Annotated in this window: 48 protein-coding genes and 1 riboswitch (1 of these 49 running past the window's edge); of the genes, 20 read left to right on the top strand and 28 right to left on the bottom strand. The window is 50.1% G+C overall.

The genetic code is table 11. The annotated features are described in order from the left end of the window. The 7 genes from IJG50_02905 to IJG50_02875 all read right to left on the bottom strand — a co-directional run. Positions 1–2,260 carry the 5' portion of an S-layer homology domain-containing protein gene (locus IJG50_02905; GenBank protein MBQ3378797.1) on the bottom strand. 1,133 nt of this gene lie to the left of the window's left edge, so 2,260 of the gene's 3,393 nt are visible here — the first part of the coding sequence; its start codon is at positions 2,258–2,260; its stop codon lies beyond the left edge, outside the window. A 171-nt stretch (positions 2,261–2,431) separates the two neighbouring features. Continuing rightward, positions 2,432–3,796 (bottom strand): MATE family efflux transporter, encoded by a 1,365-nt coding sequence (locus tag IJG50_02900; GenBank protein MBQ3378796.1) that lies wholly within the window; start codon positions 3,794–3,796, stop codon positions 2,432–2,434. Positions 3,797–3,859: 63 nt separating this feature from the next. Further along, positions 3,860–4,804: a DUF1848 domain-containing protein gene (locus IJG50_02895; GenBank protein MBQ3378795.1), complete on the bottom strand. Its 945-nt coding sequence runs from the start codon at positions 4,802–4,804 to the stop codon at positions 3,860–3,862. A gap of 26 nt (positions 4,805–4,830) precedes the next feature. Continuing rightward, on the bottom strand, positions 4,831–5,751 hold the full coding sequence (locus IJG50_02890) for a DMT family transporter (GenBank protein ID MBQ3378794.1): 921 nt from the start codon (positions 5,749–5,751) through the stop codon (positions 4,831–4,833). A 26-nt stretch (positions 5,752–5,777) separates the two neighbouring features. Next, on the bottom strand, positions 5,778–6,158 hold the full coding sequence (locus IJG50_02885) for a rhodanese-like domain-containing protein (protein MBQ3378793.1): 381 nt from the start codon (positions 6,156–6,158) through the stop codon (positions 5,778–5,780). 94 nt (positions 6,159–6,252) lie between these two features. Continuing rightward, complete coding sequence (locus IJG50_02880) at positions 6,253–6,582, bottom strand: rhodanese-like domain-containing protein (protein ID MBQ3378792.1); 330 nt, start codon at positions 6,580–6,582, stop codon at positions 6,253–6,255. Positions 6,583–6,613: 31 nt separating this feature from the next. Further along, positions 6,614–7,099, bottom strand: a complete 486-nt coding sequence (locus IJG50_02875; GenBank protein ID MBQ3378791.1) for a GNAT family N-acetyltransferase — start codon at positions 7,097–7,099, stop codon at positions 6,614–6,616. A 186-nt stretch (positions 7,100–7,285) separates the two neighbouring features. On the opposite strand from IJG50_02875, the gene IJG50_02870 reads away from it, so the two are divergent. The 12 genes from IJG50_02870 to IJG50_02815 all read left to right on the top strand — a co-directional run bounded on the left by IJG50_02870 (position 7,286) and on the right by IJG50_02815 (position 14,886). Further along, positions 7,286–8,317 carry an acyltransferase gene (locus IJG50_02870; GenBank protein ID MBQ3378790.1) on the top strand — a complete coding sequence of 344 codons (1,032 nt, stop codon included), beginning with the start codon at positions 7,286–7,288 and terminating at the stop codon, positions 8,315–8,317. Between the two features lie 69 nt (positions 8,318–8,386). After that, on the top strand, positions 8,387–9,226 hold the full coding sequence (locus IJG50_02865; GenBank protein ID MBQ3378789.1) for a metallophosphoesterase: 840 nt from the start codon (positions 8,387–8,389) through the stop codon (positions 9,224–9,226). A gap of 93 nt (positions 9,227–9,319) precedes the next feature. Further along, positions 9,320–9,739, top strand: a complete 420-nt coding sequence (locus tag IJG50_02860) for a winged helix-turn-helix transcriptional regulator (protein ID MBQ3378788.1) — start codon at positions 9,320–9,322, stop codon at positions 9,737–9,739. A gap of 71 nt (positions 9,740–9,810) precedes the next feature. Next, on the top strand, positions 9,811–10,461 hold the full coding sequence (locus tag IJG50_02855; GenBank protein MBQ3378787.1) for a YitT family protein: 651 nt from the start codon (positions 9,811–9,813) through the stop codon (positions 10,459–10,461). A 186-nt stretch (positions 10,462–10,647) separates the two neighbouring features. Next, on the top strand, positions 10,648–11,136 hold the full coding sequence (locus IJG50_02850; GenBank protein MBQ3378786.1) for an HD domain-containing protein: 489 nt from the start codon (positions 10,648–10,650) through the stop codon (positions 11,134–11,136). Between the two features lie 13 nt (positions 11,137–11,149). After that, a complete protein-coding gene (locus IJG50_02845) occupies positions 11,150–11,626 on the top strand; it encodes a pyridoxamine 5'-phosphate oxidase family protein (GenBank protein MBQ3378785.1) in 477 nt (158 codons plus the stop codon). A gap of 201 nt (positions 11,627–11,827) precedes the next feature. Beyond that, entirely contained in the window at positions 11,828–12,376 is a 549-nt protein-coding gene (locus IJG50_02840; protein ID MBQ3378784.1) for a TetR/AcrR family transcriptional regulator C-terminal domain-containing protein, read from the top strand. A gap of 156 nt (positions 12,377–12,532) precedes the next feature. Further along, positions 12,533–12,982 (top strand): Bfr protein, encoded by a 450-nt coding sequence (locus tag IJG50_02835; protein ID MBQ3378783.1) that lies wholly within the window; start codon positions 12,533–12,535, stop codon positions 12,980–12,982. 13 nt (positions 12,983–12,995) lie between these two features. Then, entirely contained in the window at positions 12,996–13,178 is a 183-nt protein-coding gene (locus tag IJG50_02830) for a transcriptional regulator (GenBank protein MBQ3378782.1), read from the top strand. Between the two features lie 89 nt (positions 13,179–13,267). Further along, positions 13,268–13,717 (top strand): MarR family transcriptional regulator, encoded by a 450-nt coding sequence (locus tag IJG50_02825; GenBank protein MBQ3378781.1) that lies wholly within the window; start codon positions 13,268–13,270, stop codon positions 13,715–13,717. Positions 13,718–13,719: 2 nt separating this feature from the next. Beyond that, on the top strand, positions 13,720–14,661 hold the full coding sequence (locus IJG50_02820) for an MBL fold metallo-hydrolase (GenBank protein ID MBQ3378780.1): 942 nt from the start codon (positions 13,720–13,722) through the stop codon (positions 14,659–14,661). A 30-nt stretch (positions 14,662–14,691) separates the two neighbouring features. Then, entirely contained in the window at positions 14,692–14,886 is a 195-nt protein-coding gene (locus IJG50_02815; GenBank protein ID MBQ3378779.1) for a rubredoxin, read from the top strand. 216 nt (positions 14,887–15,102) lie between these two features. Here the strand turns inward: IJG50_02815 and IJG50_02810 are convergent, their stop codons facing one another. Both IJG50_02810 and IJG50_02805 read right to left on the bottom strand, forming a co-directional pair. Further along, positions 15,103–16,875, bottom strand: a complete 1,773-nt coding sequence (locus IJG50_02810) for a choice-of-anchor J domain-containing protein (GenBank protein ID MBQ3378778.1) — start codon at positions 16,873–16,875, stop codon at positions 15,103–15,105. Positions 16,876–17,439: 564 nt separating this feature from the next. Further along, positions 17,440–18,819 carry a radical SAM protein gene (locus tag IJG50_02805; GenBank protein ID MBQ3378777.1) on the bottom strand — a complete coding sequence of 460 codons (1,380 nt, stop codon included), beginning with the start codon at positions 18,817–18,819 and terminating at the stop codon, positions 17,440–17,442. Between the two features lie 582 nt (positions 18,820–19,401). On the opposite strand from IJG50_02805, the gene IJG50_02800 reads away from it, so the two are divergent. From IJG50_02800 to IJG50_02785, 4 genes are read left to right on the top strand one after another with little or no spacing between them, the layout of a single operon-like run. Beyond that, positions 19,402–20,202 (top strand): SDR family oxidoreductase, encoded by an 801-nt coding sequence (locus tag IJG50_02800; protein ID MBQ3378776.1) that lies wholly within the window; start codon positions 19,402–19,404, stop codon positions 20,200–20,202. Positions 20,203–20,241: 39 nt separating this feature from the next. Further along, entirely contained in the window at positions 20,242–21,042 is an 801-nt protein-coding gene (locus IJG50_02795) for an SDR family oxidoreductase (GenBank protein MBQ3378775.1), read from the top strand. A 46-nt stretch (positions 21,043–21,088) separates the two neighbouring features. Continuing rightward, a complete protein-coding gene (locus tag IJG50_02790) occupies positions 21,089–21,889 on the top strand; it encodes an SDR family oxidoreductase (protein MBQ3378774.1) in 801 nt (266 codons plus the stop codon). A 45-nt stretch (positions 21,890–21,934) separates the two neighbouring features. Continuing rightward, complete coding sequence (locus IJG50_02785) at positions 21,935–22,732, top strand: SDR family oxidoreductase (GenBank protein ID MBQ3378773.1); 798 nt, start codon at positions 21,935–21,937, stop codon at positions 22,730–22,732. A gap of 68 nt (positions 22,733–22,800) precedes the next feature. Here the strand turns inward: IJG50_02785 and IJG50_02780 are convergent, their stop codons facing one another. Next, positions 22,801–23,379, bottom strand: coding sequence for a TetR/AcrR family transcriptional regulator (locus tag IJG50_02780; GenBank protein ID MBQ3378772.1), 579 nt, complete (start codon positions 23,377–23,379; stop codon positions 22,801–22,803). A gap of 450 nt (positions 23,380–23,829) precedes the next feature. Here IJG50_02780 and IJG50_02775 point away from each other — a divergent pair, with 450 nt between their 5' ends. Beyond that, complete coding sequence (locus IJG50_02775; GenBank protein MBQ3378771.1) at positions 23,830–25,914, top strand: S-layer homology domain-containing protein; 2,085 nt, start codon at positions 23,830–23,832, stop codon at positions 25,912–25,914. Positions 25,915–25,991: 77 nt separating this feature from the next. Here the strand turns inward: IJG50_02775 and IJG50_02770 are convergent, their stop codons facing one another. The 3 genes from IJG50_02770 to IJG50_02760 all read right to left on the bottom strand — a co-directional run bounded on the left by IJG50_02770 (position 25,992) and on the right by IJG50_02760 (position 29,231). After that, positions 25,992–26,831: a patatin family protein gene (locus tag IJG50_02770; protein ID MBQ3378770.1), complete on the bottom strand. Its 840-nt coding sequence runs from the start codon at positions 26,829–26,831 to the stop codon at positions 25,992–25,994. Between the two features lie 167 nt (positions 26,832–26,998). After that, positions 26,999–28,390: an NADPH-dependent glutamate synthase gene (gltA, locus tag IJG50_02765; GenBank protein MBQ3378769.1), complete on the bottom strand. Its 1,392-nt coding sequence runs from the start codon at positions 28,388–28,390 to the stop codon at positions 26,999–27,001. Further along, positions 28,383–29,231: a sulfide/dihydroorotate dehydrogenase-like FAD/NAD-binding protein gene (locus IJG50_02760; GenBank protein ID MBQ3378768.1), complete on the bottom strand. Its 849-nt coding sequence runs from the start codon at positions 29,229–29,231 to the stop codon at positions 28,383–28,385. The genes gltA and IJG50_02760 overlap by 8 nt, the downstream gene beginning before the upstream one ends. 207 nt (positions 29,232–29,438) lie before the next feature. Here IJG50_02760 and IJG50_02755 point away from each other — a divergent pair, with 207 nt between their 5' ends. Continuing rightward, positions 29,439–29,600, top strand: a complete 162-nt coding sequence (locus IJG50_02755) for a DUF3787 domain-containing protein (protein ID MBQ3378767.1) — start codon at positions 29,439–29,441, stop codon at positions 29,598–29,600. A gap of 36 nt (positions 29,601–29,636) precedes the next feature. Here IJG50_02755 and IJG50_02750 read toward each other — a convergent pair whose 3' ends face one another. From IJG50_02750 to IJG50_02685, 14 genes are all read right to left on the bottom strand, one after another. Continuing rightward, positions 29,637–30,641 carry an ABC transporter substrate-binding protein gene (locus tag IJG50_02750; GenBank protein ID MBQ3378766.1) on the bottom strand — a complete coding sequence of 335 codons (1,005 nt, stop codon included), beginning with the start codon at positions 30,639–30,641 and terminating at the stop codon, positions 29,637–29,639. A 19-nt stretch (positions 30,642–30,660) separates the two neighbouring features. Then, positions 30,661–31,830, bottom strand: coding sequence for a M20/M25/M40 family metallo-hydrolase (locus tag IJG50_02745; GenBank protein ID MBQ3378765.1), 1,170 nt, complete (start codon positions 31,828–31,830; stop codon positions 30,661–30,663). A 69-nt stretch (positions 31,831–31,899) separates the two neighbouring features. Continuing rightward, positions 31,900–32,006, bottom strand: a riboswitch (TPP riboswitch). 80 nt (positions 32,007–32,086) lie between these two features. After that, the gene (locus IJG50_02740) at positions 32,087–32,587 is read right to left on the bottom strand and encodes a DUF4358 domain-containing protein (protein MBQ3378764.1); all 501 of its coding nucleotides are present in this window, start codon (positions 32,585–32,587) and stop codon (positions 32,087–32,089) included. 43 nt (positions 32,588–32,630) lie between these two features. Further along, complete coding sequence (locus tag IJG50_02735; GenBank protein ID MBQ3378763.1) at positions 32,631–35,813, bottom strand: FtsX-like permease family protein; 3,183 nt, start codon at positions 35,811–35,813, stop codon at positions 32,631–32,633. A gap of 4 nt (positions 35,814–35,817) precedes the next feature. After that, positions 35,818–36,519 (bottom strand): ABC transporter ATP-binding protein, encoded by a 702-nt coding sequence (locus IJG50_02730; protein ID MBQ3378762.1) that lies wholly within the window; start codon positions 36,517–36,519, stop codon positions 35,818–35,820. A gap of 12 nt (positions 36,520–36,531) precedes the next feature. Next, complete coding sequence (gene trmB / locus IJG50_02725) at positions 36,532–37,179, bottom strand: tRNA (guanosine(46)-N7)-methyltransferase TrmB (protein ID MBQ3378761.1); 648 nt, start codon at positions 37,177–37,179, stop codon at positions 36,532–36,534. A gap of 62 nt (positions 37,180–37,241) precedes the next feature. Then, positions 37,242–41,282: a PolC-type DNA polymerase III gene (locus IJG50_02720; protein MBQ3378760.1), complete on the bottom strand. Its 4,041-nt coding sequence runs from the start codon at positions 41,280–41,282 to the stop codon at positions 37,242–37,244. Between the two features lie 87 nt (positions 41,283–41,369). After that, positions 41,370–42,413, bottom strand: a complete 1,044-nt coding sequence (gene ispG / locus IJG50_02715; GenBank protein ID MBQ3378759.1) for a flavodoxin-dependent (E)-4-hydroxy-3-methylbut-2-enyl-diphosphate synthase — start codon at positions 42,411–42,413, stop codon at positions 41,370–41,372. A 12-nt stretch (positions 42,414–42,425) separates the two neighbouring features. Beyond that, entirely contained in the window at positions 42,426–43,493 is a 1,068-nt protein-coding gene (locus tag IJG50_02710) for a site-2 protease family protein (protein ID MBQ3378758.1), read from the bottom strand. Positions 43,494–43,499: 6 nt separating this feature from the next. Further along, entirely contained in the window at positions 43,500–44,660 is a 1,161-nt protein-coding gene (locus IJG50_02705; protein MBQ3378757.1) for a 1-deoxy-D-xylulose-5-phosphate reductoisomerase, read from the bottom strand. A gap of 146 nt (positions 44,661–44,806) precedes the next feature. Beyond that, positions 44,807–45,616: a phosphatidate cytidylyltransferase gene (locus IJG50_02700; GenBank protein MBQ3378756.1), complete on the bottom strand. Its 810-nt coding sequence runs from the start codon at positions 45,614–45,616 to the stop codon at positions 44,807–44,809. Between the two features lie 84 nt (positions 45,617–45,700). Continuing rightward, a complete protein-coding gene (locus IJG50_02695; GenBank protein MBQ3378755.1) occupies positions 45,701–46,426 on the bottom strand; it encodes an isoprenyl transferase in 726 nt (241 codons plus the stop codon). Positions 46,427–46,453: 27 nt separating this feature from the next. Then, complete coding sequence (frr, locus tag IJG50_02690; protein ID MBQ3378754.1) at positions 46,454–47,008, bottom strand: ribosome recycling factor; 555 nt, start codon at positions 47,006–47,008, stop codon at positions 46,454–46,456. A 42-nt stretch (positions 47,009–47,050) separates the two neighbouring features. Then, the gene (locus IJG50_02685; GenBank protein MBQ3378753.1) at positions 47,051–47,782 is read right to left on the bottom strand and encodes a UMP kinase; all 732 of its coding nucleotides are present in this window, start codon (positions 47,780–47,782) and stop codon (positions 47,051–47,053) included. A gap of 139 nt (positions 47,783–47,921) precedes the next feature. On the opposite strand from IJG50_02685, the gene IJG50_02680 reads away from it, so the two are divergent. Both IJG50_02680 and IJG50_02675 read left to right on the top strand, forming a co-directional pair. Further along, complete coding sequence (locus IJG50_02680; protein ID MBQ3378752.1) at positions 47,922–48,233, top strand: DUF1294 domain-containing protein; 312 nt, start codon at positions 47,922–47,924, stop codon at positions 48,231–48,233. A gap of 73 nt (positions 48,234–48,306) precedes the next feature. Continuing rightward, entirely contained in the window at positions 48,307–48,786 is a 480-nt protein-coding gene (locus IJG50_02675) for an NAD(P)H-dependent oxidoreductase (protein ID MBQ3378751.1), read from the top strand. Between the two features lie 210 nt (positions 48,787–48,996). Here the strand turns inward: IJG50_02675 and IJG50_02670 are convergent, their stop codons facing one another. Then, complete coding sequence (locus IJG50_02670; GenBank protein ID MBQ3378750.1) at positions 48,997–57,396, bottom strand: S-layer homology domain-containing protein; 8,400 nt, start codon at positions 57,394–57,396, stop codon at positions 48,997–48,999. Positions 57,397–57,671: the final 275 nt, after the last annotated feature.

Genomic DNA, 57,671 nt, shown 5'->3' with positions numbered 1-57,671 from the left:
TTACGCCCAAAGTAGTATATACTGTGGGGTCGTATATCTTGGAATCGGAGCTTCCCGTTACCTTTACGGAGCAGGTGCGGTATATCTTATTGCCGTTCTTATCCGTAACGGTAGCCGTTATCGTAGCCGTGCCGGTGCTGCCCGAAGACTTTACTGTAGCGGAAGAGCCGCTTCCCGATACGGACGCTACATTGGAATTGCTGGAACTCCACGATACGCGGTAATATGCGTTCGACGGAGATACGTTAACGTAAACATTGCGGCTGTTATATGTCGACATGGTTATGGACGCGGGCTCTATTGACGCCGATATCGCCGAGCTCTTTATCTGTATGCTCATAGTGCCCCGCAAAGTATCGCCGTCGTATTGTACGTAATACGGCAGGTTAAACGTGCCCGCCGCATAAGGCTCGAAATACATATTCTGAAGGTCGAGGAACGTATACGTTGCGTTCACCTGAATATTTCTGCCGTTTGCAAGGCGCATAACGCCGTATTTCGTATTGCCTACCGACGAGAAGCCAATGTCGGCGCCGTCGGGAAGTATATATCCGAATACGTTGCGCCACTGCTTTGCTATGCTGTCGGATATGCTGGTGCCGTAATAATCGGAGCCCATCGTTATGGTAAGGCTGGGATTATATGTGCGCACTGCAGTTCCGCCGCCGCCCGAACTGCTTACTATGACTTCGCAGTTGCGCGTTATTACTGCGCCTGTTTCATCTCTTATCGTCGCGGTTATCGTAGATTTGCCCGAATTGCCCTGAGTAACTACGGTAACGTTATTGCCGCTGCCCGTAAGCGTAGCAACTCTTGTATTGCTCGAAGACCACGAAACGCTGTAATTCGCATTTGCGGGCGTGACCGTAAGATTTAAAAATCTGCTTGAATAAGTGTCCAGGTTAAGCGTCTCGGAACTCAGATATGCGCCGTTTACGCCAGAGCCTCCCTGACATTTTATCGTTATCGTGCCCGACATAACGGATCCGCCGTCGGTGATCGTAAATCCCGTTAAAAACGTGCCGCTCTGATTGGGATAGAAATACATCGTCTGCATCTGAGCAAACGTATATGCTGCGCCGTAGCTGGGTATGGTGCCGTCGCTCAGACGGAGCATACCGGTAGCGTCGCTCGGCGTGTCAAAGCGTACTGCCGCAGAGGAGCTTATGGATCTTCCGAAGCTTTGCGAAAAGGCTTTAGAGATCTCCGAAGCCATACTGCGCATAGCGTAAGTCGTGCCTACGGACGCGGTATCGGAAATGCTGTAATATGCTTCCTTACCCTTTACCGAAAATGTGCAGTAAAGCGTCTCGCTCGTCGTGTTCGTGTCGAGGTCCACAACGGTCACGCTTACCTGAGCCGTGCTTGAATCGGCTCTTACAACGGGCGCGGCCTCAACGGTAATGTAATTGCCGTCGCCTGTTATGTTTATAAGTCCCGGGTTGTCGTTGCCCCAGTAATAATCGTAATTGCCGCTGCCGCCGCTTGCCGTAACGGTAAGCGTTGTCGAGTCGCCGGCACCGAGATTGAATTTTGTCTTGTCAAGCTTTGCCGTAACCGGCTTTGCATTGTCGGTAACTGTCACGCTCCATGCTACCAAATAGTAGTTCGACGGATCGTTTTCATCCGATACGGTACACATTACGCTGCCGCTTCCCGCGTAGCGCGCGTATATCGTGTTGCTTGCGCTGTTTCTGTCTTCAACGCCTGCAGCGCCATCCGCTTCCCAACTGTAAACGTAGCGTCCCGAACCGCCGGAAGCCTTTACGGTAACGGATTTGCTTTCGCCGGCCTTCATGGAAACAGAGCCGCCTTCCGAAGCCTTTACGGGAGTGGACTTTCCTTCGACCGTAACGGTAAGCACGTCCACGTCATAGTCGCCGTCCGCTTTTCTCGTCGCGGTCAGCGTAACGCTTGCCGAGCCTGAGCCTACGGCTTTTAAAACGGCGGTGTCGCCTTTTCCGGAAACAGTAACTATCGAATTGTCGCTGCTTTTCCACGTGTAGGTCATTTTCCCGTCGTCGCCGGTAACTATAGCGTCAACGGTAAGAGTTTCGCCCTGCGTCATTTCAACGTAGCCGGGCATAAACATTACGAATACGTCCTCGACGGTATCGAAAATATCCGAGTCGTCGGTATACTCATATTCGTCCAAAGACAGCGATTCGTCGAGCGAATACGCCATAGCCGCAGAAAACATGCTTATCGCAAAGAGAAGCGAAAGCATAACGGCTAAAAGCCTTGTTGTCTTTTTGTGCATATATTTTCCTCCTTTTATCTTTTTAAACCTGCTATTCGGTTCTATACACATTTATAAAAACCGCTGTGGACGGCGAACACGGTATTTTTCACCTTCCTCTGTCGCGTTTTTGCCCTGCGATCATGTATCGTCATTATTATAACAGAATATTTATACAAAAGTACTGCAAAATCAAATTTTTTCTAAATACTTTTTTACTTTGTCCTCCTTTTTTGCTCTCTCGGCGCGTCCCGCTTTAGGAAGCCTTGCATAAAACGCAAAGCCCGCAAGCGTCGTTACGGTTTCCGTTACGGGAAAAGCGAGCCAGAAATGCTCAAGCCCCCACCTTGAAAAGAGATACCCAAGCGGCACAAACAGCACGACGGTTCTTAATACCGTAAGCGCCGAGCTTTTAAAGCTCATGCCCATAGCCTGAAACAGCACGGGGAATATAAGCGACGTTACCATAGGTATAAAGCTTACGCCGACATAGCGAAAGCCCACTGTCCCTATTGATATTATCAAATCGTCAGACGTAAACACCCTTAAAAGCTGTTCGGGCATTATAAGAAAGCAAACCGTCCCTACGGCCATAAGCGCCATGCCGAAAAGAACGGAGGCCTTCAGCGTTTCGCGGCATCGCGCCATATTTCCCGCCGCAAAATTAAAGCTTACTATGGGCACAATACACGTCTGCATAGCTTCAAGCGGTATGAAAAAGAAGGTCTGCCACTTATAATAAAGGCCGAGCGCGGTAACGGCCGCATCGGAAAAGCCCGCCAATATAAGATTGAGCCCCAGAATATAAAACGTATACGCCGACTGCATAAGTATATTCGGTATGCCTAGGCGGTAAATATCGGCTATATGCGGCAAAAACACCTTTCTTTCGGGCGGCCTTACAAATCCGCCGCGAAAAACTATCAGGGCAGCCGCCGTCTGCCCTATCACGGTAGCTATCGCCGCGCCTCGGACGCCCATGGCGGGAAGTCCCGCCGCGCCGAATATAAGGATCGGGTCAAGCACGATATTGACGGCCGCGCCCGCTATCTGCGCCTTCATCGGCGTTTTCATGTCGCCGTATGCCTGAAGCACCTTTGTCCACACGCTTTCCAAAGAGAGCCCGAAGCTGAGCACGCATATCGTTCTTCCGTAAACTACGACGTCTGATATAACAGTCTGAGAATCTGTTGACATTTCGGCATATGCCGGCATAAAAGCATATCCCGCCAAAGCGAACGCCGCCCATATGATAATTGCAAGCGGCGTGCCTACGCCAGCAAATTCACGCGCGCTCTTTTGTTCGCCCGCTCCAAGCTTCGCCGCGATACACGTATTTATGCCCACCCCCGTGCCTACGTAAAGCGCTATCATAAGAAGCTGCACGGGATATATTATCGAAAGCGCCGTAAGCCCTTCCTGTGAATAACTTCCTATGAACAGGCTGTCAACTATATTGTAAAGCGCGACTATAAGCTGCGCTATCATTATCGGCGGCGCAAGCTTAAAAATAAGCCTTGATATTTTTTCTTCTCCGAAAAGCTCTGTCGCGCCCATTTTTACGAGGTGTTCTCCTTATTGAAAGTAATTATGATCTTTTTCGTTTTCTTCTTTTCGCCGCTAAAAAAGCGTAAGCTGTCCGTCGGGCTGATCTTTTGAAAGATAGCTTTTCTGCGCGGCGAAGGTAAGAATATCGCTTTGCGAAAGACTTCCCAGGATCATCGGCGACATGGGATCGTGAAGCCGGAAGTTTTCGGCGGCCTTTTTCGCGCTTTTATTTGCATAGCAGTATCTGCATCCGTTTATACAGGCGTTGTATGCGCCGATATCGCGGCTTTCTATACAGCCGCAGCCCTCGCGCATGCCTTTATGCTTTAAGGGGCGAAAGCGCACTTTGTTTGCGCGGCCTATCATTTCAAGCGTAATGCAGCCCGAAGCGTGTATGCCGTATTTCGTATAGTCTGCGTCTGAGGCGCACGTTTGGATATAAAGACCGTGCTTTTCGGCTGTGCGGCCTATGCCTTTAGCAAGCCTTTCTCTGTCTTGAGGCGTTATCGCTTCAAGCTCGGGCATATTCGTTTTAAGCTTTTTATACATCTCAACAAAGCTGAAAACGCATCTGTCAACGTGAGGCGCAAGGCGTCTTGCCATATATTCAAACGTCTCCATATGGACGTCGTAAGTATATTTTTTTGTGAGCAGCACGGGGTCGTATCGCCATATGATGCGCTTTTTCCCCACCTTACGCTCAAGCTGCAAAAGCGTTTCGATGCTGTCGTCTATTGACGGTACGCCAGGCTCGATATCCCGTCCGTATGCGGTTATCGTATAATGAAATAAGGTGTTGAACCTGTCCGTTATTTTATGAAGGTCCAAAAGTATGGGCCCGTAATTTTTTGAACAAAACACCACGCAGTCCACCTTATCGGGCGTAAGCTCATATCGCGTGACCTTTTCGGGAAACATGGGGTTTCTCACAAGCACGTATCCCTCTTTAAATCTATTTAAAAGCCACGGCGTAAAATACTGCACCGTGTCCGTTCTTGCTCCCGTATTTATTATCATATCTATCTCTTTTAATGCTATATCGTTTACGTCACGTTTTTCTTCTTATCGGGCAGAGGTATCTGAACTAGGATTATCGCAGCGAACATAACGGCACAGCCGACAAGCTCGCGCGGGCTCATGCGCTCGCCCAGTATAAGCGCCCCCGCTATGATCGCAAATACGGATTCGAGGCTCAAAAGAAGCGAAGCGACCGTCGGATCGGTCGATCTCTGCGCCACTATCTGAAGCGTATATCCTATGCCGCCCGATACTATGCCGCAGTAAAGTATCGGTATCGCCGCCGATATCACCTTATCCCAGCTTGGATCCTCCGCTATGAAAGCGGCCGCGCCGGAGATCACAGCCGCAGTTACGAATTGTATCGCCGATATGCGGATAGGGTCTCCCCGTGCGGCGAACCTGTCGCAGCAGAGGATATGCCCCGTAAACAGCACCGCGCATATGCATACGAGCGTATCGCCGCGAGTAAGGCTTAGGCCTTCGTTTACGCATAAAAGATACATTCCTATAACGCCTGTGAGCACCGCCGTCCATACGAGCCATGTGTTTTTCTTTCTGAAAACGATGAAATTTACGACAGGCACCAAAAGCATATACATCGCGGTTATAAATCCAGCCTTGCCCGCCGTCGTATATACCAGGCCTATCTGCTGGAATATCGTGGCGGTAGACAGAAATACGCCGCAGAGTATCCCGCCCGCTATAGTATTCTTTTTATATCGCTTATCTTCTTCGGGCGTCCGCTCGACGGCGGCGCGCGCGCCTTTTCGTGCCATTACGAGCGCGGCGCATCCCACGGCTGCCGCCGCGAGCACCATTCTCGAGGCGGTAAACGTGATCGGCTCGATAAGATCCATTCCCGAACGCTGGGCGGCAAAGGCCGTTCCCCATATTATCGCCGTTATTATCAAAAGAAGACTGCCAAAGTTTCTTTTAGCTGACATATTACCTCTCTGTCTCTTTTTTAAAACTAATCCGTTACAACGTCGCCCGTCCAATCGATTATACCGCCGAATTCGTAAACGTTAGCATAGCCCATATCGGCAAGCTTCTGCGCCGCCTGCTTGCTTCTGTTGCCGCTTCGGCAGTAGACGAGTATCACCTGCTGCTTATCGGGAAGACCTGCGGGCATTTCGTTCTCTATCGACTCGTTGGGAATGCATACGGCGTTCGGGATATGGCCGCCGTCGTATTCGTCCTGCCTTCTTACGTCAACTATAATAAGGCCGTCGTTTTCTTCCATCATAAGCTTTGCCTCTTCTTGCGATATCTGCGTATATTGGGGCTTTCGCTCCGTATCGTCGCCGTCAGGCGTCTGAGAGCAGCCGAAAAGAAGGCCGCATACGAGCATGACTGCCGCCGCCGCGCATAAAAAGCTAACGCATCGTCCTTTTTTTACGATAGTATCTTTTTTCATAAAAACGCTCCTTTATTGTCCGTTCTTCTCACGCTTTCTCAAGCGGGCCTCTGTACGAGTTTAATCCGCCGATATCCGTCACGTTCGTGTAGCCCGCGTCCGTAAGATATATCGCGGCTTTATGGCTTCGCGCGCCCGACTGGCAGTACACGAAAAGCGGCGTGCTTTTATCGGGCACCTTCGCCCCTATCCGCCTTATTGCCATAAGCGGCACATTAACGCTTCCCGGGATGTGGCCGAGCGCGTATTCCTGCGCGCTCCTTACGTCAAGAAAAACGGCTGATTCGGGCGGGTTTTTTGACGCCGCGTTTATATTCGCCGTCCTGCCGCTTTTTTTCGCAAAGTCGAAAAATCCCATTTTGATCGCTCCTAAAAAGTATTCTTGTATATCAAAATAAGAGCCGCATCTGATACCATTCGGCTCCGCCGTGGCGCGACTTTTCGCTAAGTCCTTCGCTTACGAATCCGAACCGGGCGTAATAATGAAGAAGCCGCTTCTTGCACGTAAGCACGAGCCCCGCTCTCCCCTGCTCTTTCGCGTCGCTTATCGCCCTTTTTATAAGCTCTCCCGCACAGCCGCGCCCTCTGTACGCGGGAAGCGTATTTACGCCGAATATCATCTGCCAGCGCCCGTCTCTGTTATGCATATCGGCGCGGGAGTACATATCGTCGGTTATATCGGGCTCGTCCGTTACGAAGCCGTCGAGAAAAGCAATGATCCTGCCGTCTTCTATCATAAGCCAAAAGTGGTCTTTATAATATTTAAGCCTATTCTCAAACTCTTCCCTTGATGCGGCCTCCGCGGGCGGAAAGCACTCAGCCTCAACGGCGGCTATCATATCAAGGTCTTCTTTTTTTGCCGTTCTTATATACATACGCGCTCACCTTTTCTTGACCGGATCACAATATATTTTAAAGCATTCTTTGCCGCCTTTCAATGATTATTTTCAATGATTATTAATGAAAAAAAGGCGTGATCCCGCCGTTAAAACCGCACTTTACATATTGCCGCTTTGTGATAAAATAATAATATTATTCAAAAGAAAGGAAATCCCCGAAAAATGTCCGAAAAGAAAAGCCATCCGCATCTTCTGTATATGGACATACTGCGCACGTTTGCCATTTTAGCCGTGATAATGCTTCACTGCGTATCCGAGCTTCTCGTTGAACCCGCTCTTTACGGCACTCCGGCGTGGCACGCTTTAAATATTCTAAATACGCTGGGAAGAACGGGAGTACCGCTGTTCTTTATGATAAGCGGCTCTCTTATCATATCGGACGAGCGTCCTTTGACTCCGGGGCAGTTTCTTATGCGCCGCATACCGAAGATATTCATACCGTTCTTTATATGGAACGTCGTATATTACGTCTACTTCGCATGTACGACGCAGTCATACGCTAATGTGGGAGACTTTTTCTACGGATTTGCCGCTATGGGCATATCGTATCACTTCTGGTTCGTATATACGCTCATATTCATATATCTGCTCATACCTATAATAAAGCCGTTCCTTACGCGCGCGACGAACGTCCAGCTTATATACGCGCTTTTCGTGATACTCTTTCCCGCAACGATCTGCCCGCTCATAAATAAGCTGTGCGGCGTATGGCTTTTTCGTTTCGACAGCGCGATACTCGGCTACGCCGGCTTTACGGTCATGGGCTATCTTCTCGGGCGCACAAAGCTTTCGCTTCGCGTCCGCCTTATCATATACGCCTGCGGCATAGGCGGCGCGCTTTTAGGCGTGCTGGGTACTATATCGTATTCCTCGCCGGAGCTTATAGACGCTTTCTTCAACGGCGGCTATTCCCTGCCTGCCTACTGCACGAGCGCGGCGCTGTTCGTATTATTTAAGGAGCTTTCAAAAAAGATAACGTCGCGGCGCGCGGCGCACGTATTTTTTACGTTAAGCTCGCTTACATACGGCGTGTATCTTATACACGTTCTCGTCATGGAAATAATCTTCGCCGATCACACGCCCGAGCATGTGGGGCTTACGGTGCCCCTGCAGTTCGTCGTGACGACCGTCGTAAGCTTCGCAGTAACCTTCCTTATAAGCCGCGTGAAGGTTTTGAAAAAAATACTTATTTAAATATAAAATCGGCCTCATTAGAATAGAATATAGCGGCTCTGTGCCAATATAAAAGATATGAGGTCCTTTATGATGAAAAAAAGAGGCAAAAAGCTGCGCATATGGGCTGCATTCGCAGCGTCACTTTTGCTCGTTTTGATTTTTGCGTTTGACGTCTCCCTTCATACCGTGACATATACGGTAAAAAGCGATAAGCTGTCCGCTTCATTCACCGCCGTGCTTTTGACCGATCTGCACAGCTGCCGTTACGGCGAAAATCAGCAGACGCTTATACGCGCGCTTTCAGACGCCGCGCCGGACGCTGTATTTTTAGCCGGCGATATAATAGACGATAAAATGCCGCCCGAAGACGCGCTTATCTTTCTTTCTTATGCTTCAGAGCGTTACCCCTGCTATTATGTCAGCGGAAATCATGAATTTTGGCGCGGCGATATCGACGCCGTAAAGAATATGCTAAAGAGCATGGGCATACACGTCCTTTCCGGTGAAGCTCAAAGCCTTATTGTAAACGGCCAAACGATAAACGTATGCGGCGTTGACGACCCCGAAACAGGCGAGGATATTTTTGCAGCCCAGCTTAAAGCCTGCGTTGAAAGCATATCCGACGATACGTTCACTCTGCTTTTGTCCCACCGTCCCGAGCGTATTTACGAATATGCAAACTTAGGCTTTAATCTCGTGCTTTCAGGGCATGCGCACGGCGGGCAGCTAAGGCTTTGGCCCTTTATCGACGGACTTTATGCGCCGAATCAGGGCTTTTTCCCGAAATTTGCGGGTGGGATGAAGGCTTGCGACGGTACGCCCATTATCATAAGCCGCGGACTTGCGCGCGGATCGACCCGCTTTATGCGAATATTCAATCCTCCGGAGCTTATCGTAATAAAGTTTTTGCCTGCCTGTAAGGAATAGATCATAAAAATACTTCTCTTTAGCTCTTGACAAAAGAGCTTTTTGTATTAAAATTAGTTTGTATGCAAACCAATTTTAATGTGAGGTGCTCTTGTGAACGACTCTCTCCACAATATGATGCTTATAACGCAGAACAGATTTTACCGCAGACTGCTGGGCGAGGCGCTTTCAAAGGGGCTTTCCCCCGGTCAGCCCAAGGTGTTGGAGCTGTTAAGATACAAAGACGAATGCACGCAGACGGAGATATCACACGCGCTCGACCTTGACAAATCCACCGTAACGGGTATCCTTTCCCGCATGGAGGACGCCGGGCTCATAGTGATCCGCCGTGACATAAGGGACAGGCGTCGTACTCTTATTTCCCTGTCGGACGCCGGACGCGCGGCCTCCGACGAAATGGAAGAGGTTTTTAAAAGGACCGACGCGCTTGCATGGGGAAAAATATCCGAAGAAAAGCGGCGTGAGTTTATTAAGCTTTTAAAAGAGATATACGAAAACGTATCCGAAATATAATAATGAAGAACGGAGAAGCATCCATGGAGAAACATAACGAAAAACGCTTGAGATTCGACCGCGCACGGTCGATAGAAGTATCAAAACGGTACATGGTGATGATAATCGGGCTTTTTATAAACGCAGTGGGCATAAACCTTATAACGAACGCAACGCTGGGCACCTCGCCGATAACGAGCGTACCGTATACGTTAGCATTAAAATATTCGCTCTCCTTGGGCGAATTTACGTTTATCGTGAACCTCGCGCTCATCGCCTTTCAGCTGATACTTCTTAGGCGCAGATTCCGCGCAGAGCATTGGCTTGAGATACCGCTTGTATTTCTCTTGTCGGCGTTTATCGACATAACGTCGTATATGTTTATGTGGCTTTCTCCCGAGAACTACGCGCTGAAGATAATACTTCTTCTCATCGGCTGCGCAGTACTCGGCATCGGGGTGGCGCTTGAATTTGTCGCAAACGTCGCAATGCTTCCCGGCGAGGGCTGCGTGAATGCGGTATGCCTTGTCTTTAACACGGATATGGGCAAAACAAAGGTGGGTTTCGACGTGTCGATGACCGTCATCGCCGCCGTAATGAGCCTTATATACTTCGGCGGCCTCATAAGCGTGCGCGAAGGCACCGTTATCTCCGCCGTGCTCGTTGGCATTATAGCAAGAACCATAAGACCCAAGCTTGCCTTTATCGACAGGTTTATACTCTCCTCACGCGCCGAGGCGTAATATTAACGACGCGAAAAGACGCATAAAGTGCGAAAAAGCGCCGTATTTTTAGGGCTTTCGTGTATTTGACCGTCAGCGGCTAGGCGCGTATCTGACAGCGGAAAATCCTCCGTGGGAATATATTAAAGGGAATGCGCCATAGGGTCGCGGCTGTGATTTAGATATCGAGATAAAGGGAGGCAGAAAATGCAGATAGCAGATATTTTAAAAAAGATGATCGATTATTCTGAGGGAAACCGACACGACGTCAACCATCTGCTGAAGGTATGGGGATTTGCCAAAACCATAGGAGAGTTGGAAGGGTTGGATGAAAAAACACAAAGAATTCTGGAGGCAGCAGCCATACTCCACGATATTGCCTGCCCGCTTTGCCGAGAAAAATACGGAAATACCAATGGGAAATATCAAGAGCGGGAAGGAATGCCGCTTGCGCAGGAGTTTTTGAAGGACTGCGGACTGGCCGAGGATGAAAATGAAAGAATAGTTTATCTTATCGGTCGCCACCATACGCTCGGTAATATACAAGGGCTGGATTATCAAATTCTTATAGAGGCCGACTATCTTGTAAATGCAGATGAAAGCCAATATCCTCCGGAAAATATCAGAAACACCTGTGAACGGATATTCAAGACAAAGTCAGGAACAGAAATCCTGAAATCAATCTACATGATTTAAGGAGGATTTAATTATGTTCAGAGCAATGAGAAGAAAGAAGCAGGAAGTTTCAAAGGAAGAATGTATCAGAATATTGAATACAGAAAAACGCGGAGCCTTGGCTGTGATTGGGGATGAAGGATATCCTTACGTCATTCCTCTTGATTTTTACTACGATTCGCAAAATGAGAAAATCTACTTTCACGGTGCAAAAGAAGGACATAAGATCGATGCGATAAAAAACAATGAGAAAGTTTGTTTTACAGTGTGGAATGCCGGAACGCTGAAAGACGGCGACTGGGCTTACTTTGTGACAAGCGTGGTAGTGTTCGGCAAAGCACATCTTGTTACGGATGATCCCGTTGTTTATGAAAAGGCAAAAGCTATCGGCATGAAATATTATCCATCCGCCGCGGAAGTCGACGCTGAGATCGCGAGAGACTTAGGCCGAGTACAATTGGTGGAAATCAGCATTGATCACATGACCGGAAAACTTGTACATGAGAAATAAGGGAAAAATATTAAGATGACAATTAAACGAAACTCGACTCCCCCACTGCCCAAGCGGCGGCGGAAAGATACAGATCGCGTATGCTTCGCGGCAGGGTCGCGGCCGTGTTCCGGACGTCGGAGGAACGGAGATTTAAAAACGGCGCGTTCATGTTCGAGGTCTGGATCGGACAACAAATACATTCAATTACAGGTGATCGATATGAAACGTAAAACGGCAAAAGAAATACTCACAGCTTCCTTTCAGGAGCTTGCGGCGGTGAAAAGCATCGACAAGATCACAATTCAGGAGATCGTGGACAACTGCGGGTATTCACCGGCGACCTTCTACCGGTATTTTAAGGACAAGTATGATCTTATTGCATGGGAACATACCAGATCTGTTGCCGAGATCGTAGATCAGACCGGTGCGGATGATTATTTATGGAAGCAAACACTCTATGACGGAGCCCGTTTGTATAACGATAATAAAGACTATCTGGTGAACCTGCTGCAGCATACTTCGGGTCATGACTCATTTATGCGATATATGACGGAGATCAATTGTGCCGCTCTGGAAAAGTACATATTATCTGTCAACGGTAATCAGAAGCTTACACATGAGGAAATGATGTATGTAAAAATGTATTGCCATGGCTTCGTAGGTCTCGCCTGCGAGTGGATTATGGGAGAGATCAATACAACGCTGGAAGAAATTGCAAAAGTCTATGAGCAGTCGATCCCACAACCGCTGAAAAAGCACCTTTTGTAAATGAGAGAGTTTAACGCTTTTCTCTCATTATGAGAGATCAAAGCATTGTTCTTAATTGAAAGCGCCGCCTTCGTGGATATAATTATAATTAGTTATTGCGCACAATGATACAGCGCGCAACCACAATTTTAAAACTTATAACGGAGGTCGATTGAGATGACAAAAATTGAGTTTTTAAAGTATCTGTCAAAGGGATGGTTCGGCAATTCCCAGCAGCACTCCATTCATGCGCAGCTTTTAAAGGCACGCGGTCTTAATAAGCTTTCTGACAAGATCATGGCAGAATCCGATGAAGAATGGGATGAGGCGAAGAAGGTCAACGCCCGTCTGATCGAGCTGGGCGAGACTCCCGCTGTTGAGATTCAGGAGTATCCTGTGATCACCGATATCAAGGAGATGCTGGAATATGACCTAAAGGAAGCGGCGGAAGCTCTCCCGATGATGAGCAAGGCTCTTTCCATGTTTGATGACGACTATGTTACCAAACATATGATCCAGGAATTCATTGTTGAAGAGCAGGATCACTATAATTGGGTACGGCTTCATCTCTGCCTGATCGAACAGATCGGTATGGATAACTACCTGATCGAGATGCTCGGTGAGTAAAGGAGTGATCGTCATGAGTGAAAAGGAACAGATCTTAGAGGCTATGAGAAAGGCCGGGGAACCTTTGAATGCCGGCAAAGTAGCTGAATTGACCGGACTCGACCGCAAGGTCGTTGACAAGGCATTTGCAGCGATGAAAAAGGAAGGCTCTATCGTTTCCCCCGTAAGGTGCAAGTGGGAGCCTGCCGAAAAATAACGGTATCGACGCCTGCAAGACCGGCGTCCCTCCGATCCTATGAGGTGTACCGGTTTTTTAACAGTAACGTGAAACAAAAGAGGTATAACATGGAGAGTGACAAGTACGATAAATATAACTGCATCCGGCTGGAAAACCAGATCTGCTTTCCAATGTATGCCTGTGCAAAAGAAGTCGTGCGGCAGTACAGGAAACCGCTAGAGAAACTGGGGCTTACTTATACGCAGTATGTTGTGATGATGGTGCTCTGGGAATTCGGCGGCATGACAGAAGGCGAACTTGGCAGAAAAGTATATCTCGACTCAGGAACGCTGGCGCCGCTTCTCAAACGGATGGAGAAGCAGGGTCACATCACACGCATCCGCCCTGAAGCGAATCAAAGAAAACTGTTTGTTGAACTGACGGCAGCGGGAAATGCGCTGAAGGATCAGGCGATAAAGGTGCCCTTCGAAATGGAAGGCTGTCTGAAACTCGAACGCGACGAGCTTATAGCGCTGAAGAAATTACTGGATAAGGCGATTATGCAAATGGAGGTATAAATATGGAGATAAAAGCGGTAAAATTCAGAAAAGACGGTTTTTACACCCAGCCCTTCATCTTTGGCGGCGAGGAAGGCATGGATAAGTTTGATAAGAATATACGCTATCGCGGCAGTTTGCAGAACTACCTGATCGATACCGGCGATGAGGTCATTCTTGTCGACACAGGAATACCGGTCGAAATGCCCGAGGAAGTGCCGGATGAAAATAGCCTGCTTTATACGGGAAAAGACATCCAAAGCTACATGGAGGCATTCGCAGCTCTTGGGTATGATCCAAAGCAGGTGACGAAAATCCTTGTGACGCATAAGCATGCCGACCATACCGGTGAACTTAGATCCTTCCCTAATGCAAAGGTCTATGTCGGCGCAGAGGAAACATCCGCTGAGGAGCTTCAGGAATTAGATAATATTGTACCTGTCGAATATACGGACGGCGCGTATTACAACTTCCCCAAATGTCAGAAGATCGCGGATGGAATTTATTTCATCAAAGCGAAAGGCCACACCAACGGAAACAGCATCGTTATCGTAGAAAACGACGGTTTGTTCTATATGCTCCACGGAGATATCACCTACACGGATGATGCGCTGTATGAGAATAAGCTTTCGGTGGTGTTTGATGATCTTCCCGCAGCGCGCGAGACGCTTGATCGCGTCCGTGATTTTGTTCGCGATCATCCGACGGTTTACTGCGGGACACACACGCCGCAGGGTTATGAAAATCTTGAGGCAAAGCGTGTGATGGATCTTAATGATCCTGTTCCTACGGTATTGGCCGAAGTTGATTTTTCAAAGACAGAGGCAACCGGCAAGTATGTATGCTCCGTCTGCGGCTATGTATATGATCCTGCGGAACATGACGGCGTCGCATTTGAAGATCTGCCGGACGACTGGAAATGTCCGCGCTGCAAAAAGACGAAAGAAAAGTTTAGTAAGGCCTAAATCCCAAAAGACACAAGGGAGGTAATAAAGATGGCAGAAAACGATAAACTTGATGCGGTAAGTTTGGGCGACGGACGCTACAAATGTCCGTGCGGCTATATTTATGATCCAAAGAAGGGCGATCCGAAACATGATATTCCCGCGGGAACAAAGTTTGAGGATCTCCCGGACGACTGGCGCTGCCCCAGATGCAAGCGCAAAAAGGAAAAATTCAAAGCTCTGTGATTTCCGGTTTGTCTGTCCGGATCTCTGAAACATATTGATTTTCCTGCATTTTTTCGCAGGTATGCTGTAATAAAAGGCTACGTTTTCCCTTGTTTTTGCACTTATAGGGCAAAAACAAGGGAAACTTTTTATCTGTTGCCGCCTGCTGCCTTGTCAAGCAAGCGGCGGCGGTAAGGGTCGCGGTAGGGGTATCCGCCTTGTTCTTCACCTTGGAAGTCAGCTGCGCTTTACGCTCTCGCACAGCGGCCTTGCATCCCCGTCGGTGAGGAATACCTTGACGTAAGCCGCCGACTTGTTGAGGGTGAACGCGTACTCGTTTACACCGCTCTGCACCGCCCGAACGAACACCTCCAGCATCTGCCCGGAGGCGGTGTAGCCGGCCAGATAGAGCGTGTGCCCGGCCCCGCTCTTTGCCAAGGTCACGACGGCTTTTGAGCCGTCAAGCTCGACGGAGGAGACGGCGGGGTCAAAGGGGATCTGGACCCACTTGTAAGAAGCGTTGTCATCGGAGTTGTAAGGCACTGCGCCGCTTCCGTCTGCATCAGCACTGCCTCCGGCAGTGACGCCGCTTCCAAGAACCGGCGGTTTGCTCAGAGCGACAGTATTGCCCGAGGCCTTCGCCGTTCCGCCGCTGACAGTCATATCCTTATCAAAGACGATCCCGCGGCTTAGGGATGCGGTCCCTGCCTCAGCTGTAACAGAGCCTGCCGTGATGGTTACGTCGCCACGGTTCATCCAGCCGCCCTGCACCAGAATGCCGCCGCTTTCCGTATCTGCGCTGCCGCTTTGTGCGATAACGGTCATTCCGTTCACATAGACGTCGTAAGCCGTAATTCCGCAGCTGAAGCTACCGGCGTCGGCCCCTTTGGCATTGACGCTGCCGGAATCGGACAGCACGAGCGATCCGTTCGCGATCAAGCCGTAGCTGTAAATACTTGCCCCGCCGTTTGCGTTCAGCGTACCCGCTCCGGAAACAGTCAGCGTACCGGTGGTCATGCTGTGCAGACCACTGCTCGCAGCATATGCATACGTAGTTTCAGGTACGCCGCCGGTGAGTGTGAGGGATGCTCCATCGGCAATGTTTATCCCGACATTGAAGCTCCCGGAATATGACCACACGTCGTTTGGATCGCCGATGAACAGTCCCGACGATGAGTTCCGATTTGTATTGCCGCCGGTAATGACAGAGTCGCCGCCGGTGACATTTATCGTGAAGGCTTCACTTCCGGCATACACGATGCCGCCGTCCTCGTCGTAACTGCTTACAGAGGCGCTGTCAAGGCCCGTGATCGTCGCCCCGTTCAGGGTCAGGGTGTTGGCTGAAGCGTCATAACTTGCTTCACCGCCCGGCGCCACGCTGACGCCGCTGATCACGGACAGGTCCGCAGCATTGGCGCTGGTCACCTGGGTCCCGGCAACGTAAAGATCATAATCGGTAACACTGTCTTCGGTGATGCTGATATCATCGATAAATAAAGCTGCACTATCATCGCCATGCTCATAATATCGTATAGCTACGTACTTTGTTCCGGCGGGGAAGGATTCAGAAACAGTATGCCATTCTTCATCGTCTTTTTGAATATCGATATCAGTATTTAGGAAGGTGAAGCTGCCCACGTCATTATTTGTGGTCGAATAACCTACGGTTAATGATTCCGAATATGATTTGTGTCCCGCCTTGCATCTGAAACTGAAGGTAACGGCTGATCCTCCGGAAATCTCCGGCGAGATCAAATAATTATCCCCATAAGTTTTAGTCATATAATAAAACCTAAAGAGGTTATTACCATAATCATTATAAATGCCGCTGTGATCAGAACTATCGCTTGAAGCGTGATATATAAGCTTCCAATTATTCAGTTCTGACGCATCACTGAAATCATAACTGTATGGAAGCGTGATAGTTGACGCTGCAAACGCAGCCATAGAACACAGGCTCAGACAAAGCGCGAGAATGAGGAACACAGCGAAAAAACGTTTTAGTTTCATGGTCATAATCTCCTTGCAGTTTTGAATATCGTCGCGGAGCGCCTCGGGAAACTCTGTCCCAGCGCTAATTTCTACATATAAGGGGATAAAAAAGACTTTTACCACAACCGACGCTGTGGTAAAAGTCCCGCTACTTCGAACAAATTCCGGGGATATCCCGTACTGACGAAATATGTTGCGCAGATGCGCCAGCTGCTCCCTAATACCTCATCTGTAATATGGCATAAAGCCCTCTCAAGGTCAAGGCTTATCCCTCTAAAACCGGCCGTATGCTTTGTTTCGCAGAAGCATTTGCTCTATTGCCTGTTCGTTAATGTCAGCAATGCAGGTGTTAAGCCTGCCGATGCTCGGCAATTCCGTGTACAGATCTTTGCGCTCTGCCTTGATGTACCGAAAACGCCTATGATTTCGGGGATCTCAAATTCCGTTTTGTCGAACAGACACGCCACGGCTCCCAGGCTGCCATTATCGGCGGCGAGGAGCCTTGCGGCCTTCCCTTTTAAAAAAAACAGCTTAATGCAAAACAGCGGCCGCGCGGGCCGCTGTTTTTTAATGCGATATATATTATTTTGCTTCCGTCTTTTCTTTATCCTCAAGGCCAAAGTTCGGGCAGTTGTTGCATCTCCATATCTCGTCTGCGACCTCGCCCCACTCCTCGGAGCGCTTCTGGCACTTGCCTGCAAGAACGTCTACGTCCTCGGGAGCCATAAGATCGGTCGAATGTGCGCCCGACACGTGCACCATATGAGAGATGCAGTGCGGATTGTCGAGCACCGGGCAGGGACGAAGGTGGTTTTCGTTGAACGGCTGTCCCGCCTTGTACGCCATGAAGAGCGGCGACATATACGCTTCAAGAAGCGTCTTGTCCTTTATATTGGAGTCGGAGTAATGAACGAACGCACAGGGCTCGATGTCTCCGTTCGCGTTTATGTGGAGGTAATTGCGTCCGCCCGCTATGCAGCCGTCAACGAATTCTCCGTCGTTCCAGAAGTCCATAGTGAATATCGCCTTAGTATCTCTGAACTTGCGTACCTGATCGTACATGAACTTGCGCTGCTCGGGCGTTGCCATAAGCTCCGGCACCGCGTCCTTGCCTACCGGCATATAAGTAAAGAACCAAGCGAACTTTGCGCCCCACTCGATCATCGCATCAAAGTATTCCTCGGAGCCTATCACCTCATAATTCTGGCTCGTATAGCAGCACGATACGCCGAAGGGCAGCTTCTTTTCCTTGAGTATCTTCATCGCTCTCATAACGGCGTCGACCGTGCCTGCGCCGCGGCGGGAGTCGGTAGCTTCCTTAAAGCCCTCAACGCTTATCGCCGGAATGAAATTCGTAACGCGCAGCATCTCGTCTGCAAAAGCTTCGTCAATAAGCGTTGCGTTGGTGAACGCCAAAAATTCGCAGTCGTCGTGCTTCTCGCAGAGGCGGATAATATCCTTCTTTCTTACGAGCGGCTCGCCGCCGGAGAAGATGTACATATAAGTGCCCATCTCCTTGCCCTGGCGCACGATGTCGTCAAGCTGCTCGAAGGACATATTGAGCTTGTTTCCGTATTCGGCAGCCCAGCAGCCTATGCACTTTAAGTTGCACGCCGAGGTGGGATCCATGAGTATCGCCCACGGAACGTTGCAGCCGTACTTCTTTCTGAACTTCTCCTGCTTGTCCCATCCTATAAGGCTTGCATTAAGGAAGAAATTATTGAACAGCGTGTGACGCACGTTGTCGTCTATATCTGTCCATACGCTCTTTATGAGCTTGAACCAGTTGCCGTCCTGATTGGTTGCGGCGTCTCTGAAAGCCTGGATCTGAGGGCCGAAATCGTTTCCTGCGATCTTCTCCATCATATCGAGAAGCTTGGGTAAATTTTCTTCGGGATTTTTGTCAAGATAGCTGTAGGCAACGCTGAAGCCCATTTCCTTTATAATATTCGGTACCTTCATACTCGTTTTTCCCTTTCCTTTCAAAAAACGATCTGCGCGGCGGCAAAAAAGATAAATAATAAAAACAGCCGTGTAAAAATACGCAGATGTTTGATTTTATTTATAAACCTTATTATAGTATCGCATTTTTTAGATTTCAATAAACAAAAAATGCGTTTTTTGTGCCATTTTAGACGCTATTTTGCAAAAAACTCGATTTTGAATGTCGGATCGGCCTTTTTTGTTACACAATTGACAAATTGTCTAAAAAGTCGAAAAACACATATGGTTTTACACCCCTCCATTAGGATCTAGGCGTTGTAAGAGCACAAAACAGCTGCATTTCCTCAAATATCGCCTTTTATCAAGTATTTATTTCGATCATTGCGTACTTTTAAAGTTTATTGTTAAATCACGCAAAAGACTTTTTGAAGCAAATGCTTCGATATAGCCAAAAAAAGGTTGTAAAATATAAATAAATATGTTATCATTTCTTTATAAGTTTTATTTATTCTGAACAAACCGCAAAACGCGGCGAAAAAACCGCGCGCGGTCTTTAGAGTGCCTGTTTTAGAAAAATTTTATTATAAAGGAGATAATTATATGGTAAGCATTGATCTGTCAGGCAAAAACGTACTTATCACCGGCGCAGGCGGCGGTATCGGCGGCGGTATCGCAAACGTATTCGCTCAGGCGGGAGCGAAGGTCTACGTTGCGGACTGGAAAATCGAAAACGCCGAAAAGAAGGCCGCAGAATTAAAGGCGAACGGCTTCGACGCCGTACCTGTGATGCTCGACGTTACGAAAAAAGACGACATCACCGCAGTCGTTGACAAAATCGTTGCCGACGACGGCAAGATCGACAACCTCGTTACGTGCGCGGGCGCATGCTACAACATACCCTTTATGCAGACGACCGAGGATCAGCTCCGCACGCTGCTCGAGATAAACCTGATATCCGTAAACAATACATGTCAGGCAGTCTTAAAGCACATGATACCGCGCAAGGAAGGCAAGATTGTTAATATCCAGTCCTCCGCTTCGCGCGAAGGCCATCCGCTGACCTCGCATTACGCAGCGTCGAAATTCGGCGTAATGGGCCTTACGCAGTCGATAGCGCTCTCCGTTACGGGCGACAATATCAACGTAAACGGCCTCTGCCCCGGATTTATAGACACCCAGCTCGGCGCTCAGCAGGGCTCGAACCTCTGGGATGTGCTTATGAAGGCTTACGGCCAGCCTAAGGAGCAGATGCTTCAGACCCTCGTAGCAAAGACGGTTCCCATGGGACGCATGCAGACGCCCGAAGACGTAGGCTACGCAGCGCTGTTCTTATGCTCCGATATGGCGAAGAACATCACCGCTCAATCGCTCAACATCGACGGCGGCATGAAGCTCGACTGATTTTGAGTCTTCGATAAATATAATAAGGAGATAATCGTTATGGTGAAAATAGATATGACCGGTAAAAACGTACTCATTACGGGCGCGGGCGGCGGCATAGGCGGCGGCATCGCCGACGTATTTGCCGAAGCCGGTGCGAAGGTGTACGTTGCCGACTGGAAAATGGAAAACGCCGAAAAGAAGGCCGCAGAGATAAACGAAAAGGGCGGCAAAGCCGTTCCCGTAATGCTCGACGTTACGAAAAAAGACGATATCTACGCCCTTATCGACAGGATAGTCAAAGAAGACGGCAATATAGACAATCTCGTTACATGCGCGGGCGCATGCTACAACATCCCCTATATGAAGACCACCGACGAACAGTTCAGAACGTTGCTTGAGATAAACCTTCTTTCGGTAAACAACACGTGCCAGGCGGCTCTTAACTATATGGTTCCGAGAAAGCAGGGCAAGATAGTAAACATTCAGTCGGCGTCCTCACGCGAGGGCTCGCCCATATGCTCACACTATTCGTCGTCGAAATTCGGCGTAATGGGCCTTACTCAGTCCATCGCGCTCGCCGTTGCAAAAGACAACATCAACGTAAACGGTCTCTGCCCCGGCATCGTAGTAACGTCGCTCGGCGCACAGCAGGGCTCCAACCTCGTTGACGTTATAATGAAGAGCAGCGGTCAGTCGAGAGAGGCTATACTTCAGTCGCTTATTGACAGGAACATCCCCATGGGACGCTTCCAGACGGCCGAAGACGTGGGCTACGCGGCGCTCTTCTTATGCTCCGATTACGCGCAGAACATCACGGGACAGTCTTTGAATATTGACGGCGGCATGAGGCTCAACTAAGCGTTCCCGTACTTAAAATCACAATAAAATTACAGGATGGACTGTCATGATAAACTTTGATTTTACAGGTAAAAACGTTCTTATAACCGGCGCTGGCGGCGGCATAGGCGGCGGCATCGCCGACATATTTGCAAAGGCAGGCGCGAAGGTGTACGTTGCCGACTGGAAAATGGAAAATGCCGAAAAGAAGGCCGCCGAAATAAACGAAAATGGCGGCAAAGCCGTTCCCGTAATGCTCGACGTTACGAAAAAAGACGATATCTACGCCCTTATCGACAGGATAGTCAAAGAGGACGGCAATATAGACAATCTCGTTACGTGCGCCGGCGCATGCTACAACGTGCCCTACATGAAGACTACCGACGAGCAGTTCAGAACGCTGCTCGAGATAAATCTTCTTTCGGTGAACAACACGTGCCAGGCGGCTCTTAATTATATGGTTCCGAGAAAACAGGGCAAGATAGTAAACATTCAGTCGGCGTCCTCGCGCGAGGGCTCGGCTATATGCTCGCATTATTCGTCATCGAAATTCGGCGTTATGGGCCTTACTCAGTCCATTGCACTTGCCGTTGCGAAAGAGGGCATAAACGTAAACGGCATCTGCCCCGGCCTCATTGTTACGGGGCTCGGCAATCAGCAGGGCTCGAACCTCTGGGACGTTATTTCAAAGAGCACGGGACAGCCGAGAGAAGCCGTGCTTAAATCTCTCGTTGAGAAGAACGTGCCAATGGGACGTTACCAGACGCCCGAGGACGTGGGATATGCGGCGCTCTTCTTATGCTCCGATTACGCGCAAAACATCACGGGACAGTCTTTGAACGTTGACGGCGGCATGAGACTCAACTAAGCGTTCCCGTATTTAAAACTTATTAAAATTACAGGAGGGACTTTCATGGTAAACTTTGATTTTACAGGTAAAAACGTTCTTATAACCGGCGCAGGCGGCGGTATAGGCGGCGGCATCGCCGACGTATTTGCAAAGGCAGGCGCGAAAGTATACGTTGCCGACTGGCTTGAAGAAAACGCAAAGAAAAAAGCCGATGAAATAAACGCCGCAGGCGGCAAGGCCGTTGCGGTAAAGCTCGACGTGACCGACCTTAACGCCATTGAGGATACGATGAAGATGATAGTTGACGCCGACGGCGGCATCGACAATCTCGTTACCTGCGCGGGCGTTATGTATAATAAGCCCTATATGATGACGAAGCCCGAGGAAATGAAGCTTACGCTCGATGTAAACCTCGTTTCGGTAGATAATCTCTGCCATGCGGCTTTAAAATATATGCTTCCCAAGAAGGCCGGCAAGATAGTAAACATTCAGTCGGCGTCTTCGCGTTTAGGCAATCCGAACAGCGCGCATTACGCGGCTTCCAAATTCGGCGTAATGGGTCTTACCCAGTCGATAGCGCTTGCCGTTGCAAAAGAAAATATAAACGTAAACGGCATCTGCCCCGGCCTCGTAGTTACGGGTCTCGGCGACCAGCAGAACAGCTCTACGATAACCATGTATATGAAGGCAAGAAACTGCACGAGAGAAGAAGCTCTCGAAGCGTTAAAGACCTTCTCGCCTATGGGTCGCTTCCAGACCGGCGAGGACATGGGCAACGCCGCTTTATTCCTCTGCTCCGATTACGCTAAGAACATCACCGGCCAGTCTTTGAACGTTGACTGCGGCATGAGACTTAACTAAAAGATCCAAACACAAAAGGCATCCGCCGCAAAAATGCGGCGGATGCTTCTTTTTTGCCGTTTTAGGATTCACGCTTTTACATACGCGCTCATTCCACCGCAGATTATTTTCGTTGCAGCGCGGATCAAATCCTCCACCGGCATCTTTTTCCCGTCAGCCACCCATTGGCGATAGAGGATAGTAGAGTTTGCGGCAAAATAAGCGAAGACAAGGTTATCCTCATAGGGATCGTTACTGAACGCCCCTTTATATTTTTTTGCCTGATATTCCATTATCTTTGCATTCACCATATCTCCTATGTGGCCGGAGGGGCCTGTGCAGAGCATCCGCTCATGCAGCGGCGACATATTTGTAACATACTCAAAGTAATACCGCGTGATGCGCTTGATGTCCGCAAGGCTGTGATATGATACGTCCTGACTGATAAAATCGGAAACTATCTCATCCTGAAGCTCGGCCAGCAGATCGTCCATATGTTCATAGTGCAAATAAAATGTTTTGCGGTTGATCCTGGCGCGCGCCGCCAATTCCTTCACGGTTATCTCGGAATACTCCATTTCGATCATCATTTCCTCAAATGCCCGGCGTATGGCTTCATGCGTCTTTATCACACGAAGGTCCTGCTTGTTTTGTTCGATCGGCTTCATTGACTTGTTCTCCCTCTCCGGCATATACTTATTCCTCAAATGGGCAACTTGTGTTGCATAAGCCTTTAATTTTCTTTATGTGGCCATTGCCAAATAGTTACATGTTGATTATAATGGACTTGCGAGCAAAAAACAACATAAGAGTATTAAAATAAAAAAAGCGAGGGCCGTGGTTTTAACGTAATATATGACTTTATCAAACGGAGTAAAAATGCCCCTTGAGGGTTTGGGGGATATTTCAGCTCCCCGACCCGTAAGTCTGCAAGAATGTCCTTCCGGACGGCCGTTAAGACGTGTTATCGTTCGATCGGCACGGCGGCGCAAAGCGCGCTCAAAAAGTGAAAATGACTGCCCGGCGCTGCTGCGCCGCGCCTCATTCTTAAAAATATATATCGCCGAATATCTCGATGATTTTTAAACGAACCTTAATGAAAGAGAGGAATTTAAACCATGAAAAAAAGAGGAATATTAGCGATCCTTATAGCTGCCGTCATGATCGCGGCAATCGCTGCACCCTGTATTGCGGCTTCAAAAACGGGCTATGACGACGTCCCCGACGACGCGTGGTACGCAGAGGCTGCCGCCCATCTCAAATCAAAGGACATAATGAACGGTACGGGCGATAACAAGTTTTCGCCGGATGATGTGTTTACGCGCGCGCAGCTTGCCACCGTGCTGTACCGCATTGCGGGAGAACCTGCGGTAACAGGCGAAGACAGCTTTACCGACACTCAAGACGGGCTGTGGTATTCCGACGCGGTTCTTTGGGCTGAGCAAAACAATATTGTAAACGGGATCGGCGGCGGCCTGTTCGGAACGAACAATGCCACCACGCAGGAGCAGCTTGCAACAATGCTTTGGCGCATGGCGGGAGAGCCTGCGGCGTCTGCCGCTTCCGACTCAAGCGCTTATGCCGCGCAGGCGGCAACGTGGGCAAGAGAGAAACAAATTGCTCCTACTTCGGCATATTATACCTTTACTCCGAAGGCCGACGCGACGCGCGCTCAGGTCGCCGCTTTGGTATCAGCTTATCTCGCCATGAGCGAATCGTCATCGCTGAATACCGTTGACCTCTCCGAAGCCATGAAAACGATACCCGAGTCTTACACTACCGCTGCGGCAAAACAGGGCGAGATAGTGCGCTTCGACTATGATACGGCAGCGGGATCAAAATACGCTTACGTCTATGTTCCATACGGTTACGACTCAAGCAAACAATATGACATACTCTATATTATGCACGGAGGCGGAGGCAGCGCAGAAACCTTATTCGGCGGCGCAGATCAAAGCAACGACATCAAAAACGCGATCGACCACCTTATAGAAAACGGTGAAATGGCCCCTATTCTTATCGTAACGCCTACGTTTTATACTAACGCGCATAACGACAGCAGCGTAAACGGCTCTTATGACGCCGTGCGCGAGTTCCCCAACGAGCTTGCAAATTATCTGATGCCATCAGTTGAGAGCGCATATTCCACATACGCTCCGACGGCGGATGCGGCCGGTTTCAAAGCGTCACGTGAACACCGCGCTTTCGGCGGTTTTTCAATGGGATCGGTAACTACCTGGTTCGTATTTGAGCAGCTCCTTGATGATTTCGCCACATTTATCCCCATAAGCGGCGACAGCTGGACCGTATCCATGCAGGGCGGCCAGTCACAGGCAAAGGAAACTGCCGAAAAGCTGGCGCAGGCCGTTGCAGATCAGGGCTATACCGCAAACGACTTCTTCATCTATGCCATGACCGGAACAGACGACATTGCCCAGCCGATGATGACGGCTCAGCTTGACGCGATGAGGCAGTATACCGATACGTTCCGCTTTACCTCTTCCGATATGAGCGCCGGCAACATCACATATCGGGTACACGAGGGCGGAGTCCATGATATGCCCAATGTAAAGATCTATCTCTATAATGCCCTTCCCGATATCTGGGGCGGCGTAAATACCGATGCGGCGGCTCCCGCAGCTCCCGCTTCCGATACAGAGAAAAAAGCCCTTGTGATTTACTTTGACTACGCGGAAAACGTGGACCCCGGCGATATGGATGTTGACGCGGTGTCCTCCGCAAGCCTCGACGGACGATTAAATCAGAATATCCGCACTCTGAAAGTCATGGCCGACGAAATTCAGTCTCTGAAGAATGCGGACGTTTTCTCAATTCAAATAAACGAACGCTACTCTGCCGATTATGAAACTATGGTGAGCATTGCACAAAAAGATCAGCAAAACGATAAGCAGTTTACTTTCCGCAAAACGCTTCCCGATCTTGAGCAATACGACACGATCTATTTCGGTACGCCCGTATGGTGGGGACAGCTTCCTCAGCCTGTGAAAGTATTTTTGGAGCAGAACAGCTTCGCAGGAAAAACGGTAGTTCCTTTCGGCATAAATCTCGGCAGCGGCTTCGGTCGGATCTTAACGCAGTACAGCGAGCTTATGCCTGACGCGAACATTGCGGAAGGTATAACAATAAGCGCCTCAACAACAAATGAATCGGCAAAGGCTCAAACCGCTGAATTTTTCTCATAAGGCGCAATTATCAAAAAGACAGCGCGATCCATCGCATAAAAAAAGAGACGGCTTCGTCTCTTTTTTTGTCTTTCCTTTTATTCCTTTAAAAAGTCCAATATACGCCGCGCGTCGTTATACCCCTTCTCGTAGAGCATCTGAAGCTTGTCCTTATCCTTCGTAAGCGTCTCGACGCCGCAAAGGTCATCCGGAGCCAAAACGAGCGCGCGCCCTTCCTTCATATACTGTATTGCCTTCGCCACGCTGTCGTTATACGTTTTATAGCGTTGCAGTATCAGCTCGGCAGCCTTTGGAAATTTTCTTCTTACGATGCGCGCAGGCCAAATGTCCTTCTTTTGTATTCGTTTGAAATCAAGCGGACGCGTAAGTATAACTATTACCTTTTTGCATCCGTCGCGCAGCGCCTTTTCTATCGGCACGGGATCGGATATGCCTCCGTCGTAATACGGCACGCCGTCTATAACGTACGGCTTGCACACCATAGGTATGGCCGATGACGCCTTGCATACGCTGTAATCGTCTCGCTTAAAGTCCTCTTTTTCAAAATATTTCGTCTCGCCCGTGAGCGCATTGGCCGCAACTATCTTGACCTTTGCAACAGCCTTGGAAAACATATCGAAATTGAGCGGATACTCTCCGTCGGAATTTGACAGAGTGCCGTAAATATAATCAAGATCGAGATAAGAGCCGTGCTTTATGAAATTTCCGGGGCTCATGTATTCCTTTCGCATGGAATACTCCATATAGAACGTTCTGTTTCTTCCCTTCTGACGACCCAAAAACGAAGCTACGTTCGCGCTGCCCGCCGAAACGCCTATAAGATAATCAAAATTGATATTATGGTCAAGACAAAAATCGAAAACCGCCGAACCGTATATGCCTCTGAGTCCTCCGCCTGCGTCCACGATGCCTATCATGCGCCTCAACCTTTCCGTAGTTACTTTTATCTATTTTTACTTTATCACATGAAAAAATGCAAATCAAAAGACAAACAGGCCGATTTGTAAAAAAATATAACAAATACGGATTTTGTATAATAGAAAAAGGGAGCGAATGCGCTCCCTTTTTCTAAATAATATTACTCTTACTTACTCTTTATATACTTATCCATTGCGGCTGCGGCAGCCTTGCCGGCACCCATTGCAAGGATAACGGTAGCTGCGCCTGTAACGGCGTCGCCGCCTGCGAAAACGCCTTCCTTGCTCGTCTGTCCCGTTGCTTCCTCTGCAACGATGCAGCCCTTTCTGTTCGTTTCAAGATCGGGAGTCGTGCTGCGGATGAGCGGGTTCGGAGACGTGCCTATCGACATGATAACGCAGTCAAGGTCAATAGTATATTCGCTGCCTTCCTTAACGACAGGTCTGCGGCGTCCCGATGCGTCGGGCTCGCCAAGCTCCATCTCAACGCACTCAACGCCCTTTACCCAGCCGTTTTCGTCGCCGAGTATCTTCGTGGGAGCGGTGAGCAGCTTAAAGATTATGCCCTCTTCCTTAGCGTGGTGTATCTCTTCGTTTCTTGCGGGCATCTCTTCCTCGCTTCTGCGGTAGAGGATGTAGACTTCCTCGGCGCCTATGCGCTTTGCACAGCGGGCAGCATCCATTGCAACATTGCCGCCGCCTACGATGGCTGCGCGCTTGGGCACCATTACGGGAGTGGGATTATTCGGCAGATATGCCTTCATAAGATTTATTCTCGTTAAGAACTCGTTAGCGGACAGAACGCCGTTTAAGTTCTCGCCGGGGATATTCATAAAGCTGGGAAGGCCTGCGCCGCTTCCAACGTATACGGCCTCGAAGCCGTCGTCCTTCATAAGCTCGTCAATAGAACCGGTCTTACCTACTATGTAGTTAAGCTCAAACTTAACGCCCTTGTCAGAAAGAGTATCTATCTCACGCTGAACGATGGCCTTGGGCAGTCTGAATTCGGGTATGCCGTACACGAGCACGCCGCCTGGCTTGTGGAACGCCTCGAATACGGTAACGTCGTATCCCATATTCGCAAGGTCGCCCGCGCAGGTAAGGCCGGAGGGGCCTGCGCCGACTATTGCTACCTTATGACCGTTCTTCTTTATGTCTATCGGCTCGGGCTTCTCGTTCGCCATGCTCCAGTCTGCTGCGAAGCGCTCAAGACGGCCTATTGCTACAGGCTCGCCCTTTCTGCCGCGAACGCACTTGCTCTCGCACTGCGATTCCTGCGGGCATACTCTGCCGCATACTGCGGGAAGGGAGCTCGTCTCCTTTATCTTCTTTGCAGCGGCCGAAAAGTCGCGGTTGGCAATAAGCTGTATAAAATCGGGTATCTGCACGTTTACGGGACAGCCGGAAATGCAGGGGCGCGCCTTGCAGTTGAGGCAGCGCTGCGCTTCTTCTACTGCCTGCTCCTCGGTATATCCCAAAGCAACTTCTTTAAAGTTCTTATTTCTGACGTTGGGATCCTGCTCCGGCATCGGGCATTTTATCTGCGACATGTTAGGCATTTTTGATTACCTCCTCAAGATTGCATCTATGTCTTTCCATAGCTTCCTGCTCAAACTTCTTATACATCTTCGAACGGCGTATAGTCTCGTCAAAATCTACGAGATGACCGTCGAAATCGGGGCCGTCAACGCATGCGAACTTCGTCTCTCCGCCTACGGTCAGGCGGCAGCCGCCGCACATTCCCGTACCGTCGACCATTATCGGGTTCATGCTCACTATGGTCTTTACGTTGTACTTTTTGGTGGTAAGGCATACGAACTTCATCATTACGAGCGGGCCTATCGCTATTACTACGTCATACTGCTCGCCTGCCTGAAGCAGAGCTTCAAGCTCATTGGTAACAAGATTCTTTCTGCCGTTAGAGCCGTCGTCGGTGCAAACTATGAGGTTCTCGCATACGGCCTTCATCTCGTCCTCAAGGATTATTATGTCCTTCGTTCTGAAGCCTGCGATTATATCCACCTTCGCGCCCATCTCATGAAGAGCCTTCGCCTGCGGATAAGCGATGGCGCATCCGAGGCCGCCGCCTATAACGCACGCCTTCTTTATGCCTTCAAGCTCGGACGGCAGTCCAAGCGGGCCTGCAAAGTCATGTATATATTCGCCTTCGTTCAAAAGTCCCAGCGCGGCGGTCGTCGCTCCGACTTCCTGGAAAATTATCGTTATCGTGCCTTCTTCTCTGTTGTAATCCGCTATGGTCAGAGGGATGCGCTCTCCGTCATCGGATACTCTTAAAACTATGAACTGACCGGGTTTAGCCTTTTTGGCTACATGAGGGGCTTTAACGCGAAACAGTTTTACCTGTTCGTTCAAAACCTTCTTTTCAACGATTTGATACATACTTCAAACTCCTCCAAACGAATTCAGTATATATTTATTATAATACTATGTACGAAAAATTCAAACTTTTTTCACTGATTTTTTACAAGAATATATAATCTTTGAGCAGAAATAATAAAAGAGCGCCGAGTATCGGGGCATTTTTGATATGTTTTTCACACATTTGACCGGGTCTACAGTCAAAGTTTTTTACAAAGGAGAATATCCATGGCAAAAAAACGCCTTAAAAAGGAAAAAGCAGCCCTCGGAGAGCATAAGACTCTCGCCCTTTCGGAAGAAAGCAGGCGCGACGAACAAACGAACGCCGCCATACCGTCAGAGGACGCCGCATCACGCGCCCGCGACTGGTGCCAAGAGAATAAACTATGAAAAGGGCGCTTTCGCGCCCTTTTCGCCCTTTTGTCGTTATCCGCCTATTTTCGCAACAAGCGAATCCATATCCACGTCTTCGCTTATTATGCCTATTTCCTTTTCCCACTCGGCCAGCGCCTTCCAGCTTTCCTCATTTATATCCAAAAAGCCGTGCTCGTCTGACGACATAAGCGGCAGAAGTATCTCCATGCTCATTTTTTCAACTTCGGCGTTCAGCGGATAATTGGCCTTGTCCTGATTTGCAAGCAATATGGAAAGCGCCTCTTCGGGGTCGTTTTTCATATCCTCAAATCCGCGCTTCGATGCGCGCATGAATCTTTCAAGCTTGTCGCTCTCATTTTTCACCTGCGATTCGCCCGTTATAAGCACAAGCTCCTCATAATCGGGCACGCCCTCGTCCTTTATATCAAAATAAACTACGTCCACGCCCTCGTTTAAAAGCTCGGGGTACTCGTGATTTATATACGCGCCGATTATAGCGTCCACATTACCTGTGATAAGCGAAGCATTTACGTCAAAACCGACGTCTATAAGATTTATCTCGTCCGCAGAAAAACCGTTGTGCTTCGCCATGGCAGCAATATAGTACTCATTGTCCGTCGTGCCGGGATAGCCTACTGTCTTGCCGCGCAGATCGCCCGCGCCGTTTATGCCGCTTTCCCTCATGGAAATAACTACGTTCAAGGGATGTGCAACGACCGTGCCGAGTATCTTTATCGGTATATGCTGATTTACGGCCGTTTGAAGTATGTTCGGCTGATAATAAAGGCCTGCGTCGGCCTTGCCCGCCGCAGTCATCGTTATAGCGTCGTTTGTATTTGCGGGAAGCTGTACATTAACGCGAAGCCCTTCTTCTGCGTAATATCCCTTTTCTATAGCCACATAAATGAACGAATGCACCGCGTTTGGATACCAGTCGAGCACTATATCAAAATCCTCAAGCTCGTCTGCGTCCTGTTTGCCGCCGGAATTGCTGCACGCCGTGAACATAAATACCGTGATAAGCGCAAGTATCAGAGCAAGTATCCTTTTCTTCATTATTATCCTCCCTTTCACGTTACTCCTTCATAGTGCCGAGTACCGCGCAAAACAGCGCCGTCATCTCGGAAATGCTCGGAATATATACCTTTTCCTGCGGCGTGTGCATGCCCTGCTGCACGGCGCCGAATGCATCAAGTGCGGGCACGCCGTAATAATAAAACCAGCATGCGTCGGTCGCGGTAGGATCTGCGATCTCCGTTATCTCAAGGCCCATCGTTTCACCGGCCTTTTTCACTATACTAACGGCTGCGCTGCCCGCGTCGTTTTTCTCAAGCGCGGGAAAAAGTATATGATGCTCCACCGTTGTTGTGCAGAAAGGATCTTCGTTTGATGCGGCCAGCGACTCTATATTAGCCTCCGCCTCTTTGAACGACTCGTTTGTCGGAAGGCCCGCAACGCAGAACTCCATATGCGCGTCTCCCGCGACTATGCCGTTGGGCCTGCCGCCCGATATGGGCGCTACATTATAATATATCTCGCGCTCGTAATCGTTGAAGCTGTAATATTTAAGGATCTTGTGGGCGAGCTCCTTTATGGCGCTGTGACCGTCCATATATGCGCCTCCGGCATGAGCCTCAACGCCCTTTACATCCAGCGCTCCCAAGATCACGCCGTCGCGCTGCGACACCACGCCGTAGCCTTTGTCCGTCTTTACGGCGTACTCGAAAACGTATGCGCACTCGGCTCCGGCCGCCTCAGCTTCAAAAACCTTGCATCCTGTGGGCGAGCCGATCTCTTCATCACAGCTGTATATGAGCACTATTTCCTTATCCGGCAAAAGTCCAAGCTCCGACGCTATCCTTACGGCATAGGCCGATATGACCACGCCGGCCTTGCAGTCGCCTGTACCAAGCCCGTGAAGCCATCCCTCATCATCTCGAAACGGCGGATATTTTTCGGCAAAGCCTACGGGGAACACTGTGTCAAGGTGAGCGTTTAGGACTATTTTCCCGTTCTTTGAGCCTGCATTTACCCTGGCGACAAGGTGTGTGCCCACGCCCTCGCAGAATACTTCTTTCATCTCGATACCGGGTATAGACGAAAGCATCGCGCGCGTCATATCAACGGTCTTTCTGTTGCCCTCGATATATCCCGACTCGCTGTCCACCTTTGCGTATTCCTCCAAAAGCTTTACCTGAGCTTCAAGATAACGCTCGGCACATTCGCGTATTTTTTTTGCTTCCATATTTTCTCCTTTCGCATTTTTAAAAGAAAAGGCGGATGACCCGGATAAGGTCGTCCGCCCGAAACGCTTTGTTTTGGTCTTTTATTTCCCTACGTTGGCATTATCCAAATCAGGTAATGGGTATAGGCGCGACGCCACATCTCAGCCGCTTTTCGCAAGCTCCCCTCATTTATATGCTTTTTTAGGATGTTTATACAGATATAATAGCACAATTTTATTCTTTGTCAATACAAATTACGGCGTTAAAAATAGGCTCTTATTGAAACGCGGATCTATAAACGGCGTTTATCGCATCGGCGTCGGCCGAGATCACCATTGAAATGTAATTGCCGTTCTGCTCTACGCTTGAAGCCTGTATTTTATTGTACTCATCCGGAAAATAGTTTTTTGTTTCGTTAAGCTTGGCCTGATACCTGTTTTCAAGCTTATCCTTTATTGACTGCGCCGCATTTGCATCTGCGGCCTCAATGAAAACTATCTCGTCTGCCGATACGCCCGACACATTGATCTTCGCGGCAAACTGAGCATACTCGCCTTTCTCTATGCCGTAGAACGATAACATCTCCTCGTCTGAAAGGTCCAGCATATCCTGATCGGAAACAAACTCTCCTATACTATCCATAACTGCGCCCAGATCCACCGCAGTCTCTTCCTTAGACGCGCTGTCGCTGCATGACGCGGCCATGAAAAGCGCGCAGATCATTATTGCCGCAGAAATACCCGCTTTCACTCTCTTAAAACGAATGCCGTAATCCATTATACCTGCTCCTTATTTAAAATTTTTTGATACGCAAAACAAATTATTCCATTGCCGAAAGACTTCCCGCCATGCTTATTTTCTTCAATCTGAAATAGAGAGCGAAATTCACCAAAAGCGCAAAGCACATTGTAAGCGCCGCCGCCCATACGAAGCACGAAGGCGCAATATCGGGCGCGAACATTACTATTTCCACTTCAGCCGTCTTCACTACGAAACGTCCTAAAAATACTCCTCCGACGAGTCCTATAGCTATACCGATAAGAGTTGAGACCATGTTCTCGCGGTAAATATACTGCGCTGTCTCGCGGTCGGTAAAACCGAGCACCTTTATCGTCGCTATCTCGCGTATACGCTCGTTCACGTTAATATTTGTAAGATTGTACAGCACCACAAAGGCCAAAAGCCCCGCAGAGAATATTATAACATAAACTATATAGTTTAAACTATCCATTACGTTTTTAAAATGCTCTCTAGTATCGTTATTATATGAAAGCCCAAGCACTCCGTCATGCGAGAGCATATCGTATGAAAGCTCGTCGCCTTTAGTTTCATCAGTCATATTGATGAGCAGAGCGTTGTAAACGATATCTTTTTCATATTCTCGCTCGTAATCTTCATGCGATATGAACACATAATTGTAGGCGTAATTTTCACAAACGCCCGCTATACGAAACTTTCGCGCCTCATCCTGTTCGCCCACGATTATCATATCTCCCGTGCTCACGTCCAAAAGACGCGAAAGCTTCTCCGATATCACCGCGCCGTTTTTTAAATCAAATTCTTCTTTCGTTTCACGGTCGTGTATATTTACAAAGCTTGTGAAATCTTCTGTACGGGAAGGAACAAAAACGTATGCGTCATAGCTTTTAGAGTCTGATGAAGCTTTTGTTGACTTTTCCATAACGCCGATATTCTCGCTTATATAAGGCGATGCGCTTACCGCGTTTTCTATATCGAGACGCTGCTCGTTCGACGCCGCGTCGTCCACAAGCATCGTGGCGCTCTGTATGAACACCTCGTCGAACTGCTTATCTACTATCGAAGATATCGAATATTTCAGCATAAAGCCCGTAAGCATGAGCGCGCTGCATCCCGCAATGCCCACAACGGTCATGATTATACGTCCCTTGTATCTGAAAATATTTCTCGCGGCTACTTTTTTTGTAAAGCTCATGCGCCGCCATATGGGAGTGCGCTCCAAAAAGACGTGCTTGCCTGTTTTCGGCGGCTTTGGTCTTAAAAGCGCGGCCGGTCTTAGCCTCAGCTCCCTCATGCAGGCAAAAAGCGCGGAAACGGCCGTACATAAAACTGCTACCCCTATGCACCACATTCCTATCCCCCACTTAAAGGAGGTGATCGCTCCCGGAATATTGTAAAGTATTCCGTAGGCGTTCATGATGACGGCGGGAAATATGCGAAAGCCCAATAAAAGTCCCAAAAAGCCGCCAATGACGCTTGCCGCCGACGCATATATCACATATTGCACAGCTATACGTCCCGACGAAAAGCCAAGCGCCTTTAAAACGCCTGTCTGAGTGCGCTGCTCCTCTACCATGCGCGTCATCGCCGTAAGACATACTAAAAGCGCCACGGCTATGAACATCACGGGAAATACCGTCGCGATCGCGCCTACTCGGTCGGCGTCGGTGCCGTAGCCCTCATAATCCACAAAGTCGCGTCTGTCGAAAATATACCATTTCGCGCCGCTCTTAAAATCCTCTATTTTACTCTCCGCGTCGGCTATATCCTCCGCGGCCTTTGAAAGCCGCGCTTCTCCGTCGGAAATGTCGTTCTCTGCCGAGGATATCTTTGCCTTTGCGTCTTTAAGCTCGGCGCGGGCGTTTAAAAGCTCGGCCTCGCCGTCGTCTATGAGAAGCCTGTTCTTTTCAAGCTCGCTTTCGGCGTCTATGAGGCTTTGTTTCCCCGCTTCAAGTTCCGCTCTTTTTTCGGAGATTTCGGCCTTTGCCTTTTCTATCTGCAGCGCAGCGTCGTCAAGCTGAGATTTTTTAGCGGCAAGCTCTTCTTTGGCCGCAGAAAGGGCGGCCCAGGCTTCGTCAATGTCCGGCACGGCTATGGGAAGCGCTTTCGCCTCCTCTAATTCTTTTACTTTACTCTCATATTCGGCATACGCCGCATTATATCCCGAAAGTCCCGCGTTATATTCCTCTTCGGCGCTTATAATATCCGCTTCGGCCAAAGAGAGCTGCTCGTTTGCTTTTCGCGCGGTCTCGTCATACTCCGCCTTGCCTGCTTCATACTCCAAAAGCGCGGCAGCGTAATCCGCTTTACCCTCCTCTAAGCGCTTTTCTTCATCGGAAAAGCGAAGAAGCGCATCGTCGTATTCTTTTTTTGACGAAGACAGCTTCCCTTTCCCGTCTTCCAAATCACGCTCGGCCGCTTCGTAATCTTCGCGCGCTTTTAAAAGCTCCGCCGTTTCATCGGCCACGGCGCGGTCGGCGCGCTGCGGCAAAAGCGCTTGCGACGCCTCATAAAAAACGTCGTCATATCTGTCTAAAAGCGCGTAATATTCATCAGAGAACGCGTCCATATCCTCATTTTTTGAAAGCGTTATGTAAACGTCCGTATACGTCGAATAAGAAAACGCCTCTTCGGGTATAAGACAGAAAGCGTCTATAGTGCCGTTTCCTATGTTCGTATTGCCTCGATTAAAAGAAATATACAGGGGCGACTGAACTATTCCGACTATTTTAAAGGACGTATTATTAAGATGATCTTCGGCGCTGTTTTCCTCATCGTTTAAAGACAGCACGATCTCGCTTCCTACTTTAAAATACTCGGGTGTGCGCGTGTTTGTTTCAACTAAGCATTCGGAGGCGTTTTGCGGCATCCTGCCCTCGATAAGCATAGGCAGGTCCTGCGTGTCGGAAAGGCTTAGGGACATGGCTTTAACTATGATATCCCTGCCGTCCGGATTTTTTGCAAAGCAGTCTAAATAATACGACGGCCTTAAATCTTTTACGCCCTCTATATTTTTAAGCGCGGCGATGTCCTCGCCGTCAAAGCCCGCATTTGAAATGATATGCATATCGGAAAGCCTGTATTCGTCAAAATAGACCTTCGCCGTATACTTCATGTCGGGACACGTTGAGCGAACGCCGGCAAAAAAGCCGCAGCCGAGCGCGATTATCGCAAGTATCGAAAAAAAGCGGTTCTTCGTGCGCCACAGGCTTCTTAACGTATTTAAAAACAGAATATCCTTCATACTTCTACCATTCTATAGTCGCGGGATCTGCGGGATGCTCGTTTATGATAATATTGCTCACCCGCGCGCTTTTAAGCTCGATAACGCGGTCGGCCATCGGAGCTATCGCCTTGTTGTGCGTTATCACAACGACTGTCATGCCGCGTTTTTTGCACATGTCGTATAAAAGCGCAAGTATCGCTTTGCCCGTATTGTAATCGAGCGCGCCCGTAGGCTCGTCGCATAAAAGCAGCTTGGGATTTTTGGCAAGCGCGCGCGCTATCGACACACGCTGCTGTTCGCCGCCCGAAAGCTGCGCGGGAAAGTTATTGCGCCTCTCAAAAAGCCCTACCGCCATGAGCACCTCATCGGGATCAAGCGAATTTTCGCATATCTGCGCGGCCAGCTCCACATTTTCCCTCGCCGTCAGATTAGGTACCAGATTATAAAACTGGAATACAAAGCCTATATCGAAGCGTCTGTACAGCGTCAGCTCCTTTTTTGAAAAACCTGCAATATTGCGGCCGTCAACTGTTATCTGCCCGCCGTCGCATGAATCCATGCCTCCAAGCATATTCAAAACAGTAGTCTTGCCTGCGCCGGACGCGCCCACTATAACGCAAAACTCGCCCTTCTCTATCGAAAACGAAACGCCATCCGACGCCGTTATCGTTACTTCTCCCATCTTATAGCGTTTATAGACCTCTTTAAGCTCAACAAAGCTCATACCGTGTTCTCCTTACGCACGTTTTGCCGCGATCACCCTGTAGATAGGCTGACCCAGCGCCGTAAACCTGTCCTCATATTCCGTTGTGCAGTTGCCCTCGGCATACTTTGAATTATGAAGATCAAGCGTAAGCTCCTTTAAAATAAAGCCGCATTTGGAAAACTCGCACAGTGAAAACTCAAACAGGCGCGGATTGTCCGTTTTAAAAATTATCTCGCCCTCAGGCGCAAGTATGGTTTCATATTGCTTTAAAAAGCTCTCATGAGTAAGGCGGCGCTTAGCCTGTCTCGACTTGGGCCACGGATCGGAGAAGTTCAAAAAGATCTTCGACACTTCCCCGTCGGCAAATATTTCCGAAAGCTCTGCCGCGTCCTGTGATATGAATTTAACGTCCGCTATGTTTTCCGCCTTCGCTTTCTCCATTGCCATTATAAGCGCTTCGGGCACCTTTTCAAGCGCGATATAATTAAAATCCCTGTTCTCGCGGGCGCACATCTTTCGAAGGAACGCGCCCTTACCCGCGCCTATCTCGAGATAGAGCGGCGCGCTGCGCGAAAAAAGCTCCGAAAATCGGCCTTTGTATCGTGCAGGCTCGTCTATAAGCAGGTCTTCGCACCGCTCAAAGCGCGGGCCTAAATTTTTCTTTTTTCTCATCCGCATCTTTCGTTCATCCTTCTTTCCGGATAAGACAATTATACACGCTTTGTCTAAAAATGTGTAAGCTATATCTTCAACAAATCAAAAATATCTGTCTGATTGCTCTCGGGTATGCCTCGAAGCATCCCGCGTTCACGAAACATTTCTATTACCGTCTTTGAAATGCCCGTGCGAACGCGCAGATCCTCTACCGTTTCAAACGGGCGGTCTTCACGCGCTTCCTTTATGCTTCTCGCCGCATTTTCGCCCAGCCCCGAAAGGGCGCGAAACGGCGGAAGTATCTTGCCGTCAATTATCTTAAAATTTTTGCTGTCGGACTCGTAAAGGTCTATCGGCAGAAATTCAAATCCGCGGCGGTACATCTCGTAGCATATCTCAAGGATTATATATATGCTCTGATCCTTTGCCGTCGCGTTCGGATCCTGTTCTATCTTTTTCATGTGGCGTCTGACGCGATCAATGCCGTTCGCCATCATGTCCGCGTCAAAGTCGTCGGCTGCAACGCTGAAATACGCGCAGTAAAAGGCCAGAGGATAATGCACCTTAAAATAAGCTATCCTAAACGACATAAGCACATATGCCACGGCATGCGCCTTTGGGAACATATATTTTATGCGGCGGCACGATTCTATGTACCATTCGGGCACGTCGAAGCTCTGCATGAGCTCCACCCATTCGGGCTGTAAGCCCTTGCCCTTTCTTACCGCCTCCATTATCGTAAACGACTCTTTTTTCGGCAGCCCCTTATGTATGAGATACATCATTATATCGTCGCGCGTGGAGATAACGTTCTTAAGCGTCGTCGTGCCGTCAAGCACAAGCTGTTGCGCGTTGTTGAGCCATACGTCGGTGCCGTGAGAAAGGCCGGCTATACGCACGAGCTCGGCAAACGTCGTGGGCTTAGTGTCAACAAGCATCTGACGCACGAACTTCGTGCCGAACTCGGGTATCGCCACGGTGCCTACCGAGTGGATCACCTCATCAGGTTCAAGCTTAAGCGCCTTCGGCGAGGTGAATATGCTCATCGTCTCCTCGTCGTCTAAGCGCACGTCGTTTATATCTACGCCCGTAAGGTCGGTAAGTACGCGGATCATAGTCGGCGCGTCGTGTCCCAGAAGGTCGAGCTTTAAAAGGTTTTCTTCTATTGAATGATACTCAAAATGCGTCGTTATGATATCGAGCTTCTGATTGTTCGCGGGCCTTTGAATGGGGCAAAAGTCGTATATCTCCTTGTGCGACGGCACGACGATAAGGCCGCCGGGGTGCTGACCCGTAGACTGCCTGGAACCGGTGCAGCCCATAATAAGCCTGTTTTCCTCGGCGCGGTTCACTTTAACGCCCGTCTCCTCAAGATAATGCTTTACGTATCCGTAAGCCTTCTTTTCCTTTAGCGTGCCTATGGTGCCCGCACGGTAAACGAAGCCTTTGCCGAACATGACCTCGGTATTCTTATGCGCCGTCGCCTGATATTCGCTTGAAAAGTTTAGATCTATATCGGGCGATTTGTCGCCGTCGAATCCCAAAAAAGTCTCGAACGGTATGTCAAAGCCGTCCTTCTTCATCGGTATGCCGCAGTTCGGGCAGTCCTTTGGCGGCATATCTGCGCCGGAGCCGTATTCGCCGTTCTCAAAAAACTCAACGTGCTTGCATTTTTCGCATAAATAATGCGGCGCAAGCGAATTTACTTCGGTTATACCGTCCAAAAAGGCGACGAACGACGAGCCTACGGAGCCTCTCGAGCCGACTAAGTATCCCGCCTCGTTCGACTGAAGCACGAGCTTCTGCGCTATCGTATACATGGGCGCAAAGCCGTGCTTTATTATAGGTGTCATCTCGTGCTCAATGCGCTCGGAGACAATATTGGGAAGATCCTCGCCGTAGATCTCCTTCGCGCGCGTCCATACTATCTTCTCTAGATCCTCGGCGGCATTCGGCACATTAGGCGGAAAACTGCCCTCGGCAATGGGGCGTATCGGCTCCATCATGTCGGCTATAAGATTAGTATTCTCTATTACTACGCGATGCGCGTCGCGCTCGCCGAGATATGAGAACTCATCAAGCATTTCTTTCGTAGTGCGGTAATAAAGCGGCGTAGATTCCTCGTCGTCAAATCCGTGCCCGCTCATAAGTATGCGGCGGAATATCTCATCCTCGGGATTTAAGAAATGCACGTCTCCCGTCGCCGCAACGGGTATCGACAGCTCGTCTCCCAGCGAAAGAATAAGCTTATTGTGGGCTTTTAATTCCTCTTCATCCTTCGCGCGTCCCTTGCCGATAAGAAAACGGTTGTTGTCAAGCGGCTGTATCTCCAAAAAGTCGTAAAACTGCGCGATGTTTATAAGCCTGTCGCGGTCCGCGCCGTCCAAAATGGCGCTGTAAAGCTCGCCCGCAACGCACGCACTGCCTATGATAAGTCCTTCGCGGTGCGCCATAAGCTTGCTTTTAAGTATACGCGGGCGCTTGTAATAATCGTCGATATGCGCCCACGATACGAGCTTGTATAAATTTTTAAGCCCCGTATAATCTTTTGCAAAGATTATCTGATGATACGACTTCAAGCTCGTCGTTTTTACCTTCGCTCCGTCGGAGAGCGCGTTTATCTGCCCTGTCGTCTCGATCTTGTATTCGTCCCTAAGCTCGCGCGTCATTTTTATAAACATTCCCGCGAGCACGTTCGCGTCGTCGCAGGCGCGGTGATGATTGAAGTCTTCCATCTCAAGATGTCGCGCAAGTGTGTCGAGCTTATGATTTTTCAGATTGGGATAGAGCGTTCTCGACAGCTCTACCGTGTCTATCGAGGTCTGGGCCGTTTTTATGCCGAGACGCGCCTTCGCCTCGTTTAAAAAGCCCATATCGAACGGCGCGTTATGAGCGACCATTACGCCGCTGCCCGAAAACTTGAGAAACGCGCGTACCGCCTCGTTTTCATCGGGCGCGTCCTTGACCATTTCGTCCGTTATGCCCGTAAGCTCCGTGATCTTCGGCGGTATGGGCATATGCGGGTTTACGAACGTCGAGAACGTGTCGGTTATCTCTCCTCCCGACACTTTAACTGCGCCTATCTCCGTTATACGGTCCTTTTTTCTTGAAAGCCCCGTCGTCTCAAAGTCAAATACTATGTATTCGCCCGAAAGCGGCTCATTTTTATTGCCGTCCACTATTTTTCTCGCAGTGCCGTCTATATCGTTCACAAAATAAGCCTCGACGCCGTAAAGTATCTTTATGCCGTGTTTCTTTGACGCCTTCATCGCGTCGGGATACGCCTGAAGCACTCCGTGGTCGGTAACGGCTATCGCCTTATGTCCCATAAGCTTTGCCGCGGCGCAGAAATCGTCTATCGAGTTCGTCGCATCGAGCGCCGACATCTGCGTGTGCAGATGAAGCTCTACACGTTTTTCTTCGCAGGGGTCGAGTCGCACCGTCTTTTCACATTCCGTAAGGCCGCTCATATCGAGCACCGATTCTCCCGTGAATTTGTCTGGCCCCATAACGCCCTGCACAATGAAGCTTTTGCCCTTCTTTACCGCGCCCGTCACCTTCTCTACGGCGGCTTTCGGCAAAAGCTTTTTTACGCGCACGGAGTTCGTTTTATCCGTTATGTCAAAAACGATGATCGTACGCCCTTTTTTCGTGACCTTTACCTCACAGAAGAATACCTCGCCGCGCACGGCTACCTCGCCGGAATCGGCGTTCACATGCGCCATCTTCGTTACGGGCATTGTGGCGGCACTGCCGAAAATGACGCTTTCGTCCTTTGGCGGCTTTTCTTCTTTCGGTCTTTCTTCTTTTAGCTTCTTTTCGTCGTTGTTCTTTTCCTCTTTTTTCTCTTCGGCAGGCGCCTGTGCAGGCGCGTCGTCTTTTTTCGCTTCGGGTCCGCTCTTATTTACGCAGACCTCCGCCGAAATATCCGAAAGACGATACGCATTCTTTATTAGTCCGAAAAGCTCCGACAAAACAGCGTTGTCAAACTTGTCCGAAAAAAACAGATTTAATTTTATAATGCGCGCGCTGCGGTTGACCTTTAGCTTCTTTATCGTACATATTTCATCAAGCTCTTTAATTCTGCCGTTAAACTCCACAAGCGTGAAGCGTTCGCTGAGTCTCATCCGTCTACCTCATTTATGTAAACTGCATAGGCGCGCCGCAAAAAACGCATATCACGTCGTTTTGCAGCGCGCACATTTTTTCTTATATCATATCATAGCTTTTATTTCTTTTAAAAGCTCTTCTAAAATTTTATCCTCCGGTATCTTTCTGATTATCTCGCCGTGCTTGAAAAGCACGGCCGAGCCGCTTCCTCCCGCAACGCCCACGTCGGCCTCTCTTGCCTCTCCCGGTCCGTTTACGGCACAGCCCATAACGGCTACCTTTATCGGCGCGTTTATTTCTTTAAGAGCCTCTCCCACCGCCTTTGCTATGGGTATCATGTCTATCCGGCACCGCCCGCAGGTGGGACACGATACAAGCTGCGGCCTGTCGTGAAGAAGTCCCACAGCCCTGAGTATATTTTTCCCTGCGTATACCTCTTTTACGGGATCGTCCGTAAGCGACACTCTTATCGTATCGCCTATCCCGTCGCAAAGAAGCGACCCTATGCCCACCGACGATTTTATTATGCCCATCTCGTATGTACCCGCCTCGGTCACGCCCAGATGGAGCGGATAATCGCGCGTGCGGCTCATAAGGCGGTATGCCTCTATAGTTGTTTTTACATCGGAGGATTTAAGAGATACGGCAATGTCGAAAAAGCCCTCGTCCTCGAGCATCTTTATATGGCCGAGTGCGCTTTCAACTATCGCCTCGGCGCACACTTTGCCGTATTTTTTTAAGATATCCTTCTCAAGCGAGCCGCCGTTCACTCCTATGCGTATGGGTATGCCGCGTTCGGCGCATGATCTTACTACGGCCCTCACCCGCTCGCGCGAGCCGATGTTCCCGGGATTTATGCGTATCTTATCTATGCCCGCGTCGGCTGCGATAAGCGCAAGGCGGTAATCGAAGTGTATATCGGCTACGATCGGCATGTCCGTGCCCTCTCTTATTTCGTAAAGCGCACGCGCCGCCTCCTCGTCAGGCACGGCAAGGCGCACTATATCGCAGCCCGCATCCTTGAAGCGCGATATCTGCCAAAGCGTTTTTTTCGCGTCGCGCGTGTCCGTATTCGTCATCGACTGCACCGACACGGGCGCGCCGCCGCCTATCTCTATATTTCTTACCTTTATTTTTCTCGACGCCATATACATTCTCCTTTACGAAGGCAAAAGCTTTAATATATCCTGATATGCAATGAATATCGCCAGCACGACAAACGCCACGAGTCCCACGAAATGCACAAGGTTCTCCTTCTCGGGCGGCACGGGACGGCGCGAAATAAGCTCGTATATCATAAATACGATGCGTCCTCCGTCAAGCGCGGGCAGCGGAAGCAGATTTACCACGGCCAGATTTATCGTTATAAATGCAACCAGCCGCCAAAAACTCTCCCAGCTTACTTTTATCGCCGAGGATATGGCGCTTCCCACGCCTATCGGGCCGGAAAGCTCGGTCATTCCCACCTTTCCCCGCACCAGATCGCCTAAGGTCACCCATATAAGCTTCGCAGTGGCAAGCGATTTGTAGAACGCCGTTTTTATTGTGCCGATAAACGTTGCCTTTTCCGTCGTTACGTAAAAATCGGTATATACAAGATGATAGGGCTTGCCCTCGTCTTTCGGGCTTCCCGTTATCTGTGATTTATCATACGTTTCATATGGGAATGTCACGCCTTCAAGAACTATCGTTTCTCCGTTTCTTTCAAGCGTTATGTCTATCGGCTCGTCGCCGCGGCTAGTAAGATAATATACTATGTCGTCGGATATATGCGTCACGGTCGAGTTTAGCTTAACTATCCTGTCGCCCTCCATAAGACCGGCCTGCTGCGTCGGATAATAGTCAAGCCCTTCGCGGAAGCTTGAAACGACCGTTGTACCTATAACGCCGGAGGACGCGACCATTATGGCAAAGATAAGAAATCCGGCGATGAAGTTCATTACGGAGCCGGCAACAACTACGACAAAGCGCGTATAGAGCGGCTTTTTTGAAAACGAACCGTCGGTGTCTGCCGCTTCTTCCTCGCCCTCCATCTTGCAAAATCCGCCTATGGGAAATACGCGCAGCGAATACTGCGTGCCTTTATATGTGCGCTTGAAGAACGCAGGGCCCATTCCTACGGAAAACTCCTCAACGGTTATGCCCGAAAGCTTAGCCGTGATAAAGTGGCCGAATTCATGGAACGTTATAAGAAATGAAAAAACGAGTATCGTTATTATTACGCCTATTTTTGATCACCTCTTGAGATTTTGGGCTGCTCTTACAACTCGGTCTCTGGCCGCTTTGTCTGCGGCAAGTATTTCTTCGAGCGAAGGCTTTTTTATGTATTCGTGCACAGAAAGCGCATCGTCCACAAGCCTTGCTATATCAGAGAATCCTATTTTATTATCCAAAAACAGCCCGACCGCCGCTTCGTTCGCGCCGTTTAAAACTACCGTGGATGTGCCCAGCTTTTCGGCGCTCTCTTTTGCAAGCCTAAGGCAGGGGAAGCGTTCGAGATCAGGCTTGTAAAACGTAAGCCTGCCCGCGTCGAAAAGGTTTAGCCTCTTTACCGGCAGAGATGCGCGCCGCTCATAATTTATCGCATACGCTATGGGAAGACGCATATCGGGCGTTCCCAGCTCGGCGATCACGGCGCCGTCGCAAAACTCCGCCGCCGAATGCACGATGCTCTCGGGATGTATCACTATCTCTATTTCATCGGGCGACAAAGAAAACAGATGCATGGCCTCGATAAATTCAAGTCCCTTGTTCATCATAGTTGCCGAGTCTATGGTTATCTTAGGTCCCATGCTCCAGTTTGGGTGCTTTAATGCATCGGCTACCGTTACATTTTCCATCTGCTCCTTCGTATATTCACGAAACGGGCCGCCGGAAGCAGTAAGTATAACGCGTGAAAGCTCTCCCTTTTGTCCCGCGCGAAGCGACTGCCATATGGCGCTGTGCTCCGAATCTATCGGCAGTATTTGTACGCCTCGCTTTTTCGCTCTTTTCATAACCAGCTCGCCGCCGGCTACAAGCGTCTCCTTATTGGCAAGCGCCACGTCGCATCCCGACTCTATTGCTGCCAGCGTGGGCATAAGCCCCACCATTCCGCCCAATGCGTTTAAAACTATATCGGGCGCCGCATCCTTTATCATATCGCACATGCCGTTTACGCCGGCGTATACTTTATGCGCGCCGCCCATGCGCTCCCCAAGATCTTTTGCGGCGTCTTTTTGGCCCGTGCAGACGAGCGGGATATTTCTCTCTTTCGCCTGTGCCTCCAAAAAATCCGTGCTTTTATTTACTGCGGCTCCTACTATCTCAAAATCGTCGGCGCCGTCGATAACGTCGAGCGCCTGACGGCCTATCGAGCCGGAAAGTCCCAGAATTATTATTCGTTTTTTACTCATACGCCACCGCCTTAAGAGTATAACATTATATTGTTGCCAAAAACGACGATATTATTCATAGTTATATCAAATTATATTAAATAATATTAAATTCTTCCAAAAAATTATAGCGGACGGTTTGACTTTTCACCGTCCGCGCACTTTTGTCACATAAGCACCGTAAAATTATGTAATAGCAGACTCATAAGCGGCGCAGTAAACAATACGCTGTCGAATCTGTCCAATACTCCTCCGTGTCCGGGCATTATGTCGCCGTAATCCTTTATGCCGTACTGACGTTTTATTACCGAAGCCGCAAGGTCGCCTATTTCGGCTATCACCGCTCCCACTGCGCCGAACAGCGCAAGCAGGGCGTAGTTTGCCGTAAAACCGAACACGCGCTCCATAACAAGCCCGAAAATAAGAAAGCTTATTACACAGCCCGCGAGGCCGCCGACAGCGCCCTCTATCGTCTTTTTCGGGCTTACTCTCGGCGCGAACTTATGGCGTCCGAAAAAGCGACCGACGAAGAAAGCGCATGAATCGGTAATAAAAGCCGCAAAGAACACAAGGTATATAAGATACTTGCCGTTTTCCAGCATTCTTACCTTGACCACCTGAGAAAAGAATACCGGAACGAAAATCGCTATCATGAATACCATGGCGATGTGCTCGAATTTTACCTTTTCTCCTCCGCCGATTATCGTTATCAAAAAGAGAGCCGTCACAGTGAGAAGTATCAGCCCGAAGAACGAACTGATGCCCGCGAATTGAAAGAACATAATGACTATCGCGCATACTGCTCCAACGACAACGAGCGCCTTATATTTAATTATGCCTATTGCGCGGTAAAGCTCATACATAGCGACCAGCGAAATAACTATCATGCATCCTTCCATCAAATAAAGATTGTTGGAAAACAGCACTACGAGCAATATCGCCAGACCCACGGCAGCTGAAATCAACCTTTTCCCCATAAACCCCTCCCAAACGGGCATACGAACGGCCTAAAGTAACAAAAACATGCAAAAAGGCCGCCTTTATTTTTTTTGCGGCGCGCTTTAAATGCCGCCGAATCTTCTGTTGCGCTGCATATAATCTATGAGCGCGCGGTCGAGATCGGCCGGAGAAAAATCGGGCCACATTATATCGGAGAACCAAAACTCCGAATACGCGCTCTGATAGAGAAGGAAGTTTGAAAGTCTTAACTCCCCGCTCGGCCTTATGATAAGGTCGGGGTCGGGCATACCGCCCGTGTAAAGCTCGCGCCCGAACGACTCTTCCGTTATGTCGTCCTCGGTTATCTCGCCGTCGCGCAGCTTTCTTGCCATTGCTTTCGCCGCGTGTACGATATCCTCCCTGCCGCCGTAATTTATTGCGACGTTTATGTGCAGGTCGTCAAACATGCCGGTGTCGCGCTCTATCATATTTATATCCTTCATTATCGCGGGCGAGAATCGGCTCATATCGCCGATGAATTTAAGCGCTGCGCGATCGCGGATAAGGCGCGCGCGCTCGTTCCATATGTATATATGAAGAAGCGCAAAAATTCCTTCTATTTCTTCCTCGGGCCGCTTCCAGTTCTCTGTAGAGAACGCGTAGACCGTTAAATATTTTATGCCTATCTGCTGGCAGTATTCCGATATCTTTTTGAACGTCTTCGCGCCTTCCTTATGTCCCGCGCTGCGCGGCAGACCTCTTTTTTTTGCCCATCGTCCGTTGCCGTCCATTATTATGCCTATATGCTTAGGCATTGCGGGATTGTCGGGGCCTATTTTTAAATCCATAGCGTTTATCCTTTTTATTTTTTTGATTTAAACTTCTTTTATTTCCTTCTCTTTGGCTGCGCAGATCTTGTCTATCTCTTTTATATACTTATCGTGTATATCCTGAGCGTCCTTCTCGCCGTCCTTTAGATCATCCTCTGTTATCTCGCTCTTTTTCTTCATCTTCTTGAACTTTTCTATCGTGTCGCGGCGTATGGAACGGATAGCCACCTTGGCCTCCTCCGCTTTCTTCGACACCTGCTTTGAAAGCTCGATACGGCGCTCCTCTGTGAGAGGCGGTATTGCAAGGCGCAGGCCCTTGCCGTCGCTTTGCGGATTTATGCCGAGATCGGACGCAAGTATAGCCTTTTCTATACCCTTTAACGCCTTGGGGTCAAAGGGCGCGATGTAAAGCGTGCGCGGGTCCGGCGTAGTTATAGTAGCAATATCCCTCAGCGGAGTAGGCTGACCGTAATATTCAACGCTTATTTTGCTAAGAAGAGAGGCGTTCGCGCTTCCTGCGCGTATAGTGCCGTATTCGCTTACCAAAGACGCTATTGTTTTCTTCATTTTTTCTTCCGTGGTTTTAAGCTGGTCCTTCACAACGATTCCTCCTTTATACTTTCGGTATTTACTTTTTGTTTGTCACATATTGGCAACAAGCGTACCTATAGACTCGCCGCATACGGCGCGTATTATGTTTTGTGGGTCTGCTACGCCGAACACGTGTATCGGTATGTTGTTGTCCATGCAGAGCGAGGTCGCGGTGGAATCCATAACCTCAAGACCTCTGTTCAAAACATCGATATACGACAGCTTATCGTATTTGACCGCCGTCTTGTCCTTGTTGGGATCGGCCGAATATACTGCGTCAACGTTTTTTGCAAGCAGTATTATCTGCGCGTCGATCTCTGCGGCTCTCAATGCGGCAGCCGTATCCGTTGAAAAGTAGGGATTGCCCGTGCCGCAGCCGAATATGACTACCCTGCCCTTCTGAAGATGGCGTATTGCCCTGCCTCTTATATACGGTTCGGCAATGGACTTCATCTCGATCGCCGTCTGTACGCGCGTAGTAACGCCGCGCTGCTCAAGCGCGTCGCAGAGCGCAAGCGAATTCATAACGGTCGCAAGCATACCTATATGGTCGGCGCGCGTTCTGTCCATACCCTTGCCGCTTCTCGTGCCGCGCCAGAAGTTGCCGCCGCCTACTACTATGCCAAGCTCCACGCCCATTTCCGTAAGCTGCTTTATCTTTTCCGATATTGCTCCCAGCACATCCGGGTTCAGGCCCGTTTTCTGCGCTCCCGCCAATGCTTCGCCGCTGACCTTTAAAAGCACCCGCGTATATTTGGCCTTTCTGTTTTCATGCGTTGTCATTGCTGTTTCGACCTCCGCTGTGTATGGTTCGTACTTGTCTATGCATACATTTTACCTTAATATAAGTGTTTTTGCAATCAAATTTGATTTATTTTTAGGATAATGATATAACATTATCATACGAAGGAGGTCTTTTACCTTGAAAACGCTTATTCTTTTCCTTTATCCCGCCATATTTTACTATCTCGGAGCCGTAAACATACTGACGCTTATACTTATGATATATGATAAGCTTGCAAGCAAAACGGGAAACGTAAAGCTTCGCATACCCGAAAGCACGCTTCTCATATTAAACGCGATAGGCGGGAGCCTCGGCGCGTTTATCGGCGTTTTTCTCATACGCCACAAGAGCAAACATTTAAGCTTTAAGATACTTGTTCCGATATTTTTGGTCGTGTGGCTTTTTATAGCGGGAGCAGTGCTCTTTCTTTATCCCGGCATGTTGAAATAACGCTCACGCCCGATACTTATTATAGTATGATCAAATTCAGGTTTTATATATTTAAATTAAGGAGGACTTTTTTATGAAAAAGGCATTAGTCGCATATTTTTCCGCAAGCGGAGTCACCGCGCGTCTTGCCCGGACCCTGAAAAATACCATAGGCGCGGACATTTACGAGATAAAGCCCGAGGTCCCCTATACAAGGGCCGATCTTAATTGGATGGACAAAAACTCGCGCAGCACTTTAGAAATGAAGAACAGAAGCTTCCGCCCGAAAATGAACGAGGCTCCGCCCTCTGTTGAGGAGTATGACACGATATTTATAGGATTTCCCATTTGGTGGTACGTTGCGCCCACGATAATCAACACTTATCTTGAATGCTTCGACCTTACGGGCAAAACGATAGTGCCGTTCGCCACCTCCGGCGGCAGCGGCATGGGTAAAACGAACGAAGGACTTGCGCCGAGCTGCAGGGGCGCGGTATTGAAGGAAGGCAAAGTATTCAGAGGAGGAACGTCGGCCAAAGAGCTTGAAAAGTGGGTGCGCTCGCTGGGCGTGTAAAAAAAGCGGCGTATAAAAGTGCAGGGAAAACATCGTAACTTCCCCTGTGCCGATTCAAATCCACCTCTTAGTGATAAAGCATTACAAACGGGTGTAAAACCCAAACGCGACTTTAAATTTATAAGATCCGAGGCTTATGTTAAATATGGCGCGGACAGCCGTAAGAGCTGTTCGCGCCATTTTATGCTTTATGTGTTTTTTTATAATTTGTTACTCTGCCATCTCCGCGTCAAAGCGCATGAACATCGTGGCTATCTGCGCACGTGTCGCACGGCTCGCGGGTGAAAGCGTGCCGTCTGCCATGCCCTGCATTATGCCGTGCATCGTCATCCAGCACAGAGGCTCGTATGCGTATTCGGATACTTCCGAAACGTCGGGATAGTCGAGCCTAAATGCCCACGCTCCCGTAAAGCCTTCGCCCTTCGCATTCGCGCAGCGGTAGAGTATCGCCGCAAGCTGCTCGCGCGTCACGGGATCGTCGGGCGAAAATGTCGTTTCGCTCGTGCCGTTTACGACGCCGTTCTCTGCGGCCCAGCTTACCGCGTCTGCATACCACGCGTCGCTGTCCACATCGGCAAACGTCACATCGCTCTCAGCCTCGGGGCTTCCTTCCATGCGCCACAGCATCGTGACTGCCATCGCTCTCGTGGTATCGCCGTCGGGAGCGAAAGCGTCTCCGACGCCGTTCATTATACCCTTGTCAAGCGCCCAGTGTACGCCGTCGTGGTACCACGCAGCGGGGCTTGCATCGGTAAATCTGCTTATCGGACACGTTTCATCCTTCGGGCAAGCGTTTTCATCGGTCTCGTCCGCCTTTACAAACGTAGGCGTTACCGTAACCTCGCTTGCGGGCATCGTGAAGCTGTATGTTCCGTCCGCATTCTTAGTAACGGATATGGCCGTGCCGCTTTTGTCGGTCACCGTTACGCCCGCAGCCTTATAGCCTGCATTAGGCGTGAGCGTAAGAGTTACGGTCTGGCCCGAAGCCGCGTTCGTTTTGTCAGCCTTTACGGCGCCGTTTTCCGTAGATGCACTTATCGTGACGGGCGAGGTCTTTGCGGAGCTTCCGCCTCCGCCTCCGCCGCCTCCGCCGCCTTCGTTCGAGGCAGCAACTTTAACGGGGATGACCGTCGTGCCGCCGTAATCTCCTACCTTGGCTACAAGCGTAGTTTCACCGGGCTCCATAGCGTAGAGCACACCTTCATATACGGTAGCCACTCCGCTCTCCAGCGTTGCGAACTTCACCTCGGCGCTCGTATACAGGCTCTTGCCCACATAGTCGCCCTTAAGATCCAGCGTCTCTCCGGCCTTGAGGGTTATGCCCGACGTCGGGAGGTTTTCGTTGCCGTTTACAACGACGTTGTATGGATGCTCCAGTGTAAGGACTATGTCGCGGGAGCTGTTGATGTTGTCAAGTGCGTTGCCTTCCGCGTCGCCTGCCATTATAAATCCGCGCCGGAATCCGGATGAGAAATCGTCCGAAACGTTCTTGAGCTTCACCGTATAGGCAGCGCTCTCGTCCGGCTCAAGGGCTGTATCGAGGGGTTTTTCAGCCCAGACGGTATCCATTTCGGCTGAGTCGCCGATCTTAACGGTCACGGCGCCTGCGGGCATCGTCACATTGCCGGCGTTAGTGAGCTCATAAGTCACATAGAAGCCGTCGTCACGTTCCTCGGTTTCCACGTCGGTAAACGCCGCACTCCAGCCCACACGGATAGCTTCGGCTTCCTCATCCTCGCCGTCACCGAAAACTTTGCTGATCGATTCGTCGGGGAAGCCCTTTTCCTGCGTCGTCACCTCGAAACAGATTTTGTCAAGTCCCGAAAGGTCCTCCGGCATGGTATAGGTGAAGGTGACGTCCGCAGATTCGTCGGGCAGCATACTCTCAAGCGTTCCTGATAACTCGAAAGAGCCCGTCTTTGTGTTAATCCTATCCCTGATAACGTAGCTTCCGCCGTCCGACTTCAGAATTCCGTCGTTTACGATGGTAACGGTCACCTGCACTTCTTCGCCCGCAGCGGGATATTCACAGTCATAGCTTATCTTCTCAGGCTTAAGGCTTCCGATGAATGCAAAGTGTACAGCCACCAGATCCGCGCTGTCCACGGGCTCGGCCCCGCCTTCTGTTGTCAGCGCATACTCATAACGGTTGGCTGCCGCGAAGACGGTGTCCTTGTAGCGCTCTATGGACGGCACGTAGATGAGCGGCGTGTTCTCGTCAAAAAACTTATTGTCGTAAGTCAGCCGCTGAGGACGTGACCAAGCGCTTCCGGTCTCTCTGAGATCGGCAATCCTTGCCGATGCGTAAAGCTCGCTTACGATAACATTCTCTGTCGAGCCGTCCTCATTTTCGAGCACATAGGGCAGATCCTGGATCCATATGATAAAGAGGTTCCGCTCGCTGTCCATATAGGGGATGAAGCTTGCAACAGCGGGGCCTTCCTCAAACTCATCGGTTTGCGGGATCGTCACGGTCTGGACCGGAAGCTCGTAATCATAATCCGTAAGACTCGCCTTGTCCTCCTCGGACAGCGATGCGTATTCAGGTCGCGCCCTCATCTCCGACACGGTGATCTTGTCTTTCACCCTGACGGTCCCTGTCGCATCGTTAATGATGAGGCCGTTTGTAAACAGGTCGCTAAGGTCGATAAACTGGATCTCGCCGTTCTCCTTTAAGCTGCCGGTCTCGTCCGTGGCGACGTCGGTCTGCTCGTACCAGAAGAGATAACAGGAAAGATTTTCCTCCCTGGTGAACTGTGGGCGGCTTATCGCCTTGTTGGGATCGTTTGTCAGCTGTATCGGGGCATAGAAGCGGCCCTCGTCATCGTCGAAGATCTGGAGATACAGCTCTCTGTCGAACTGCGTTGACATGTTTTCGTCGCTGTCCACCGTATAGGCGCACAGAACGCAGTGATCAGGATTACCTTCTGCGTTTTCATATACAAAATCTCGCACGACCAGATCCGTTATTACCGGACGGTTCTGACCGTTTATCGGCGTTTCCATAAAGGAGCCTGCCGGGGTCTTGCTTGTCACCGTGCCCGACGTGACGTCGTACGTCTTGTACATTAGGAAAGCGCCGTTGCGGTTGGGAGAGACGTTTTCCAGAAGCTGGCGGCTGTCCTCATTAGGGAAGTCGGCGTATACCGACTCGTCCGCTGCGATCTCCTTCACGCCCGGCTCGGAGGCCTGATAGAATACCATGTATTCCATATCCTTATCGTAGATGTCCCAAACGGCCTGAGGCTCGGAGTTGTAGTAGTCGTCGTTTGTTACGCGCTGGCAGTCGAGCACGGTCACGTCACTGTGTCCCACTTTGAGCGCTGCCGTGTAGACCTCCATATCGCGAAGGTACTCGAGCTGCTCTTCCGTCGTCGGATCGTTCGGATCCTCAGCCCACTTCTTGTCCTTTCGGGAGATCCAGCTTACCAGAATTTCCGCCACGCCTTCGCCTTCTTCAAAGTAACAGTTCTCCAAATGCGGCTGGAAGTCGCCGGTCTTGAAGGTTTCGGCGTCGCCTATCCGAACGGGCGCGCTCCATGTCGGGTTCTCCACGGGGGTGAGGTCGTCGTTGACGTACCGGTATACACTGCACGCGAGGGTCGTTTCGTCGCCTCTGCCCTTTTCGTTCGTGCCGAAGCAGGATTCTGTCGTAATGAAGACGAGTACCAGCGAGAATCCCGTATCAATCATCTGCGGATCGGCGTAGGGATAGTTGTTTTCAAGAAGCGTTGTGGTGCTGTCCTCCCTAAGCGTAGCCTCTAATTTGGCCTTGCCGCCGTCGGGCATCCATGCCGAAGGCGTCGGTGACTGCCTCATTACAGGCCCTGTATCCTCCGCTTCGGAAAGCTCGGCAGTTTTTACTCCCTCCTCGATATCCTTGTAATAGCCGTAGGCCTTATGCGCAAGTTGCATCGCAGGGATGGGAATGCTGAACCAGTAGAGATCGACCCATATCTGCAGATTCAAGGTCAGCATGAAGCCGTGCTGGTGGTAATTCGGGTTGATGTTCTTCACAGATGGGTAGTATATGTACTGCATATCGTAGCTTAGGCCGCCTCGGATGCCAAGTGTGCCGCACAGGCCCACGCCTACATAGATGCGCACCATGACCTCCGCTTTGAACTTGAAATCGTAATTTAGCCCGCTCTTTAAGTCGCCGCCGGCGGTGATATCCTCCATACTCCGCATGTTTTCAGTGACCTGGAAGCCCATGTTTACATAGCTTATCAGGTCTCCCTCAACGCCGAAATAAGCCGGAACCGGACCTATCGGGAAGTATATAACGACCTTGAAGAAGCCCACGGCGCCAACGTACATGCCGCCGCCGCAGAATACCAGACCGAGAACGTTTGACGTCTGTGCGGGCACGCCGAAGTCAAGATAGATGCCCACAAAGGGGTTAAGTCCTGCGTTGCCCACGCCTATGACATGCTTTTTACCGTTCCACAGCGTCTTACCCCATTCGGACGCCTTTTTCGCGGTGGCTTTAAAACCATCGGCCGCGCCCGTATCCGTGGCATAATCACTGTTATAATCGTTGTCCGTATTCAGCCTATAGCCGAGGCACAGGGATATTCCGCCGTTGGGCAGCTTCTGCTGACTCATCGACAGCTTCGACAGACGCAGCGTGGTATTCAGGCTACCGAAGATGGGCAGCGTACCGAAGAGCTCGTCCAGATTGCCGTCCAGCACGTCGATGTTGAGCTCGGGGGGCGTGTAATTCGCGGCGCTCACCAGATCGTAGCCGGTGTAGACCGGGGCATATACCGTCTCCTGCAGGGAGGCGCTCTCCACCTCGTTGCCGTTTTCGTCGGTGATCATTCCGTTACCTTTTACCCTGTCCGTGATAAGTCGCACGTATAGCTTGTCGCCGGGATGGTAGCGCTGAAGATTATCCTCCGACATATCGAAGCCCATGGTGAGGTAATATGTCTCGGTGCCGTTTTTGTTGTCTGTCACCTGTACGGCAGAGTCGTCGGCAAGCTTGCCCCTCGGGGTGTTGTCCTTTGCGTCATATGCCCAGAACTCTACGGTCTTAACGTGCTCAATGCGGCTGACGCCGTCGGTGTCCTTGTATGTAATTCCGTCATTGATAACGGTAGCGCTTATGGTATACAGGTGCTTTGCCGACTCCATGCCGTCGGTCCATACGGCCGCGGTGGTCGTGGCTACACCGGTGTTGTCCGACAGGGATGCCGTCTGAATGGAGACCGTGTTGGGGTTCACGACAGGCACTATAACAGTACCCAGCGGCACCTGATAGGCGTTGATGCTCGCGTCCGCCGTACCCACAGGTTTGGGTACGCCCTTTCGCAAGATGACGTACTTATAATTGACCGTACCCAGGGCTTCGGTCCGCATGATCACGCGGCATCCGGATACGCCCTTGAAGGGTATGGTGGTGAAACTGCCTTCCTCGTCGGAGATGGCGTAGGCTTCCGGAGTGACCGTGATAACGGCGCCTTCGGCGGGCATCCAGGTCTCGCCCTCCACGTTTTCTGACAGATTGAGGGCGGCGTAAAAGGCGTCGCCGTAGACGGCGTAGAGCGTCGGGTCCGCCGCCTTGGCGGTCAGTATGATAATGTTGGAGCCCTTTTCCGATCTGGCCTCATGATAATAGGTGTTCTGGCTGTAGGAGACGCTGCTGTTGCCCGGCGTCCATACTGCCACATAGTCCGCGTCCTTCGGCGTCGCCATGAGCTCGTAGAACTGATGCGCCTCGAAGTCCGTCTTTGTGATCACCTCGTAGTCCGTATAGCCGTCTTCGCCAGGGATCGTCGCGGCGGTGAATACGCCTTTGGAGTCGTCAAAGAGCGCCTTGTCCTTATCGGATACGCGCACCACAACGTGGTTGTCGATATCGTCAAATGCCGGACGGGCGGTGATAGCGGAGTAGTTGTTGAACATGGTCACACGCCAGTCGGTCGCACCCTCGTCAAAGGCAAGATAGCCTTTATTACTGTAGCCGGCCATGTTGGTGTTTTCCTGATAATCCCAGTCAGCCCAGATGGTGCTGGCGGTGAAGGAGTCCTTGTACCGGCTGTTGAGTTCCTCCATGAAGCAGACGTAATCGCCGCGGTAGATAGCTCCTCTCCGGCGCTCCTGTTCGCTGTTGTAGCTGCCATAACCATACAGCTGCTCAACGGTTCCGCGGCTGTCACTGTTGTCAAGCGTAATATTTGTGGGGATCTTGCCCATTTCGACCTCGATGGTAAACTTGCCCACGGTCCCGGACAAGCCGTCGGGGTTCTTGGCAAAGGTGATAAACCCCAGTCCGTGCATATAATGCAGCGCCGATGTGTCAAGGGCGAAGCTTGCAGTCTTGGTACCCACGGGATAGGTGGGCGTAATGCTGTAGCCGTATCCGTCTTCGTCCCTGAGTATGAGCCTCTTTATATAGCTGAAGCGGCCGTCGCAGGAGACCTCTACATAGTCGCCCACGTATTTTATAACGGTGTTGTCACCGATGTTGGCGCCGCCCAGCACCAGCTCGCCGGCGGTCTTGGCCATGGGGTGATCCTTGTAGGATACCAAGTCGCCGTTGTTGTTTAAGTAGGTCAGGGCGTCCGGATTGGAGATCTTTACCGACACGATGAAGGGGCGAAGCATGGGCTTCATCTCCTCGATGACCAACGTGTTCTGTTTGCGCCAGTGGCCCAGGTCATGGCTGTTTTCGACCCTGACTTCCGTGACGCCCTGCTTATCCACGTCCGTACTTGTGTTCCAATAGTAGTATGTCTTGTGGTCAATGCTGTTGTTGTCCGGGCCCAAGTCCTCGTACTCCGTGCGATCCCTGTACCATTTTTCCGTATCCGGCGCATACCAGTATTCCAGATTGCTTTGAGGAGAACCGCCGCTGTTTCTGGAGACCGTGACCTTTAAGCCGTTATATTCGATGCCGCAGGCGCTATAGCCGGTGAGCTTGGACATGTTGCCGTCCCGGAGGATATCCTTGCGAAGATCCCACTCTGCTCTGGTCCAGTAGCGGCCGTCGGTCCAGCCGTTGCTGTCGGCCTTGAGACAGCACTTGCTGCCGTCCATGTAGACCTTGCCGTCGCCGCCCTCGTATATATCATAATATTTTGACAGATCTATGGCGTCGCCCTCGCGGTTGGCGGCATAGGCCTCAAGCGTGGCATATTCCTCTGTCTTTTCGGGTTCAGAGACTGTTAAGGACATATCAAAGCTTTCGCTGTCCTTCTCAATAATGCCGACGGCAGTATCCGCCTCGCCCAAGACGCAGTTTTTGGGATCGGAGAGCGTCAGGTTGAAGTCAGACTGCTCATAAAGCCAGATGCTGCGCACGGGTATATGGACGGTGCGCTCGGAAACGCCGAAGGCGAAGTCCACATCGGCGTCCACCTGAGAATAGTCGCGGCCGTTCTGCGCGCTGCCGTCCGAAGTCGTCAGTCGTACAGACGTCGGCGACGTAATGATACCGTCGCGGCGTATCACAACGTCGACAAAGCCGTTCTGAGCGTCAAAGCTTTGGGCAGCAAAGCTTATGGTGGGCAGCTCCCAATCCTCGTCATCCGCAATGGTCAGCATACAGCGGCCGTAATCGCTGCTTACGCGTACATTGTCCTGTGGGGAGACAAGGCGCAGCATAAAGATGAGTTCGCCCTGGCCCTTGCTGTTGTCCAGCGTTTTTATCGAAATTATGCGCTCCGTCTGGCCTTCCTCAAAGGGTATGTCCAGATAGGCGCTGTTGAGACCCTCGACGATTTGGTCGGTGGCGTCCATGCTGTAATCCACCAGAAGCGAACCGACGTCTAAAACAGAGCTTCCGTCACTGCTTAACGCTCTCCAGTCGTCCGTAAGACCCGTGGTCTGTTCATATGCATCCGAAAGACTCATTGAAGACTGCGTTTCATACTCCTCGTCGTTTAAGCGCACAGTAACGGGGTTTTCAAGTACCGTGGCTTCCACCTCGGGCTCGGCCTCTGCGTCCGCAGCCTCAAGCGACGCGCCGTCTTCATCAGGCTCTTCCTTGTCGGGCTCATTCGCGTCGGGCTCATTCGCGTCGGAACCATCTGTCATGTCGGCGTCCTCAAGCGAAGCGCTCTCTTCGTCAGCGGCCTCGCTCAAGTAACGGTCGGGGTGCTCCTCGGCATATTCGCCAAGCTCTTCGCTCAGCGTGGCTGCGAAGTCCTCCATTACCTTCTGCTGGGCTTCTGCAATCTCCTCTTCGGTCATGCCTGCCACAGCGAGGTCCTGTTCAAAATCTTCCTCAACGCCCTCCTCTATGATCTGATCCATCAGGGAGCGGCTGTTATATTTATTTTCCACGCCCGGGCCGAAAAGCCCGCTGCCGGAAAGCGTTACTTTATAGTCCTTGCCGTAGTTGGCGGTGACGTCCAGCATCTCCAACCGGACCGTGGCCGCCTCTTCGCCGTCGCCGCTTCTAACGACGCGAAGCTTATATGCTCCGCTTTCGTCTTCCTCGAGCGAAGCCGTATTTGTGGCAAGATAGAACATGCCGTCCTTTAGCAGCGTCTCGTCATGCTGAGACTCGGGCAGCCAGATATCCTCCGCCGCCATTGCCTGCAGCGGCAGCATAAACATGAGCATTGCTACCGTAATGATAATACTTACGATGCGTTTCATTATTGCTTTCCTCCCTTTCTTTTTATGCGGACTTGCAGGGGCCTAAATACATCTAAATCGCCCCCGATATATCACATAAAAGCCTGTCCGTTCGGCGTAAACGGCTTTTATGTAAAAATCAGACCTACTGTTTCATAATACCCTTCCTCTCCCTTTCGCATATCAAAAAACGCGCCGTGAGAGACGGGGAAACTCCCCGCCGTCACGACGCGCAATGCTTAAATATTTATATGTAAACAGGACAGGCCGTCCCGCCTGCCTGCTATGCTTGCTAT

This window comes from Clostridia bacterium (assembly GCA_017405765.1).
Lineage (GTDB): Bacteria > Bacillota > Clostridia > Oscillospirales > RGIG577 > RGIG577.
Note: the sequence above shows the minus strand (reverse complement) of the source record. Positions and strands in the feature narration are given on the sequence as shown.

Coding starts and splice junctions, on each gene's coding strand:
- IJG50_02900 (MBQ3378796.1), bottom strand. CDS start 3,796: ATGGGCGCGACAGAGCTTTTCGGAGAAGAAAAAATATCAAGGCTTATT.
- IJG50_02895 (MBQ3378795.1), bottom strand. CDS start 4,804: ATGATAATAAATACGGGAGCAAGAACGGACACGGTGCAGTATTTTACG.
- IJG50_02890 (MBQ3378794.1), bottom strand. CDS start 5,751: ATGTCAGCTAAAAGAAACTTTGGCAGTCTTCTTTTGATAATAACGGCG.
- IJG50_02885 (MBQ3378793.1), bottom strand. CDS start 6,158: ATGCTCGTATGCGGCCTTCTTTTCGGCTGCTCTCAGACGCCTGACGGC.
- IJG50_02880 (MBQ3378792.1), bottom strand. CDS start 6,582: ATGGGATTTTTCGACTTTGCGAAAAAAAGCGGCAGGACGGCGAATATA.
- IJG50_02875 (MBQ3378791.1), bottom strand. CDS start 7,099: ATGTATATAAGAACGGCAAAAAAAGAAGACCTTGATATGATAGCCGCC.
- IJG50_02870 (MBQ3378790.1), top strand. CDS start 7,286: ATGTCCGAAAAGAAAAGCCATCCGCATCTTCTGTATATGGACATACTG.
- IJG50_02865 (MBQ3378789.1), top strand. CDS start 8,387: ATGATGAAAAAAAGAGGCAAAAAGCTGCGCATATGGGCTGCATTCGCA.
- IJG50_02850 (MBQ3378786.1), top strand. CDS start 10,648: ATGCAGATAGCAGATATTTTAAAAAAGATGATCGATTATTCTGAGGGA.
- IJG50_02845 (MBQ3378785.1), top strand. CDS start 11,150: ATGTTCAGAGCAATGAGAAGAAAGAAGCAGGAAGTTTCAAAGGAAGAA.
- IJG50_02840 (MBQ3378784.1), top strand. CDS start 11,828: ATGAAACGTAAAACGGCAAAAGAAATACTCACAGCTTCCTTTCAGGAG.
- IJG50_02835 (MBQ3378783.1), top strand. CDS start 12,533: ATGACAAAAATTGAGTTTTTAAAGTATCTGTCAAAGGGATGGTTCGGC.
- IJG50_02830 (MBQ3378782.1), top strand. CDS start 12,996: ATGAGTGAAAAGGAACAGATCTTAGAGGCTATGAGAAAGGCCGGGGAA.
- IJG50_02825 (MBQ3378781.1), top strand. CDS start 13,268: ATGGAGAGTGACAAGTACGATAAATATAACTGCATCCGGCTGGAAAAC.
- IJG50_02820 (MBQ3378780.1), top strand. CDS start 13,720: ATGGAGATAAAAGCGGTAAAATTCAGAAAAGACGGTTTTTACACCCAG.
- IJG50_02815 (MBQ3378779.1), top strand. CDS start 14,692: ATGGCAGAAAACGATAAACTTGATGCGGTAAGTTTGGGCGACGGACGC.
- IJG50_02810 (MBQ3378778.1), bottom strand. CDS start 16,875: ATGAAACTAAAACGTTTTTTCGCTGTGTTCCTCATTCTCGCGCTTTGT.
- IJG50_02805 (MBQ3378777.1), bottom strand. CDS start 18,819: ATGAAGGTACCGAATATTATAAAGGAAATGGGCTTCAGCGTTGCCTAC.
- IJG50_02800 (MBQ3378776.1), top strand. CDS start 19,402: ATGGTAAGCATTGATCTGTCAGGCAAAAACGTACTTATCACCGGCGCA.
- IJG50_02795 (MBQ3378775.1), top strand. CDS start 20,242: ATGGTGAAAATAGATATGACCGGTAAAAACGTACTCATTACGGGCGCG.
- IJG50_02790 (MBQ3378774.1), top strand. CDS start 21,089: ATGATAAACTTTGATTTTACAGGTAAAAACGTTCTTATAACCGGCGCT.
- IJG50_02785 (MBQ3378773.1), top strand. CDS start 21,935: ATGGTAAACTTTGATTTTACAGGTAAAAACGTTCTTATAACCGGCGCA.
- IJG50_02780 (MBQ3378772.1), bottom strand. CDS start 23,379: ATGAAGCCGATCGAACAAAACAAGCAGGACCTTCGTGTGATAAAGACG.
- IJG50_02775 (MBQ3378771.1), top strand. CDS start 23,830: ATGAAAAAAAGAGGAATATTAGCGATCCTTATAGCTGCCGTCATGATC.
- IJG50_02770 (MBQ3378770.1), bottom strand. CDS start 26,831: ATGATAGGCATCGTGGACGCAGGCGGAGGACTCAGAGGCATATACGGT.
- gltA (MBQ3378769.1), bottom strand. CDS start 28,390: ATGCCTAACATGTCGCAGATAAAATGCCCGATGCCGGAGCAGGATCCC.
- IJG50_02760 (MBQ3378768.1), bottom strand. CDS start 29,231: ATGTATCAAATCGTTGAAAAGAAGGTTTTGAACGAACAGGTAAAACTG.
- IJG50_02755 (MBQ3378767.1), top strand. CDS start 29,439: ATGGCAAAAAAACGCCTTAAAAAGGAAAAAGCAGCCCTCGGAGAGCAT.
- IJG50_02750 (MBQ3378766.1), bottom strand. CDS start 30,641: ATGAAGAAAAGGATACTTGCTCTGATACTTGCGCTTATCACGGTATTT.
- IJG50_02745 (MBQ3378765.1), bottom strand. CDS start 31,830: ATGGAAGCAAAAAAAATACGCGAATGTGCCGAGCGTTATCTTGAAGCT.
- IJG50_02740 (MBQ3378764.1), bottom strand. CDS start 32,587: ATGGATTACGGCATTCGTTTTAAGAGAGTGAAAGCGGGTATTTCTGCG.
- IJG50_02735 (MBQ3378763.1), bottom strand. CDS start 35,813: ATGAAGGATATTCTGTTTTTAAATACGTTAAGAAGCCTGTGGCGCACG.
- IJG50_02730 (MBQ3378762.1), bottom strand. CDS start 36,519: ATGAGCTTTGTTGAGCTTAAAGAGGTCTATAAACGCTATAAGATGGGA.
- trmB (MBQ3378761.1), bottom strand. CDS start 37,179: ATGCGGATGAGAAAAAAGAAAAATTTAGGCCCGCGCTTTGAGCGGTGC.
- IJG50_02720 (MBQ3378760.1), bottom strand. CDS start 41,282: ATGAGACTCAGCGAACGCTTCACGCTTGTGGAGTTTAACGGCAGAATT.
- ispG (MBQ3378759.1), bottom strand. CDS start 42,413: ATGGCGTCGAGAAAAATAAAGGTAAGAAATATAGAGATAGGCGGCGGC.
- IJG50_02705 (MBQ3378757.1), bottom strand. CDS start 44,660: ATGAGTAAAAAACGAATAATAATTCTGGGACTTTCCGGCTCGATAGGC.
- IJG50_02700 (MBQ3378756.1), bottom strand. CDS start 45,616: ATGGGGAAAAGGTTGATTTCAGCTGCCGTGGGTCTGGCGATATTGCTC.
- IJG50_02695 (MBQ3378755.1), bottom strand. CDS start 46,426: ATGGATTTAAAAATAGGCCCCGACAATCCCGCAATGCCTAAGCATATA.
- IJG50_02685 (MBQ3378753.1), bottom strand. CDS start 47,782: ATGACAACGCATGAAAACAGAAAGGCCAAATATACGCGGGTGCTTTTA.
- IJG50_02675 (MBQ3378751.1), top strand. CDS start 48,307: ATGAAAAAGGCATTAGTCGCATATTTTTCCGCAAGCGGAGTCACCGCG.
- IJG50_02670 (MBQ3378750.1), bottom strand. CDS start 57,396: ATGAAACGCATCGTAAGTATTATCATTACGGTAGCAATGCTCATGTTT.